Source organism: Mesorhizobium sp. DxT (genome assembly GCF_058448885.1).
On record NZ_JBZFLJ010000004.1, the window covers coordinates 57,515 to 113,927 of the forward strand.

54 protein-coding genes, 1 tRNA gene and 1 riboswitch (2 of these 56 cut by a window edge) are annotated in these 56,413 nt (G+C 63.5%); of the genes, 40 read left to right on the plus strand and 15 right to left on the minus strand.

The features are described 5' to 3' along the window. A protein-coding gene (locus tag ACVJNE_RS09555) for a glycosyltransferase family 2 protein (RefSeq protein WP_499565020.1) crosses the window boundary here: on the plus strand, window positions 1-518 show its final stretch. It extends 1,429 nt beyond the left edge of the window; the window shows 518 of its 1,947 coding nt (coding positions 1,430-1,947); the start codon falls outside the window, past its left edge; its stop codon occupies window positions 516-518. Here ACVJNE_RS09555 and ppk2 read toward each other — a convergent pair. Next, complete coding sequence (gene ppk2, locus ACVJNE_RS09560; protein ID WP_499565022.1) at window positions 440-1,336, minus strand: polyphosphate kinase 2; 897 nt, start codon at window positions 1,334-1,336, stop codon at window positions 440-442. The genes ACVJNE_RS09555 and ppk2 overlap by 79 nt on opposite strands. 98 nt (window positions 1,337-1,434) lie before the next feature. Between ppk2 and ACVJNE_RS09565 the strand changes: the two genes are divergently transcribed. From ACVJNE_RS09565 to ACVJNE_RS09575, 3 genes are all read left to right on the plus strand, one after another. Next, on the plus strand, window positions 1,435-2,493 hold the full coding sequence (locus tag ACVJNE_RS09565; protein WP_499565024.1) for a sensor histidine kinase: 1,059 nt from the start codon (window positions 1,435-1,437) through the stop codon (window positions 2,491-2,493). Window positions 2,494-2,590: 97 nt separating this feature from the next. Next, on the plus strand, window positions 2,591-3,319 hold the full coding sequence (gene phoU / locus ACVJNE_RS09570) for a phosphate signaling complex protein PhoU (RefSeq protein WP_499565026.1): 729 nt from the start codon (window positions 2,591-2,593) through the stop codon (window positions 3,317-3,319). Between the two features lie 137 nt (window positions 3,320-3,456). Further along, window positions 3,457-5,361, plus strand: a complete 1,905-nt coding sequence (locus tag ACVJNE_RS09575) for an acyltransferase family protein (RefSeq protein ID WP_499565028.1) — start codon at window positions 3,457-3,459, stop codon at window positions 5,359-5,361. A 21-nt stretch (window positions 5,362-5,382) separates the two neighbouring features. On the opposite strand, the gene ACVJNE_RS09580 is transcribed toward ACVJNE_RS09575, so the two are convergent. Further along, the gene (locus ACVJNE_RS09580; RefSeq protein WP_499565029.1) at window positions 5,383-5,892 is read right to left on the minus strand and encodes a GcrA family cell cycle regulator; all 510 of its coding nucleotides are present in this window, start codon (window positions 5,890-5,892) and stop codon (window positions 5,383-5,385) included. Between the two features lie 380 nt (window positions 5,893-6,272). Between ACVJNE_RS09580 and ACVJNE_RS09585 the strand changes: the two genes are divergently transcribed. From ACVJNE_RS09585 to ACVJNE_RS09605, 5 genes are all read left to right on the plus strand, one after another. Beyond that, window positions 6,273-7,472, plus strand: a complete 1,200-nt coding sequence (locus ACVJNE_RS09585) for an aspartate aminotransferase family protein (protein ID WP_499565031.1) — start codon at window positions 6,273-6,275, stop codon at window positions 7,470-7,472. Then, entirely contained in the window at window positions 7,469-8,386 is a 918-nt protein-coding gene (gene argF, locus ACVJNE_RS09590; RefSeq protein ID WP_499565033.1) for an ornithine carbamoyltransferase, read from the plus strand. Before ACVJNE_RS09585 ends, argF begins: the two co-directional genes overlap by 4 nt. A gap of 116 nt (window positions 8,387-8,502) precedes the next feature. After that, window positions 8,503-9,492, plus strand: a complete 990-nt coding sequence (locus ACVJNE_RS09595; protein ID WP_499565035.1) for an Hsp33 family molecular chaperone — start codon at window positions 8,503-8,505, stop codon at window positions 9,490-9,492. A gap of 164 nt (window positions 9,493-9,656) precedes the next feature. After that, window positions 9,657-9,818, plus strand: a complete 162-nt coding sequence (locus ACVJNE_RS09600; protein ID WP_173187126.1) for a hypothetical protein — start codon at window positions 9,657-9,659, stop codon at window positions 9,816-9,818. Between the two features lie 97 nt (window positions 9,819-9,915). Next, window positions 9,916-10,158, plus strand: coding sequence for a hypothetical protein (locus ACVJNE_RS09605; protein ID WP_499565037.1), 243 nt, complete (start codon window positions 9,916-9,918; stop codon window positions 10,156-10,158). Between the two features lie 28 nt (window positions 10,159-10,186). On the opposite strand, the gene apaG is transcribed toward ACVJNE_RS09605, so the two are convergent. Further along, a complete protein-coding gene (apaG, locus tag ACVJNE_RS09610; protein WP_499565039.1) occupies window positions 10,187-10,579 on the minus strand; it encodes a Co2+/Mg2+ efflux facilitator ApaG/CorD in 393 nt (130 codons plus the stop codon). A gap of 86 nt (window positions 10,580-10,665) precedes the next feature. Next, a complete protein-coding gene (locus tag ACVJNE_RS09615; protein ID WP_499565041.1) occupies window positions 10,666-11,859 on the minus strand; it encodes an O-succinylhomoserine sulfhydrylase in 1,194 nt (397 codons plus the stop codon). 43 nt (window positions 11,860-11,902) lie between these two features. Then, window positions 11,903-11,980: riboswitch (SAM riboswitch) on the minus strand. A 76-nt stretch (window positions 11,981-12,056) separates the two neighbouring features. Here ACVJNE_RS09615 and ACVJNE_RS09620 point away from each other — a divergent pair. Further along, window positions 12,057-13,148, plus strand: a complete 1,092-nt coding sequence (locus tag ACVJNE_RS09620; protein WP_499565043.1) for a 2'-deoxycytidine 5'-triphosphate deaminase — start codon at window positions 12,057-12,059, stop codon at window positions 13,146-13,148. Window positions 13,149-13,154: 6 nt separating this feature from the next. On the opposite strand, the gene ACVJNE_RS09625 is transcribed toward ACVJNE_RS09620, so the two are convergent. Next, on the minus strand, window positions 13,155-13,931 hold the full coding sequence (locus tag ACVJNE_RS09625; RefSeq protein WP_499565046.1) for an ion transporter: 777 nt from the start codon (window positions 13,929-13,931) through the stop codon (window positions 13,155-13,157). A gap of 153 nt (window positions 13,932-14,084) precedes the next feature. On the opposite strand from ACVJNE_RS09625, the gene ACVJNE_RS09630 reads away from it, so the two are divergent. From ACVJNE_RS09630 to ACVJNE_RS09640, 3 genes are all read left to right on the plus strand, one after another. Further along, a tRNA-Gly gene (locus ACVJNE_RS09630) sits at window positions 14,085-14,158 on the plus strand. 420 nt (window positions 14,159-14,578) lie between these two features. Beyond that, window positions 14,579-14,731: a hypothetical protein gene (locus tag ACVJNE_RS09635; RefSeq protein ID WP_499565048.1), complete on the plus strand. Its 153-nt coding sequence runs from the start codon at window positions 14,579-14,581 to the stop codon at window positions 14,729-14,731. Continuing rightward, window positions 14,719-14,937, plus strand: coding sequence for a hypothetical protein (locus ACVJNE_RS09640; protein WP_499565050.1), 219 nt, complete (start codon window positions 14,719-14,721; stop codon window positions 14,935-14,937). Before ACVJNE_RS09635 ends, ACVJNE_RS09640 begins: the two co-directional genes overlap by 13 nt. A gap of 113 nt (window positions 14,938-15,050) precedes the next feature. Here the strand turns inward: ACVJNE_RS09640 and ACVJNE_RS09645 are convergent, their stop codons facing one another. From ACVJNE_RS09645 to ACVJNE_RS09655, 3 genes are all read right to left on the minus strand, one after another. Continuing rightward, on the minus strand, window positions 15,051-16,646 hold the full coding sequence (locus ACVJNE_RS09645) for a BCCT family transporter (RefSeq protein ID WP_499565052.1): 1,596 nt from the start codon (window positions 16,644-16,646) through the stop codon (window positions 15,051-15,053). 244 nt (window positions 16,647-16,890) lie between these two features. Continuing rightward, window positions 16,891-17,247 (minus strand): hypothetical protein, encoded by a 357-nt coding sequence (locus ACVJNE_RS09650; RefSeq protein ID WP_499565054.1) that lies wholly within the window; start codon window positions 17,245-17,247, stop codon window positions 16,891-16,893. Window positions 17,248-17,307: 60 nt separating this feature from the next. Then, window positions 17,308-17,454, minus strand: a complete 147-nt coding sequence (locus ACVJNE_RS09655; RefSeq protein ID WP_173187109.1) for a hypothetical protein — start codon at window positions 17,452-17,454, stop codon at window positions 17,308-17,310. 226 nt (window positions 17,455-17,680) lie between these two features. On the opposite strand from ACVJNE_RS09655, the gene ACVJNE_RS09660 reads away from it, so the two are divergent. Together ACVJNE_RS09660 and ACVJNE_RS09665 are read left to right on the plus strand one after the other, a co-directional pair. Continuing rightward, window positions 17,681-17,944, plus strand: a complete 264-nt coding sequence (locus tag ACVJNE_RS09660; protein ID WP_499565056.1) for a DUF6460 domain-containing protein — start codon at window positions 17,681-17,683, stop codon at window positions 17,942-17,944. Window positions 17,945-18,039: 95 nt separating this feature from the next. Further along, window positions 18,040-19,386 (plus strand): MATE family efflux transporter, encoded by a 1,347-nt coding sequence (locus ACVJNE_RS09665; protein WP_499565058.1) that lies wholly within the window; start codon window positions 18,040-18,042, stop codon window positions 19,384-19,386. Here the strand turns inward: ACVJNE_RS09665 and ACVJNE_RS09670 are convergent. Genes ACVJNE_RS09670 through blaOXA form a run of 3 tightly spaced genes read right to left on the minus strand, consistent with a single transcriptional unit; the run spans window position 19,383 to window position 21,686 of the window. Next, window positions 19,383-20,468, minus strand: a complete 1,086-nt coding sequence (locus ACVJNE_RS09670; RefSeq protein ID WP_499565458.1) for a quinone-dependent dihydroorotate dehydrogenase — start codon at window positions 20,466-20,468, stop codon at window positions 19,383-19,385. The two genes, ACVJNE_RS09665 and ACVJNE_RS09670, sit on opposite strands and share 4 nt — an antisense overlap. After that, on the minus strand, window positions 20,468-20,815 hold the full coding sequence (locus ACVJNE_RS09675; RefSeq protein WP_499565060.1) for a DUF952 domain-containing protein: 348 nt from the start codon (window positions 20,813-20,815) through the stop codon (window positions 20,468-20,470). Before ACVJNE_RS09675 ends, ACVJNE_RS09670 begins: the two co-directional genes overlap by 1 nt. A gap of 58 nt (window positions 20,816-20,873) precedes the next feature. Then, window positions 20,874-21,686 (minus strand): class D beta-lactamase, encoded by an 813-nt coding sequence (gene blaOXA, locus ACVJNE_RS09680; RefSeq protein ID WP_499565062.1) that lies wholly within the window; start codon window positions 21,684-21,686, stop codon window positions 20,874-20,876. 178 nt (window positions 21,687-21,864) lie between these two features. On the opposite strand from blaOXA, the gene ACVJNE_RS09685 reads away from it, so the two are divergent. Continuing rightward, the gene (locus ACVJNE_RS09685) at window positions 21,865-22,293 is read left to right on the plus strand and encodes a hypothetical protein (RefSeq protein WP_499565064.1); all 429 of its coding nucleotides are present in this window, start codon (window positions 21,865-21,867) and stop codon (window positions 22,291-22,293) included. A 3-nt stretch (window positions 22,294-22,296) separates the two neighbouring features. Here ACVJNE_RS09685 and ACVJNE_RS09690 read toward each other — a convergent pair whose 3' ends face one another. Further along, on the minus strand, window positions 22,297-22,698 hold the full coding sequence (locus tag ACVJNE_RS09690) for a hypothetical protein (RefSeq protein ID WP_499565066.1): 402 nt from the start codon (window positions 22,696-22,698) through the stop codon (window positions 22,297-22,299). Window positions 22,699-22,921: 223 nt separating this feature from the next. Between ACVJNE_RS09690 and ACVJNE_RS09695 the strand changes: the two genes are divergently transcribed. Beyond that, window positions 22,922-23,581, plus strand: coding sequence for a response regulator (locus ACVJNE_RS09695; RefSeq protein ID WP_499565068.1), 660 nt, complete (start codon window positions 22,922-22,924; stop codon window positions 23,579-23,581). Window positions 23,582-23,588: 7 nt separating this feature from the next. Here the strand turns inward: ACVJNE_RS09695 and ACVJNE_RS09700 are convergent, their stop codons facing one another. After that, window positions 23,589-27,083, minus strand: coding sequence for a PAS domain-containing hybrid sensor histidine kinase/response regulator (locus ACVJNE_RS09700; protein ID WP_499565069.1), 3,495 nt, complete (start codon window positions 27,081-27,083; stop codon window positions 23,589-23,591). Between the two features lie 222 nt (window positions 27,084-27,305). On the opposite strand from ACVJNE_RS09700, the gene mscL reads away from it, so the two are divergent. Then, window positions 27,306-27,728 carry a large conductance mechanosensitive channel protein MscL gene (gene mscL, locus ACVJNE_RS09705; RefSeq protein ID WP_499565071.1) on the plus strand — a complete coding sequence of 141 codons (423 nt, stop codon included), beginning with the start codon at window positions 27,306-27,308 and terminating at the stop codon, window positions 27,726-27,728. 72 nt (window positions 27,729-27,800) lie between these two features. Continuing rightward, entirely contained in the window at window positions 27,801-28,967 is a 1,167-nt protein-coding gene (locus ACVJNE_RS09710) for a pyridoxal phosphate-dependent aminotransferase (RefSeq protein WP_499565073.1), read from the plus strand. Between the two features lie 9 nt (window positions 28,968-28,976). On the opposite strand, the gene hemA is transcribed toward ACVJNE_RS09710, so the two are convergent. Further along, the gene (gene hemA, locus ACVJNE_RS09715; RefSeq protein WP_499565075.1) at window positions 28,977-30,257 is read right to left on the minus strand and encodes a 5-aminolevulinate synthase; all 1,281 of its coding nucleotides are present in this window, start codon (window positions 30,255-30,257) and stop codon (window positions 28,977-28,979) included. 279 nt (window positions 30,258-30,536) lie between these two features. Between hemA and ACVJNE_RS09720 the strand changes: the two genes are divergently transcribed. From ACVJNE_RS09720 to ACVJNE_RS09730, 3 genes are read left to right on the plus strand one after another with little or no spacing between them, the layout of a single operon-like run. Then, window positions 30,537-32,312, plus strand: coding sequence for an N-acetylglutaminylglutamine amidotransferase (locus tag ACVJNE_RS09720; RefSeq protein ID WP_499565077.1), 1,776 nt, complete (start codon window positions 30,537-30,539; stop codon window positions 32,310-32,312). A gap of 4 nt (window positions 32,313-32,316) precedes the next feature. Then, complete coding sequence (gene ngg / locus ACVJNE_RS09725) at window positions 32,317-34,128, plus strand: N-acetylglutaminylglutamine synthetase (protein WP_499565079.1); 1,812 nt, start codon at window positions 32,317-32,319, stop codon at window positions 34,126-34,128. Beyond that, entirely contained in the window at window positions 34,128-35,279 is a 1,152-nt protein-coding gene (locus ACVJNE_RS09730; RefSeq protein ID WP_499565080.1) for an osmoprotectant NAGGN system M42 family peptidase, read from the plus strand. Before ngg ends, ACVJNE_RS09730 begins: the two co-directional genes overlap by 1 nt. 6 nt (window positions 35,280-35,285) lie before the next feature. Here ACVJNE_RS09730 and ACVJNE_RS09735 read toward each other — a convergent pair whose 3' ends face one another. Continuing rightward, window positions 35,286-35,714, minus strand: coding sequence for a L,D-transpeptidase (locus tag ACVJNE_RS09735; RefSeq protein ID WP_499565082.1), 429 nt, complete (start codon window positions 35,712-35,714; stop codon window positions 35,286-35,288). Between the two features lie 298 nt (window positions 35,715-36,012). Between ACVJNE_RS09735 and ACVJNE_RS09740 the strand changes: the two genes are divergently transcribed. From ACVJNE_RS09740 to ACVJNE_RS09825, 18 genes are all read left to right on the plus strand, one after another. Further along, window positions 36,013-37,266, plus strand: coding sequence for an ABC transporter substrate-binding protein (locus tag ACVJNE_RS09740; protein WP_368802229.1), 1,254 nt, complete (start codon window positions 36,013-36,015; stop codon window positions 37,264-37,266). 112 nt (window positions 37,267-37,378) lie between these two features. Further along, on the plus strand, window positions 37,379-38,512 hold the full coding sequence (locus ACVJNE_RS09745; RefSeq protein WP_499565084.1) for an iron-containing alcohol dehydrogenase: 1,134 nt from the start codon (window positions 37,379-37,381) through the stop codon (window positions 38,510-38,512). A 102-nt stretch (window positions 38,513-38,614) separates the two neighbouring features. Next, window positions 38,615-39,451 carry an AraC family transcriptional regulator gene (locus ACVJNE_RS09750; RefSeq protein ID WP_499565086.1) on the plus strand — a complete coding sequence of 279 codons (837 nt, stop codon included), beginning with the start codon at window positions 38,615-38,617 and terminating at the stop codon, window positions 39,449-39,451. Window positions 39,452-39,645: 194 nt separating this feature from the next. Then, a complete protein-coding gene (locus ACVJNE_RS09755; RefSeq protein ID WP_499565088.1) occupies window positions 39,646-40,653 on the plus strand; it encodes a branched-chain amino acid ABC transporter permease in 1,008 nt (335 codons plus the stop codon). A 3-nt stretch (window positions 40,654-40,656) separates the two neighbouring features. After that, window positions 40,657-41,748: a branched-chain amino acid ABC transporter permease gene (locus ACVJNE_RS09760; protein ID WP_444727206.1), complete on the plus strand. Its 1,092-nt coding sequence runs from the start codon at window positions 40,657-40,659 to the stop codon at window positions 41,746-41,748. Further along, window positions 41,745-42,554 (plus strand): ABC transporter ATP-binding protein, encoded by an 810-nt coding sequence (locus ACVJNE_RS09765; RefSeq protein ID WP_173187079.1) that lies wholly within the window; start codon window positions 41,745-41,747, stop codon window positions 42,552-42,554. Before ACVJNE_RS09760 ends, ACVJNE_RS09765 begins: the two co-directional genes overlap by 4 nt. Next, window positions 42,547-44,760, plus strand: a complete 2,214-nt coding sequence (locus ACVJNE_RS09770; protein ID WP_499565090.1) for an ABC transporter permease — start codon at window positions 42,547-42,549, stop codon at window positions 44,758-44,760. The genes ACVJNE_RS09765 and ACVJNE_RS09770 overlap by 8 nt, the downstream gene beginning before the upstream one ends. Before the next feature lie 4 nt (window positions 44,761-44,764). Further along, window positions 44,765-45,595 carry a phosphoenolpyruvate hydrolase family protein gene (locus ACVJNE_RS09775; protein ID WP_499565092.1) on the plus strand — a complete coding sequence of 277 codons (831 nt, stop codon included), beginning with the start codon at window positions 44,765-44,767 and terminating at the stop codon, window positions 45,593-45,595. 48 nt (window positions 45,596-45,643) lie between these two features. Next, window positions 45,644-48,445 (plus strand): flotillin family protein, encoded by a 2,802-nt coding sequence (locus ACVJNE_RS09780; protein WP_499565094.1) that lies wholly within the window; start codon window positions 45,644-45,646, stop codon window positions 48,443-48,445. A 9-nt stretch (window positions 48,446-48,454) separates the two neighbouring features. Beyond that, window positions 48,455-48,892, plus strand: a complete 438-nt coding sequence (locus ACVJNE_RS09785; RefSeq protein ID WP_499565096.1) for an SRPBCC family protein — start codon at window positions 48,455-48,457, stop codon at window positions 48,890-48,892. Window positions 48,893-49,132: 240 nt separating this feature from the next. After that, window positions 49,133-49,594, plus strand: a complete 462-nt coding sequence (locus tag ACVJNE_RS09790) for an SRPBCC family protein (protein ID WP_368802236.1) — start codon at window positions 49,133-49,135, stop codon at window positions 49,592-49,594. Beyond that, window positions 49,594-50,412, plus strand: a complete 819-nt coding sequence (locus tag ACVJNE_RS09795; protein ID WP_499565098.1) for an FAD binding domain-containing protein — start codon at window positions 49,594-49,596, stop codon at window positions 50,410-50,412. Before ACVJNE_RS09790 ends, ACVJNE_RS09795 begins: the two co-directional genes overlap by 1 nt. Window positions 50,413-50,414: 2 nt before the next feature. Beyond that, window positions 50,415-50,900: a (2Fe-2S)-binding protein gene (locus ACVJNE_RS09800; RefSeq protein ID WP_499565100.1), complete on the plus strand. Its 486-nt coding sequence runs from the start codon at window positions 50,415-50,417 to the stop codon at window positions 50,898-50,900. An 8-nt stretch (window positions 50,901-50,908) separates the two neighbouring features. After that, entirely contained in the window at window positions 50,909-52,561 is a 1,653-nt protein-coding gene (locus ACVJNE_RS09805; protein WP_499565102.1) for a xanthine dehydrogenase family protein molybdopterin-binding subunit, read from the plus strand. Window position 52,562: 1 nt separating this feature from the next. Further along, complete coding sequence (locus ACVJNE_RS09810) at window positions 52,563-53,588, plus strand: xanthine dehydrogenase family protein molybdopterin-binding subunit (protein WP_368802239.1); 1,026 nt, start codon at window positions 52,563-52,565, stop codon at window positions 53,586-53,588. 46 nt (window positions 53,589-53,634) lie between these two features. Continuing rightward, window positions 53,635-54,516, plus strand: a complete 882-nt coding sequence (locus tag ACVJNE_RS09815) for an AAA family ATPase (RefSeq protein ID WP_499565104.1) — start codon at window positions 53,635-53,637, stop codon at window positions 54,514-54,516. Continuing rightward, window positions 54,513-55,625, plus strand: a complete 1,113-nt coding sequence (locus ACVJNE_RS09820; protein ID WP_499565106.1) for a vWA domain-containing protein — start codon at window positions 54,513-54,515, stop codon at window positions 55,623-55,625. Before ACVJNE_RS09815 ends, ACVJNE_RS09820 begins: the two co-directional genes overlap by 4 nt. After that, window positions 55,622-56,413: the 5' portion of an amidohydrolase family protein gene (locus tag ACVJNE_RS09825; protein WP_499565108.1), read on the plus strand. It continues 90 nt past the right edge of the window; only the first 792 of its 882 coding nucleotides appear in the window; its start codon is at window positions 55,622-55,624; its stop codon lies beyond the right edge, outside the window. The genes ACVJNE_RS09820 and ACVJNE_RS09825 overlap by 4 nt, the downstream gene beginning before the upstream one ends.

Here is a 56,413-nt window from a genome sequence, read left to right on the forward strand (position 1 = left end):
CGTGGCTGGTCCACATGCGTTCACCACGTACCCTTTGGAAAGATCTTGGCCCGCTTTCCTTCCTGCTCATGCAGGTACTGTTTCTGGGTATGCTCGTATCGGCGCTGGTCCACCCGGTCTTCCTATTCACGATCCTCTATGTGATCGCGAAACTCGCCTGGGTAGGCTCGATGCAGAACCTGGAAATCGTGCTGGTGACCATCGGCTTCGTCAACATCCTTGCCGGATATGCGGCCTTCGTCGCAATCGGAATGGCGACACTCACGCTAAAAGAGAAGGTCGGGCTGGTCTCGATCGCCCTGCAAACGCCTTTCCACTGGATGCGGCTGTCGCTGGCGGCCTGGCTGGCGCTGTGGGAAATCTATCGCCGGCCGCATCACTGGAACAAGACGCATCATCGGCCCGCGCGCTCTTTCGTGCGCGCCAGGGCCGAAAACCCTCAGCGCAAGGCCGAGGAAGGCGCGCCGATGATCTTGTCGTCCTCCGCGCCGATAACGTCCAGGTCGCGCCCGGCATAGGGAATTGTGAGCAACAGGCGGCGAATGACGGCCAGACGCAGGCGTCGCTTGTCGTTGGCGCGAACGACCGTCCACGGGGCGTGCTCGGTGTGGGTCCGCTCGAACATCAGATCGCGCGCTTTCGTGTATTCGTCCCACTTTTCCATGCCTGCCACATCCATCGGCGAGAACTTCCACGCCTTGAGCGCGCTATGCCGCCGGTCATGAAAACGGCCGAGCTGGGTTTCCTGCCCGATTGTGAGCCAGAACTTGAAGAAGCGGATGCCGTCGGCGACGATGCCTTTTTCGAAAAGCGGCGCTTCCTCGAGGAACTTCTCATGCTGCTCGGGCGTGCAGAAGCCCATTACGGGCTCGACGCCGGCCCTATTGTACCAGGAACGGTCAAAGGTCACGAACTCGCCGCTGGTCGGAAAATGCGCGACGTGGCGCTGGAAGTACCATTGGCCGCGCTCGGTCTCCGTCGGCTTGGTCAGCGCGACGTTCCGCGCCGTGCGCGGGTTCATGTACTGTCGCGTGACGAAGATCGTGCCGCCCTTACCGGCTGCATCGCGCCCCTCGAACAGGACCAGCACGCGTTCTCCGCTCTTCTGCATCCAGCTTTGCAGCTTCACCAGCTCTACCTGAAGCTTTTCCAGCGTGTCCTCGTAGTCTGATTTGTCCATCTTGCTGTCATAGGGATAGCCGCCCGCCTTCAGTTCCATGTCGTCGACCCAATCCGGCAGTTTTGGATCGTCGATGTCGAAGACACGTTTCTTGCCGTCGATGACAAGCTTGATTGGCTTGACGGGGGTCTCGAAGTTGGGGGAGGTCTTGCCCATTGAGATATTCCTGTGATGTGGGGAAACCATGCTATGGGGTGGTCCTGCCCGGGTCCAGAGGCAACGGACCGGCGACATCGGAATTGCAAGGCTCGTAGATGGTTCAGGCGACAGAGCTGCGTATCGGCGACAGTGATGAGATCGACATGCTTTCGGCGCGGGAGCTGGCTGCCGCCGTTCCCGAACCGATCGTCATCTTCGATGCTAGAGGTGCCGCGCTCCATGCCAACCAGGCCGCCATTGCCGCCTTCGGCCAGATACCCCCGGGGACGCTGTTGCACCATAAGTTCCGCACGCCGGAGATGCAGCAGCTCATTGTGGGTCTGCTTGGCGAGCGACGGCCCGGCGCCATCGACTACAGCGAAAGAGTGCCGATCGAGCGCGCATTTCGGGTTTCGGCTGCACCCGTTGGCGCGCGAGGTCTGTTTGTCGTCCATTTCAAGGATCAGAGCGAAACGCGCCGCATCGACCGTATGCGCGCCGACTTCATCGCCAACGCCAGCCACGAGCTGCGCACGCCGCTCGCCTCGATCTCCGGCTTCATCGAAACACTGCGCGGGCCGGCGCGCAAAGATGAGAAGGCGCGCGACAATTTCCTGCAGATCATGCAGGCGCAGACGGAGCGGATGGCGCGGCTGATCGACGATCTCCTGTCTCTGTCGCGCATCGAGATGAAGCCTTACATGCGATCCGAGGCGCGCATCGACCTCGGCGAGGTGGTGGCGGGCGTGGTCGAGTCCCTCGGCCACTTGGCACGCGAAAGCGGTGTGGAGGTTTTCTACACACGCCCCAATGAGCCGATCCTTGTCCCGGGCAGCCGTGATGAGCTCATCCAGGTGTTCGAGAACTTGGTGGAAAACGCCTGCAAATACGGCTCATCAGGCGGCCAGGTCGAGATCGAGATCAAAAGAACCAGCGCCGGGCCGGCGCCGGAAGTGGCAGTGACCGTGCGCGACTTCGGCCCGGGTATCGCCGAGGAACACATCCCACGCATCACCGAAAGGTTCTACCGCGTGGAAACCAGTGTGACGCGACGCGGGACCGGGCTGGGGCTCGCGATCGTCAAACATATCCTCACCCGCCATGAAGGTCGGTTGACGGTTAAGTCGAAGCTGGGCGAAGGGTCCGCGTTCACCGTGCACCTGCCTGCGGAGTAGGAGAGAAAGCACGGCTCCCGCGCGCCGCGCTTTCTTTTTCCTGTCATCCGGCTACCTTAGATTCATCATCAAGAATCGCTCCGGCAGATCGTCCGCCATGAACTCGCAACACACCGTCCGCGCCTATGATGAAGAGCTCGCCACTCTGGGCAATCGCATTGCAGCCATGGGCGGCCATGCCGAGCGCATGGTCGATGAAGCGGTCGCCGCGCTGATCAACGCCGATGCGGCGCTGGCGCGCAAGGTGATTGCCGACGACGTCGTGCTCGACGAAGGGCAGCGCTGGATCGACGACCGCGCGATCGTTCTCATCGCCAAGCGCCAGCCGATGGCGGACGACCTGCGCGAGATCATCGGAACGATCCGCATCTCGGCCGATCTCGAGCGCGTCGGCGACCTCGGCAAGAACATCGCCAAGCGTGTGGTCGCAGTGGCGGACACCCGCCAGCCGGTGCAGCTTTTCCGGGGGTTGGAAGCCCTCGCCACGCTTGCGCTGACGCAGCTCAAACAGGTGCTGGACGTCTACGCATCGCGCTCGGTCGGCGCGATCGCATTCATGCGCGATCGCGACGAGGAGATCGACGCGATGTACACCTCGCTGTTCCGTGAGCTGCTCACCTACATGATGGAAGACCCCCGCAACATCTCGCCGTGCACGCATCTCCTGTTCTGCGCAAAGAACATCGAGCGCATCGGCGATCACGCGACCAACATCGCCGAGACGGTCTATTACGTCGTCACCGGCGAGCAGCTTCCGCTGGAGCGCCCCAAGGAAGACAAGAGTCATCGGGTGGTCATGATGAACCCGGCGGTGGGACGGAACTGACGAGCTGGTTTTCCGGCAAGAGTGCCTTTGCTTGCAATCATCCAGATAGCCGGGACTTAAGCTTGAACCACGATGGTTGACCTCGGGCTCTGCGCAGGCCAAAACACGCGCCGAACCGAGCTAGTCCGGACCGTATTTTGACGCCCAATCCTGCCTATCGTTCCGACATTGATGGCCTGAGGGCGATCGCAGTGTTGACCGTTGTGCTTTATCACTACGGGATCTCTCCGTTTACCGGCGGGTTTATCGGCGTCGACGTATTTTTCGTGATCTCGGGCTACCTGATTACGAAGAACCTTTTCACGGATTTGTCCGGCGACAGGTTCTCGCTGGTGCGGTTTTACGACAGGCGGTTCCGACGCATCCTTCCTGCACTTCTGGTGGTCCTGGTTGCCTCCGTGGCAGCAGGCTACCTGCTGCTGTTGCCAGGAGATTTCGCCCGCCTGGGAGAGAGCGGCATGTTCGCCGCGTTCGGTTTCTCCAATTTCTATTTCCTATGGAGTTCCGGCTACTTCGATCCGGCCGCGGAGATGCAGCCGCTGCTCCACACCTGGTCGTTGGCCGTCGAAGAACAGTTCTATCTGTTCTGGCCGCTAGTCATGTGGTGTGTATGGCGGTTGCGCAAGTCAGCCGTGTTCCTGCTGGCAGTGCTGGCGGTCATCGCGCTCGCAAGCTTTGTCGCATCTGTCTATTGGGTCGAAACGGATCAACCCGTAGCATTTTTCATGCTTCATACCCGTGCATGGGAACTCGCTGCCGGTGCCGCCCTGGTTTTTGCAAAACCCATTGCTTCACGTGCTTTGGGCGAAGGCATGGGGTGGGTCGGCCTGGCTCTTATCTTCTATGCTGCGGTCCAACTCACGGCAGAGACGGCTTTCCCTGGCTGGAACGCGCTCTACCCGTGCGTGGGTGCTGCATTATTGGTCTGGCCGAAGGGCGTTACCACCTCACCGCATCGTCTGCTGAGCCTGCGGCCGGCGGTTTTCGTAGGGTTGATATCCTATTCATTATATCTCTGGCACTGGCCGGTTCTGGTCTTTTTCCGGCACTACGCCAATGCTGCCATGCCGACGCTGACCGAAGCGATCGTCCTTATTGCACTTTCCATCGCGGCGGCCTGGATGTCGCTGTATCTGGTCGAGCGACCGGTGCGGCAGATGCGGTTGCAGCTTTGGACGCCCGGGCGCACGATTATTGCCGGTGCGGTCTCCATGGCGGTAACAGCCACCATCGCATCCTACCCCTATCTCGGCAACGGCCTGCCAGGACGTCTCGATGAACAGGCGCGTCACTACGCAGCGTTCGACCCATACAAGCGAGAGCACGAGTACTCCGGTTGCAGCGTCCGCGCGGTGCCTGCCGACGGCAGTTTGCCGGATTGTCTGACTCGTAAGGGTGGGGAACCCCGGTTGCTTATATTGGGTGACAGCTATGCGACACAGCTCGCCCTGCCTGTCTATCAATCCGCTGACAACGCGACGCTGATAACCATCGGCAACAATGGTTGTCGCCCCGTGCTCGACAGCGTTGGCAGACGACAATGCACTGAATTAATGGCGCGGACATTCGACAGCTATCTGCGCGAAGGCAACTTCGACGCCGTTATCCTCGCGGCCCGTTGGCGCAACGGGAACGACATCAGAAAGTTGCGCAAAACACTCACTGAAATCCTCCGCAGGACCGATCATGTGTATGTGATCGGCCAGCCGATCGAATACACGACTTTTCTGCCTTCATTGTTGGCAAGCGCCTCACTCCCGCGGCGCAGCCACGAGGTCAGCGCCTTCAGCCGTTATGAGGAGGTCGCAGCGATCGAAGAGGAGATCAAGTTTGCTCTTGAGGGATTGCCGGTCACCTATGTCTCGCCGCTGCAGGCGCTTTGCGATGCCAATGGCAACTGCCAGACGGTGGCCGATGGCAATGTGCCTATCCAGTATGACTATGGACATCTGACGCGCGAAGGCGCGCGCCTTGTCATAGATCGGCTTATTCAGCAGGGCCTTCTGGACGGTGTGGCGCGCGCGAGTGTCGCGGCCCGCTAGGACTATTGGTTCCCCAACCTCTCAGCGGGCGCGGCGGCGTTCTGATACGGGCTGGTATGCGACCTTGGAGTGGTAGCCGCAATAGGGTCCGCTCTCACCGGCCTCGTTGCCGCAGAAGCTGAATTCCTCACTCAGCGGATCGCCGTTCGGCCATTTGCAGGTTCGTTCGTTCAACTCGATGAGCGCCAGCTTGCGCGAGATCGGCACGACGACGTTTACAGCCGGGCGCATCACCTGTCGGGCAACCGGCTCGGCATCGAACTGCGCGGCAAGCGCGTTGGCGCCGACCGTTGCCGTCACGGTGCGTGCCGGGCGGCTCGGCGCCTTGGCGACGCCAGTTGTTGCCGGGGCCTTCTTCGCGCGTGGCTGCGTGGATGAAGTACGACCGCGTGCGGAGAGCTTGAGCCGGTGCACCTTGCCGATAACGGCATTGCGGCTGACACCGCCGAGCTGGGTTGCGATCTGGCTCGCGCTCAGACCATCCGCCCATAGCTTCTTGAGCAATTCTACACGTTCATCGGTCCAGTTCATCAGAACAGGCTCCTGCTATCAAAAGTTCGCGGAATCCGAATCCATCGCCATCCGGCCGTAGCCAGCTGGCACCACATCTACTGGGATGATTAGATCCGCCGCACGAAATCTAGTTATTTCTTGGCTTCAAACTACAGTATCGGCTGACTCCGTGACAAGAGTCCGGCTGCCACGCCGAATCTGTTTTTTCGGTTTTCCCCAACTTGGCTTCGCTTCGCCGTCAATCTGTCATGGCGCAGGCGCCGGGCGGCCTCTGGGACAATCGGTTTCATTTGACACAAGTGCCCGAAAAGCCGATATAAGTTGGCCTCCGCCGCCCTTTGGGCGGCTTTTTTGATCTACTTCGCGCATTCGCCGCGACGCAGTCGACGAGGCATATAATGAACGGTTCGGCGCTTTACGAGACCTTCGCTCGCGCACCCCTGGCCTTCGACCGAGGCGAGGGAAGCTGGCTGGTGACCGACAGCGGCGAGCGATATCTCGACTTCGCCGGCGGCATCGCTGTCAATTCGCTTGGGCACAGCCATCCGCATCTGGTTGCCGCCCTCACCGAGCAGGCGGCGCGTCTGTGGCATGTGTCCAACCTCTACGAGATTCCCGGCCAGCGTCGCCTGGGCGAGCGGCTTGTGGACGCGACGTTCGCAGACAAGGTGTTCTTCACCAATTCGGGCGCCGAGGCGCTCGAATGCGCGATCAAGACCGCGCGTCGCTATCATTATGTAAACGGCGCGCCCGAGCGCTACCGGATCGTTACCTTCGAGGGCGCATTCCACGGCCGGACGCTGGCAACCATCGCTGCGGGCGGGCAGCCGAAATATCTCGAGGGCTTCGGTCCCAAGGTCGAGGGTTTCGACCAGGTGCCATTCGGGGACCTCGAGGCCACTGCAAAGGCGATAGGGCCGGAGACGGCCGCGATCCTGATCGAACCCGTGCAGGGCGAGGGCGGCATTAGGCTGCTGCCGGCGGCGATGCTGCAGCAGTTGCGCGCGCTGTGCGACGAGCATGACCTGCTGCTGATCTTCGACGAGGTCCAGAGCGGTATCGGCCGGACCGGCAAGCTGTTTGCGTATGAATGGTCTGGCATCGAGCCCGACATCATGGCCATCGCCAAGGGCATCGGCGGCGGTTTCCCGGTCGGTGCATGTCTGGCGACCGACCGTGCCGCGATGGGCATGACCGCGGGCGTCCACGGCACCACCTTCGGCGGCAACCCGCTTGCCATGGCCGTCGGCAACGCGGTGCTCGACGTTGTTCTTGAAGACGGGTTTCTCCAGGCCGTTCAGGACAAGGCGCTGGCCGCCAAGCAGGCGCTTGCTTCGGTCGTCGACGAATTTCCGTCGGTGTTCGAAGAGGTGCGCGGAGCGGGCCTTATGCTGGGGCTCAGGTGCAAGATGCCGAACACGGCGGTCAATGCGGCATTCCGCGATGAGCATTTTCTGGCCGTTCCGGCCGGCGACAACGTGGTGAGGCTGCTGCCGCCGCTGACGGTAACGGTTGACGAGATCCGCGACGGCGTCGAACGCATCCGCGCGGCAGCCGGTAAGCTGGCGTCGGCCAACGGTGCTGGAGGCGCATCATGAGCGGCTCGTTCCGGCATTTCACCGATCTTTCCGACATTCCTTCCAGCGAGCTGCGGACGATTCTCGACGACGCGCGCGCCCGCAAGCATCGCCTGAAGTCGGGCGAGGTCGACAAGCCGCTGGCCGGCAAGGTGCTGGCGATGATCTTCGAGAAGCCGTCGACGCGCACGCGCGTGTCGTTCGATGTCGGCATGCGCCAGCTCGGTGGCGAGACGATCATGCTGACCGGAACCGAGATGCAGCTCGGGCGCTCGGAAACCATTGCCGACACCGCCAAGGTGCTGTCACGCTATGTCGACGCGATCATGATCCGCACGACCTCGCACGATCGCATGCTGGAACTTGCCGAACACGCGACGGTACCGGTCATCAACGGTCTTACCGACGATACACATCCCTGCCAGATCATGGCCGACGTGATGACCTACGAGGAGCATCGCGGTCCGGTCAAGGACAAGCTCTTTGCCTGGACCGGCGATGGCAACAATGTGCTGCACTCCCTGATGGAGGCCTCCGCGCGCTTCGATTTCCGGCTCAATGTGGCTGTGCCGGAAGGCAGCGAGCCGGCTGGCCCGTTCCTCGACTGGTCGAACGGCAATGGCGGCGCGGTCAAGGTCATGCGCTCGCCGGAGGATGCCGTGCGCGACGCCGATTGCGTCGTCACCGATACGTGGGTGTCGATGGGGCAGGAGCATCGCGCCAGGGGACACAACGTCTTTACGCCCTATCAGGTGAACGAGGCGCTGATGGAGAATGCAAAGCCTGATGCGCTGTTCATGCACTGCCTTCCGGCCCATCGGGGCGAGGAAGTGACGGATGCGGTGATCGACGGGCCGAATTCGGTGGTGTTCGATGAGGCGGAGAACCGCCTGCATGCCCAGAAGGCCGTCCTCGCCTGGTGCTTCGGCGCTTGATCGCGCGCGGATGCGCCCCTATCTAGTGGGCTCATCCCGACCATTGGGTATTCACAGCCGCGCATTGCCGGGCGCCGCTTACGTGCGCCGGCAGCGCCACGACAGGAAGTGTTCTGGTGACTGAGACAGACATCAAGCTCGGCGAATTCGGTTTCGCCGGGGACGACCATGTGGTTCCCTTCGAGGTGGCCGCGCTCGACGCCCGTGGGCGTGTCGTGCAGCTCGGCCCCGTTCTTGACGCGATCCTGTCGCGCCACGCGTACCCCGAACCCGTCGCGCGTCTTCTGGCCGAAGCGGTGGCGCTGACGGTCCTGCTCGGCACCTCGCTGAAATTCGACGGAAAGTTCATTCTGCAGACGCGGTCCGACGGCCCCGTCGACATGCTGGTGGCCGATTTCTCGACGCCGAAGTCGCTGCGCGCTTATGCCCGGTTCGACGCAGAGCGGCTGGAGGAGGCCGTGCGCGAGGGCAAGGCATCGCCCTCGGATTTGCTTGGCGTTGGCGTTCTGGCGCTGACGATAGACCAGGGCCAGTATATGCAGCGCTACCAGGGCATCGTGCAGCTCGACGGCACCTCTCTGGAGGAAGCCGCGCGCACCTATTTCCGTCAGTCGGAGCAGATACCGACCGAGGTTCGATTGTCGGTCGCCCGCCAGCTCACGCGCGGGGACGATGGCGCCGTTGAGAACTGGCGTGCCGGTGGACTGCTTGCGCAGTTCCTGCCCGAGGCGCCCGATAGGCTGCGACTGCCGGATCTGCCGGGCGGGGACGGCGACGATGGCGACGCCCCGGACCCGACCGACGAGAGCTGGAACGAGGTCAAGGTCCTGCTCGGAACCGTGGAGCACGACGAACTGCTCGATCCGACCGTAGGATCGGAGCGGTTGCTGTACCGATTGTTCCATGAGCATGGCGTGCGTGTGTTCGAAGGCACGCCCGTGATCGACGACTGCTCGTGTTCGCGCGATCGCATCCGCTCCGTGCTCGACAGCTTCACGGCCGAGGAAATCGCGGAAAGCACGGAGAACGGCGCAATCAGCGTCGCCTGCGAATTCTGCTCGAAGCAGTACGAATTCGATCCGGCCGAGTTCGCGCCGGCACAGTAGCGTACTGCCCATATCGGCATGCCGGCTCAGTCCGCGCGGTTCGCGAATAGCCGAAGGTCGGGGCTCCCGGCCTTCGGTTAATGGCTTCCGAAAGCCTTTGTGAACCTTGTCCCTTCATGTTAACCGCGGCTACGTGGGCAGTTGGGGCGCGCACTGGAAAGCTGATGACGTTCAAGATCATACTCATTGCCCTGACCGCCGCGGCATTTGGCTGGGGATTTTCCGCCCTGGTCGAGCATGCGGACCAGACGATCCGGCCGGACAATCCGCCGGTTGCATGCACTGACCGGGCGGGTGAGGGTTGTGCGCGGATGCCTGCACCCTGACGGGGCACGCGACCAGCCTTAATGAATACTCAACGCATAAAGTGCAGGATTCGGCGTCTCAGGACAGGACCGACGGGCCGATTGAATGGCGAATACCATGGTTACACGCGCCGAGATGCGCGAGGAGACGGCACAAGCCGTGTGCGAGATCGCAATCTGCCTGGCGCAGGCGATTCACGAACTCGATCCTTCCGCGCACCGCCGCATGAACTTCACCGCCGGCAAGGCTTACAACCGGCTTCTGGAAGAGCGGAAAGAACTCGCCGCCGATATCCTCTATCGGTTTGGTCGCGCGCTCATGGACCGGGATCTGTTTCCTGAAGGCGACGAGACCTCCTGACCCGGTTGACGCAGACTTCCGCCATCGTTCAGTTCACCGATTGGGTGCGGCCGGGCAGGTCCAGCGAGAAGGCCGGTATTTCCACGTCGAAGAACTCTCCGTCGCTGCTGCGCACGGTATAGGCACCGACCATGATGCCGGAAGGGGTGCGTAGCGGACAGCCGGACGTATACTGAAAGCTGTCGCCGGGATTGAGCTCCGGCTGCTCGCCCACAACGCCCGGTCCACGCACCTCCTCAACCCGCCCAATGCCGTCCGTGATCCGCCAGTAACGTGCCAGAAGCTGGACGAATACGTCGGAATTATTGGCGATCGTCACCCGGTAGCCCCAGACGTAGCGGCTGTCGTCGGGATCGGAGCGGTCGGGGAGGTAGAAGGGCTCGACCTCCACCTCGATATCTCGTGTCGTGCTGCGGTACATGGCGATGGCTCGACTCTGCACCCGATTCTGGTGCTGGTCTCTACACCGTCAAGGCCCGATGGCGGAAATGTGACGTCGAAAAGCCCTCAAGCCGCCTTGCCCAGTGCCCTATCGATATCCTCGATCAGGTCGTCGGCATCTTCGAGTCCCACTGACAGCCGCACAGTGCCGCCGAGAATGCCCAGATCGAGACGGGCGTCCTCGGCAAGGTTCTTGTGGGTGGTCGTGGCGGGATGCGTGACCAGGCTCTTGGCGTCACCGAGGTTGTTGGAGATCTTGACGATGTCCAGCGCGTTGAGGAACGAAAACGCCTGCTGCTTGCCGCCCTTGACGTCGAAGCACACCAGCGTCGATCCACCCGTCATCTGCCGCGCGATGATGTCGGCCTGCGGGTGGTCGTTGCGCCCGGGATAGATCACCCGCTCGATCGCCGGATGACAGGCAAGGTGGCCGGCGATGCGTGCCGCCGTCTCGGTCTGCTGCTTGACCCGCAGCGGCAGCGTTTCAAGTCCCTTGAGCAGCGTCCAGGCGTTGAAAGGCGACAGCGACGGCCCGGTGTGACGGAAATAGTCGTGCAGGTTCTCGTCGATCCACTTCTTGTCGGAAAGGATGATGCCGCCGAGGCAGCGGCCCTGGCCGTCAATATGTTTGGTGGCCGAATAGACGACGACGTGCGCGCCGAGTTCCAGCGGCTTCTGCTGCAGCGGCGTGGCAAACACATTGTCGACGACCAGCCGTGCGCCGGCATGGTTGGCGAGCTTCGCAACGGCGGCAATGTCAACCACTTCCAGCGTTGGGTTGGTCGGGCTTTCGAGGAAGAAGAGCTTGGTATTGGGCCGGATAGCCTGTTCCCATTCGGCGAGGTTGCGGCCATCGACCAGTGTTGTCTCGACGCCGTATTGCGGCATAAGCTTCTCGACTACCCAGCGGCAGGAACCGAAAAGAGCGCGCGCCGCGACCACGTGGTCGCCAGCCTTGACGCTGCACAGGAGCGCTGCCGACACTGCGGCCATGCCGGATGCCGTCGCGCGCGCGTCCTCCGCTCCTTCCAGCTCGCACATGCGCTTCTCGAACATGTCGACGGTGGGGTTCGCATAGCGCGAATAGATGAAGCCTGGCTCCTCGCCCTTGAAACGCGCCTCGGCGGCCTCGGCACTGTCATAGACGAAGCCCTGGGTCAGATAGAGCGCTTCGGACGTTTCGCCGAACGCGGATCTCGTGGTTCCGCCATGCACCAGCGCGGTCGCCGGCTTCCAGTTGCGCTTCGTTTCAGTCGTCATCGTCAAACCCCAGACACAAAAAAACCGGCCGCGAAGTCGCATGCCGGTTTCCTCTCGGTCCCTTTTAGCGACTTGTTTAACGTGGCTGCAAGCCGACCGGCAAATCACCACGGGATAAACGCCCTTTACGCCCATGGCGGACTTGCGTCAATCGGCTGGCTCATTAAACCTCGCCGCACTGGAACGGGGACGCGGCATTGCGCAGCACAGGCATTCTACCGGATCGCGACATCGCGGCGCTGTTCGACGCCCGCGCGCTGTTATCCGCCGGGCCGCTCGATGCCGACCAGATTCAGCCTGCGAGCCTCGACCTGCGGCTGGGCGCCAAGGCCTATCGCGTGCGCGCGAGCTTCCTGCCGGGGCCGGCGAGCACCGTGGCCGAAAAGCTCGAGCGGCTCAAGCTGCACGAGATCGACCTGACGGCCGGCGCGGTGCTGGAAACCGGCTGCGTCTACATCGTGCCGCTGCAGGAGAGCCTTGCGCTGCCGGCGGACGTTTCCGCTTCCGCAAACCCCAAAAGCTCGACTGGCCGGCTCGACATCTTCACCCGCGTCATGGCCGATTACGGCCAGGAATTCGACAAGATACCGGCTGGCTATAACGGCCTGCTTTTCATCGAGGTGAGCCCTCGCACATTCCCGATCGTGGTCCGCGCCGGATCGCGCCTGTCGCAGATACGCTTCCGCAAGGGGCTGGCGCTTCTGTCGGAAGCCGAGCTGCAGGGGCTGCATGTCCGCGAGACGCTCGTGGCGGCGGAAGAGCCAAACATTTCCGGCGGCGGTATCGCCCTGTCGATCGACCTGCGCGGCGATGCAGACGGGCTCATCGGCTATCGCGGCAAGCATCACACAGCGGTTGTCGACGTCGACAAGCGCGCCGCACAGGACCTTCACGATTTCTGGGAGCCGCTATTTGCGCGAGGGCGCAACGAGCTGATCCTCGATCCGGACGAGTTCTATATCCTCGTGTCACGCGAGGCAGTCCACGTGCCGCCGGATCATGCGGCCGAGATGACGCCGTTCGATCCACTGGTGGGCGAGTTCCGCGTTCACTATGCGGGTTTCTTCGATCCCGGCTTCGGCCATTCGGCGGCGGGTGGCACCGGCAGCCGCGCGGTGCTCGAGGTTCGCAGCCACGAAGTCCCCTTCATCCTCGAGCACGGCCAGATCGTCGGCCGGCTGGTCTACGAACACATGCTGTCGCGCCCCGACAGGCTCTATGGCGTCGACCTGAAGTCGAACTATCAGGCCCAGGGCCTGAAGCTCTCCAAGCACTTCCGCGCCGACTGACCGGACCTACGATTTCAGCGAGCGCACTTCCTCGCGAAGGGCGCGTATTTCGGCCAGGATCGTCTCCTGCTCGTGCTGCATGGCCGAACGCTCTTCGGAGGCAGTGCTTTCGTGCTCCTCCTGCATCGCCGAGACGATGATACCGATGAACAGGTTGAGCACGGCAAACGAGGTCAGCACAATGAACGGGATGAAGAAGACCCAGGCATAAGGGTGCACGTCCATCACGGGCCGCACGATGCCCATGGACCAGCTTTCCAGCGTCATGATCTGGAACAGGGAATAGGCGGACTCGCCGATGGAGCCGAACCATTCGGGAAAAGTTGCGGCAAACAGCTTCGTCGCCATCACCGAGAAGACGTAGAAGACGAGCCCGAGCAGGAGAACGATCGAGCCCATGCCTGGCAGCGCCGCGATCAATCCTCCGACCACCCTGCGAAGCGACGGCACGACACTGACGAGGCGCAGCACGCGCAGGATGCGCAGCGCACGCAGCACCGACAGATTGCCGGTGGACGGGATCAGCGCGATTGCCACGACGATCAGGTCGAACACGCGCCACGGGTCGCGGAAGAAGTCGGTGCGATAAACGACGAAACGCGCGACGAGTTCGATGACGAATACGGCGAGCACGGCAACGTCGAGCGCCATCAGCAGGCCGCCGAAACGCTCCATGACCGTGGAAGACGTCTCAAGCCCCAGCGTGATAGCGTTGACGATGATGAGGGCGGTGATGACCGCTTCGAAGCAGCGCGATTCGATGAGCGTCCTGAGGGCGTTCAATTCTGTCTCTCCGGCGAGATTGAAGCGACGCGGCAAGGGCCGCGCCAGCGCCTTCAATAGAGCCGCGCCCCGGCCGCTTCAACTGCGCTTTTGCGACACGTCGAACATGCCGCTTGACAGGCAGGCCGCCGCCCGCGATCTAATGCGCGTGTCGCGGGTGTAGCTCAATGGTAGAGCAGAAGCTTCCCAAGCTTACGACGAGGGTTCGATTCCCTTCACCCGCTCCAAAATCTGAAAACCGCCGCCTCGACCGAGGCGGCGGTTTTCAGATTCTGGTGTAACGTGCAACTTCACTTGGCAGGAAACGGCTATATCCGGAAATAACCGGGTTCGGGTGAAAAGCGCCGGCAATATAGGGCTTTGCGCGGGGTTCGGCGGGCTACTTCCCGCGGGGCCTCGCAAGCCGGCCGCGCAACTTCGGTTGGCAGCGCAGGCGCACGGCGGCGGGAAGGCTGACGGCGGAAGCCGCGAAAACCGGCATTTCGGCGGTGCGAGGTGGGAACGGATCTCCGCGACTGCGCCATCAGTTCCCACCTTGCCGAAAGCCGCAATATCCAAGGGAATCAGCTCGGGTTGCTTTCGTCGCCCGTCGGCGAGGTGGGAAATCGTGAACCTGCGTTCAACGACCTTTCAACCCGATGTTATTCGTGCGCCCCGCCCTCGCTGCCACCGCGGCGCTTCTGACCTGCGCGCTGATCGCGGCTGCTGTCGCCATGCCTTTCTGCTCCGGCCCGACGTGCGTCGTCGATGGCGACACGGTCTGTATCGCTGGTGAGAAGATCGAACTGTGGCCGACATAGAGGCTCCCTACGTTGATGCGCGCGTCAAGGCGGTGCTCGCTGCGGACAGGCTTGCGGAACTGTTCGGCCAACGCGACTATGTGATTTCTCGCGGCGATCCGAGTGACGGCCGCGAGCAAGACCGTTTCCACCGCACGCTCGCAGTCATCCTCGTGGAAGAAGGGCTGGCGCGTACGTGGTCAGGCTGCCGCGAGCCATGGTGTTGAAGGCGTGTTGAACACGCCTTCAACGGATCATCTGCACACTTTGAATTGCTGACGGATGAAGCTGCGCAACCCCGCCAACCGAAGTTGCGCGCTACATTTTCATGTCGAGACGTCTATTGCTGCTGCTGACGCTCGCTTCGCAGTGCCTTGAACAGCGCGTAGGTCATGAGCAGCAGTAGGATCGCGAAGGGGAAGCCGGTTGCGATGGCGCCAGCCTGCAGTGCGGCCAGCCCGCCGCCCAAAAGCAACGCGATAGCGATCAGCCCTTCGAAAGTGCACCAGAAAACGCGCTGGGCTACCGGCGCATCGACCTTGCCGCCCGCGGTGATCGTGTCGATGACCAGCGAACCGGAATCGGACGACGTGACGAAGAACAGGATCACCACAATGATGCCCAGAGGCGCCGTGATGCTGAACAGCGGCAGCGGCTCCAGCATGCGGAACAGCGACAGTTCGGGCACGTAGGCCACAACCGTGTCCTGCACGCCGGCATAACCGTCGGCGAGGAACTGCGTGATCGCCGTGCCGCCGAAAGTCGTCATCCAGACGATCGACGCGATGGTCGGGATGATGAGCACGCAGGTGACGAACTCGCGCACCGTGCGGCCGCGCGAGACGCGGGCGATGAACATGCCGACGAAGGGTGACCACGAAATCCACCACGCCCAGTAGAATGTTGTCCAGCCATGGATGAATGCGTCGTCTTCTCGGCCGATCCAGTTGGCGAGCACCGGCAGATTCATGACATAGTCTGCGCTGTTGGCGAAGAAGCCGGTGATGATCGACATCGTCGGCCCAAGCAAAATAACGGCCACCAGCAGAAGCAACGCCAGCATCAGGTTGATTTCCGACAGGCGCTTGACGCCCGCATCGAGCCCCGCGAGCACCGAACCAAGGGCAACGGCGGTGATGCCTGCTATAAGCAGCACTTTCATGTTGTCGGTGTTGGGCACGCCGTAGAGATCATTGAGGCCCGCCAGCGCCTGAGAAGCACCGAAGCCGAGCGACGTTGCAAGACCGAACAGCGTAGCGAAGACGGCGAGCACGTCTATGATATGCCCTGTCCAGCCGCGAACGCTCTCTCCGAAGATCGGATAGAAGGCCGAACGTACTGACAGCGGCAGGCCGAGATTGTAGGACGCCAACGCCAGCGACAGCGCTACGACCGCGTAGATGGCCCAGGGGTGCAGACCCCAGTGGAAGATTGTGGCGGCCATGCCCATGCGGCGCGCTTCGTCGACAGCCTCGGGCACAAGCGCGCCATCGACGACGGGTGGTGCAAGGCCAAGCGGCGGGTTGTTGAAGTGGTACATCGGCTCCAGCACGCCGAAGAACATCAGGCCGATTCCCATGCCGGCTGCAAAAAGCATGGCGAACCAGCCCCAGTAGGAATAATCGGCCGTCGCATCCTTGCCGCCGATACGCACATTGCCGAGCGGCGTGACGATGAGCACGAGGCAGAAGAGCACGAAGACGTTCGCCGAGATCATGAACACCCAGTCGAAGGTCGTGGTCAGCCACACGCGCAGGCTGCCAAGCAGCTCCGCAGCGGCTTCGCGAAAGATCAGCGTTGCGATCACGAATGCCACGGTGAGCACGCCAGAGATGGCGAACACCGGATTGTGGATATCGAGGCCCATGAACTGGACGTTGTCCTGACCGGGCTCAAGGCCGTGATCTTCAGGCACGATGGGAGCTGTGTCGCTCATTGCATAATCCCTCCTCTGCAATGATTTCGGTCCCTCGCGGCAGGCGCCGCAGACCATCTTCCTCCGCGGGGGAGCATGGAACCGGCGGCGGAAATTAAGATGCCGATTCGCGACCAATGCTAGGTGAGTTGCGACCAAAGCCCAAACATGGCGGTGTAGAACGAGGCTGCAAGGCAAGAAAAAAGGCCTTCGGAGCGATCTGCCCCGAAGGCCATGGCACTTTCGTTTTTTTGCTCAGGCTGCCTCAGTACCAGCGTCTGCTGTGGCTGTTGTTGTCGGAAAGAGCCTGTCCGACGACAAGACCGATCAGGAAACCAAGAAGTCCAGCCGACGACAACACGGTCGCTGCGGTGCCCGGGTTTTCGCGAATGGCCTCGGACACGGCATGCGCCTGGGTTTTCACCTGTCGCGCCGCGCCACGCGCCTGCGTGGCGGCGCTTGCGTAGAGCTCGCTCGCTTCGTCTTTTGCGTCTTCGTAGAGCGCCTCGCCGCGCTCGGCGAGCGATGCGCTCAGCTTGCCGACCTCACTCCGAAGGTCGGCGATCTGCTTCTCGAGATCCTTGCGGATGCCGTCGACGTTAATCTTGTCTGAATCTGCCATGGGAGGTTCTCCTGCTGATGCCGACGTTATGCCGCCGGCGTGACGCGTCAGTTCCTGATATTAGTTCTGCTCTACGGACACCCCGGATTCGTCGATGCGCAACTCGACGCCACTCGGCTTGCTCTCCTCACGAAGGACGTAGGCGCCAAGAGCGATGACCACGACAATCAGCGCGCCGACAAGGAGATAGAGGTAGTTCTGCTTCATGTGCGCTCCATAGGTAAGGAAGATTAGGTTGAAGATCGGGAGGAGCTTAAAATGGCCGCATCATAGAGTGGCTTCTTTGTCCATATAGCGTTTGCCCCTACCCATTTCGCTTTGGTGACCTATAACGCGCAGCGCGTCTGTTGGTTGCATACATTGGTTGCCATGCGGCCTTGAAGTTGCCGTTTGCGGCGCGTATCTGCCGCCCATCGTCCCGAGGAGAGAAGGCATGTCGGCCATCAACCGTTTTCTGGGTGACTCGCCGCTGCGCGTCATCATCAAGCTGATTGTGGTGTCGTTTCTGGTGGGCATCGTGATGGCGACGTTCGGGTGGTCTGCCTGGGACGTGATCTATCGGATCGAGGATTTCTTCGTCGGCATCTGGAACCTCGGCTTCGATGCGATCTACAGGTTCTGGGTTTATTTCCTGCTGGGTGCCGCCGTGGTCATTCCCGGATTCCTCATCCTGCGCCTACTCAGCTACCGACGCTAATGCACTGGCAGATGCACTTGCCGCTGGCTGGATATGGCAGGTGTGACGCCGATGCGGCATGACAGACGGCGCAGGGTCCACAGAGCTCAACCAGCATGACGGCAAGTGAAAGCGCGGCGCCGGTCCGGCGATCTTTCGAGGTCGACAACAGGCTTGTGCTGTCGATCGCGCTCCCGATGATGCTGGCCTATCTGACGACCCCGCTGCTGGGCATCGTCGACACGGCGGTCATCGGGCGGCTGGGTGATGCGGCCCTGCTCGGCGGCCTTGCAGCCGGCGCGATCATCTTCGATCTGGTCTTTGCAACCTTCAATTTCCTGCGCACCGGCACGACGGGGCTTGTCGCGCAGGCCTTTGGCCGCGAAGAGCCCGCCGAGGAGCAGGCCGTCTTCTGGCGGGCGCTCATCGTTGCACTCGGCGCGGGTTTCGTGCTCGCGGTTGCAGCACCTCTGGTGGTTTGGGCGGGCGCGCGCTTCTTGGCGGCCGAGCCGGCAGTGACGGACGCGATGGCCACATACGTCGCACTCCGGTTGCTGTCCGCACCCTTCGCGCTCTCCAATTATGCGATCCTGGGATACGTGCTCGGCCGCGGTGAATCCCGTTTCGGCCTCGGGCTTCAGCTTCTGCTCAACCTCGTCAACATGACCTTGTCTGTCGTGCTCGGCCTGTGGATGGGATGGGGTGTCGCCGGCGTCGCGTGGGCAACCGTCGTGGCGGAAGCCGTTGCGGCCTGTATTGGTCTAACGTTGCTCATTCTGCGCTTCCGGCGTCTGCCGCCGCTGGCACCCGGTGCGTTGAGGAACGTCGCAGCTCTGAAGACAATGTTCGCGCTGAACCGCGACATCATGATCCGTTCCTTCGTTCTGCTCGGCGCCTTCGCGCTGTTCGCGCGGCAGGGCGCACAGCTAGGAACGTTGACGCTGGCCGCAAACGCCGTGCTGATGAACTTCTTCCTGCTCTCCGGCTATTTCCTCGATGGTTTCGCCACCGCAGCCGAACAGCTTGCCGGCCGTGCAGTGGGTGCGCGCTATCGCCCGGCGTTCATCCGGGCGGTTCAGCTTACGGCCTTCTGGGGCTTTGCCGTGTCCGGCCTGGTTTCAGTGCTTTTTCTACTGACGGGCGATGCCCTGGTGGCACTGATGACGACGGCGCCGCAGGTCCGCGCCATGGCGGGAGACTACCTGCCATGGGCAGCTCTCACGGCGGTGACGGGCGTTCTGGCCTTTCAGATGGATGGTGTCTTCATGGGCTCGACCTGGTCGCGCGACCTCCGCAACATGATGCTGCTGTCCTTCGCACTGTTCATCGCCGCGATGGCGATGCTTCCCGCGCAGTTCGGCAATGCCGGCCTCTGGATGTCGCTGCACCTGTTCCTGATCGTGCGCGGCATCAGCCTGCTTGCCATCATGCCGGTGAGGGCGCGGGCGACATTCCGCGACTAGATCGGCGCGGCTTCCCACTTGGCCAGCGCGGTGTCGCGCAACGCGCCGATCGAAGCAACATCTTCGCGTTGCACGATCGCCGAAAGACCGCGCACGATGCGCGCCGGCAAGGCCGGGCCGTCATAGATCATGCCGGTATAGAGCTGCACGAGATCCGCGCCCGCGCGGATCTTCTCCGCTGCGGTTTCCGCGCAGGTAACACCGCCGACGCCGACGAGAACTACCTCAGGCCCCAGCCGCCGCCGCATGCGCGCCAGCACCGCCGTCGAGCGCGCGAACAGCGGCCGCCCCGAGAGGCCGCCAGCTTCGACGGCATGGCTGCTCGCCAGTCCATGTCGCGACAGCGTGGTGTTGGAGACGATCACGCCGTCGATATTCTTCGCGAGAACCTGCGCCGCGACGTCGTCGAGCTCGGTTTCGCCGAGATCGGGCGCAATCTTGAGGAAGAGCGGCGTGTGCTTGTTGCTGGCCGCATCCGAAACATCGCGTGCCTCCGTCACCGCCTCGAGCAGTTCGGCCAGGGCTTCGCGCGCTTGTAGAGCGCGAAGCCCTGGAGTGTTCGGCGAAGAGATGTTCACTGTCAGATAGGACGCAAGGCTGGCGAAACGCTCGACGCCCAGCCGGTAGTCGGCGATGCGGTCGCTGCTGTCCTTGTTGGCGCCGATATTGACCCCGACGATGCCGCGTCTGCCTGTCCGGGCCTGAAGCCGCGCCAGGCATCGTTCGTGGCCTTCGTTGTTGAAGCCCAGCCGGTTGATGACGGCATGGTCCTGCGTGAGCCGGAAGATGCGCGGCTTCGGGTTGCCCGCCTGCGGCAGCGGCGTCACCGTGCCCACTTCTGCAAAGCCGAAACCGAGCCCGATGAGCGCATCTGGCACTTCTGCGTTCTTGTCGTAGCCAGCAGCCATGCCGAGCGGATTGGGGAATGTCAGTCCCGCCGCCTTGACTTCGAGCCGCGCGTCGCGGGCAGGCCCCCTGCAAAAGCTGCCGCCGGCTTTCAAGGCCGCTATTGAAAGTCCATGAGCCGTCTCGGGATCGAACGCAAAAAGAAGCTTCTGCCCGATCCGTTCGACGCCGCCGATCATGCCGGAAGATCCGGGAAGACATGGACGCCGTCTACGCCGAGCGGCAACGGCTTGACCCACACCACCGCGCCGAGTTCGAGCGGCGCGAAGAGGTGAGGGAATAGCGCTCCACCGCGCGAGACTTCGTATCTCAGCGATGGTCCAAGCTTCTCCTCGTCGACCGCCGCCAGAAGAAGATTGTCCTGCCCGACAAAGTGCTTCGCCGCGGTTTCGCGCGCCTGCTCTGCGGTTGAGAAGTGGATGTACCCGTCGGCGAGATCGATCGGCGCACCGAGGAACACGCCAGCGGTCTGAGCCTCGCGCCACAAGGGCTCGGGGACGATCTTGTAGATGAGCTTGGTCATGCCCGCGCTATAGGCGCAAAGCCGCGCGAAGAAAAGCAGCGCGGCGCCTTCTCGACAACTATCGAACCGACTTTTCCGCGAGCGCCGGCCAGGCCTCCAGAAACGCTTCGCGTGCCCTCAGCCCGCCCGACCGCTTCTGGCGCTGTTCGTCCTGATCGAGCCGGGCAAAAACGACGGCTGCATCGTCGCGTGTAGCCCAGCCGACAAACCAGCCCCAGCCGCGCGCGCGATTGAGCGAACCGTCCGCATTGCGCGGATAGGCCGAGCCCGTCTTTCCGGAAACGGTCCAGCCGCCTTCGGTCGAGGTGCTTTCAACCACCTCGATCGTACGCTCGATCGCGGCCTCGCTCACCGGCAGCTTGCGGTTGAGAAAATTGTGGAGAAAGACGATCTGCTCGCGCGGTGATATCTTCAGCGAAGAACCGATCCAGGAACGTTCGAGACCGTTGTTGCGGCCTGGGTCGCCGGTGAAATCTGCGTTGCCGTAACCCAGTTTGACCCCATAGTCGGTCATGCGCTCGGCGCCGAGGCTTTTGGCGATCTGTTGCGAATACCAGACGACGGAATATTTCATCCAGCGGGTGGGGTCGGTCGGTTGTGTCCAGTTTTCGCCGCCCCATGCGGGATATCCGTCCTTGAACGGCAGAACCGGGTCATGACTGTCTTTGAGAAAGCCCGCGTCGTAGCCCATGAGCGCCAGCGCTACCTTGAACGTCGATGCGGGTGTCACCCGCGTCCGGCAATCGCCATCCTCATGAAGCACAGCGCCACTCGCTGCGTCGGCGACGATCGTGCAGATGTTGCGCGCCTCGGCAGGCGCGGCGGCAATCAGTGCGAGCAGGGTCGTCGCGCAGGAAAACACGAGCTTCATGAGGCGGTCCTTGGGGTTCGCAGGGTTTTGAGGCATTATCGACGCATATGTGGAGAGGTCATCGACCTGACGCAGCAATCGGCTATGCCTGTGGCGATTGCGCGGCGGAATTTGCCTCCCGACGCAATTCCGGCGCAAAAACACGCTTCAACTGAATGCCTACTCGAAGGAGGCAGACATGCGACACGGAACGATGCTGGCGGCCGCCGCCCTCACGGTGCTGTCCGTTTCCTCATCCCCGGCTCAGGAGGTGGAGCGCTATCGGCTCGAGCGTACCGGCGATGGCTATGTCCGCCTCGACACGAAGACAGGGCGGACGACACTGTGCCAGGAACGCAGCGGGCAACTGGTCTGCAAGATGGCGGTCGAGGAGCGCTCCGCGTTCGAAAGCCAGATCGATGATCTTGAGGCGCGGGTCGAGGCGCTGGAAGACCGGCTGGCGACGCTGGAGGCGGGCGGCCGGACTGAGGAACTGCCCAGCGAAGAGGAGTTCGAGCAGACACTCGGCTACATGGAGCGCTTCTTCCGCCGCTTCATGGGCATTGTTGAGGAGTTCGACCGGGAGGAGAAGACGATCCAGCCCGAGCCCCCTGCCGACCGCACCTGAGCCTTATCGCGCGACGACAAGTCCAATGCTTTCAGTTTCCATGCCGGTTGCGACAAGCACGACTGAGACGAAAAACATGCAGCATGCGGCCGCGAGCGCCCCTGCGGCAAAGCGGCCATAGGTTTCGCGGAGCACTCCGGCGAAGCGGCGCCTTGCTTCCGCGTCGCGCGGGCGTAGGCCGTCTTCCAGATAGAGCCAGACCTCGGTGTGCTTCGGCTGTTGTCGGCCGGCGTAGTGCGCCTTGAGAATGAGTATCCCCGCCATGATCAGTGCGAGCAACGCGCCTGCCCGGAAGGCAGTCGGTGGACTGAAGGCAAACGAGAGCATGATGCAGGCAATCGCGAGCGTGCCAAAACCGACCGCGCGCCCCACGCAGACGAATGCGATCTGGCGGATGGTTTCCATGGCGGTCTCCATCATAGACCAAAGTCTAATAATGAACGCGACCAGCAATCAGCCGCAAGTCACATTCAGGGGAGAATGAGCGATCGCTGAAATAGTTGCCGCCGTATGTACCCGGGGCGACTCGAGGGGCATGTGCTTGCATTGAGCGGGTGGGAGCGCATAATCGACGTCGCGGCGTCGGCACCCGAGGGTACACTCGGGGCGACGATTCGGGGAGGACAGTTTGCCAACGGGCTTTACATTCGTCGTTGCGGACGACCATCCGCTGTTTCGCGGTGCGCTCAAGCAGGCTCTTGCCGGGGTGGGTGAAGACAGCCGCGTGCTGGAGGCGGGCGACTTCGAAGGCGTGAAGTCTTTGATCGCTGGCACTGACGATGCGGACCTTGTCCTGCTGGACCTGACGATGCCCGGCGCAAGCGGCCTTTCCGGGCTGGTCGCCCTGCGTGGCATCGATGCCACCGTGCCCATCGTCATTGTTTCGGCCCATGATGATCCCGTCACCATCCGTCGCGCGCTGGAACTTGGCGCCTCGGGTTTCATCTCGAAATCCGCGAGCATGGACGAAATCCGGCGCGCGGTGCAGACCGTGATCGAGGGCGGGGTCGCGACGCCGGAAGGCATCGATCTCGGTGAGGAAGGCGATCCGGAAATCTCGGACCTGATCGCGCGTCTTCAGACTTTGACGCCCCAACAGACGCGTGTTCTGGGCATGCTCGCGGAAGGGCTGCTCAACAAGCAGATCGCCTACGAGCTCAGCGTCTCGGAGGCGACGATCAAGGCGCATGTCTCCGCAATCCTCCTGAAGCTGGGTGTCGACAGCCGCACCCAGGCAGTCATCCGCCTGTCCCGCATCGCCACAGATCCGTTGGCAGGAGCAAGCTGAAGCCTGCTCACTCCGCCGCGGAAAGCATCTTGCGGCAGCGTGTCAGCACTGTCCGGAGGCTTGCGGGTTTCACCGGCTTGTTGATGACGGTGACGTTTATTCGTGCAGCGGCCTCGCGCACTTCATGGGAGCGATCGGCGGTGACCAGAACGGCCGGCATCTCGGCCCCATACGCATTGCGCAACTTGGAAATCACGTCGAGCCCGTTTTCACCGCCGTCGAGGTGATAGTCGGCCAGAATGATGTCCGGTCGAGGCACGCTCTCGAAAATGGCTATGTCCGAAGCGCCGGTTGCCGTCTCGACCCGACACCCCCAGCCCTCCAGCAGCAGCCGCATGCCGCTGAGGATCGCCGCCTCGTTGTCGATGCACAGCACGCTTACCCCATCGAGCATGATGTTGTGGCGCACCGACGCTCGCACTTCGCTGACCAGCTCGATGTGAGGGGCATCCACCTTGGGCAGGATGACGGAGAAACGCGTGCCCGAACCCTTGCGCGACTGTAGCTGGATCTCCAGGCGCAGCACGCGGGCAATGCGATCGACGATCGACAGACCCAGGCCGAGCCCCTGCGCTTCCCGCGCGCCATCCTCGAGCCTCGTGAACTCTCGAAACACGGTGTTGAGCTTGTCGTCGTCGATGCCGATGCCGGTATCCCACACCTGAAGCTCAACCAGTTCGCCACGTCTGCGCACGCCCACCAAAACATGCCCTTTGCGTGTGTATTTGATCGCGTTGGAGACGAGGTTCTGCACGAGCCGGCGGAAAAGGTTGCGATCGGTGTGAACGGCAAGCGTCGACGGGACGATGGTGAGCTGAAGCCCCTTTGCGGCGGCCAGCGGCTGGAAATCGGTTTCGATCTGGCGGAGCAGGCCGTCGAGCTTGAACACGCTGTCCACCGGTTTCATGGCGCCGGTATCGAGGCGCGAAATGTCGAGCACTGCGCCGAGAATGGACTCGACCGACTCCAGCGAGGATTCGATGTTGCCCACCGCGTCGCCCACCTTGCCATCGCCCACCGACTCCAACAGCGCCGCGCAGTAAAGCCGCGCGGCGTTGAGCGGCTGCAAGATGTCGTGGCCGGCGGCAGCTAGAAAGCGCGTCTTGCCGAGATTGGCTTCCTCGGCCAGCATCTGAGCCAGCGCGAGTTCCTCGTTCACGCGCGTCAGCTCAGCCGTCCGGTTGGCGACGCGCTGCTCCAGCGTTTCATTGACGCGCTTGAGCGCAAGGTCGGCCTGCACGCGGGCCGTGATGTCGGTATAGGTCGCCACGATGCCGCCGTCCGGCATCGGGTTGGTGCGCAGCTCGATGATACGGCCCGAACGCTTGAGTTCGATCGACCATACCTCGCCGAACCACGTCATCCGGTTCAGCGTCTGGTATTCGGAGCCCGCGGGGATGTCGCCGCGATCGGCCAGATAGCGCAGCACCTGATGCAGCGAGACACCAACTCGACCCATTTCGTCGGGCAGGTCGAACAGGGCGCGGAACTGCCGGTTCCAGCAAGTCAGGCCGAAATCGCGGTCGAAAACGGTGACGCCTTCCTCCATCTGGTCGAGCGCGGTCTGGAGCAGGTCGCGGTTCTGCTGCAGCGCTTCTGTCGCGTCGTCGAGCAGCCGCAGCGTGCCGCGCGAATTGCTGTCATTGCGCTGGAACAGCAGCGACAGGATAAGCCGCGCCGACGACGAGCCAACCGCGCTGGTGAGAAGCTGCTCGGAGAACCGGATCACCGCCATGCTGGCAAGCTCGTTGCCGTTGATTGCGCGGCCTTCCTTCGTCTCGAAATTCTGGAACGAACGCTCGGTGCGCTCGACACCGAGGTAGCGGGAGATCGTGTCCTTGAGGTCGTTGACGGTGACGGCTGTGCGGAAGCGGCGCAGGTTCGGCATCGGCCCCGCATCGCGCGGCACGAACAATGCGCCCTGGATGCGCTCCAGCGGTCTGGCCGCGCGAGAGAGCGAGCCGAGCACGAAGAACAGCGTGTTGACCGACAGGCTCCAGATCACCCCGTGATTGAGCGGCTCGCCAACCGTGCCGAACAGCGCTTGTGGCCGTAGCGCTTCCATGCCGAAGAGGCCGGTGCGCAGGATCTCGGTATCCGGCGGGGCGAGTGAGGGAAACAGAAGCGTGTAAGCCCATACCGCGATGCCGGTCGACATGCCCATCACCGCGCCGCGCCCGTTTGCCCCGCGCCAGATCAGGCCGCCTATGAAGGCCGGCGCGAACTGGGCGATCGCTGCGAACGAGATTAGGCCGATCGAGGCAAGCCGGGTATTGGTCGTCGTCTCTCGGTAATAGAGGAACGCGGCGAACAGGATGACGAAGATGGCTGCGCGGCGGACGTTGAGGATGACCTGCGACCAGTCCTCGCGGTCCGGCTGGCGTGACTTGAGCAGGCGTCGCATGACAAGCGGGATCACGAGATCGTTGGAGATCATGATCGACAGGGCGACGCTGGCGACGATGACCATCGCTGTCGCCGCCGACAGCCCGCCAATGAAGGCGAACAGCGCCAGCGCGTTCTGGCCGTAGTGAAGCGGCAGCGAGACGACGTAGAGGTCGGAGTTGGCATCGGAGGGCATGACCGCCAGCCCGGCGAATGCAATCGGGATAACGAACAGGTTGATCGCGACGAGATAGAACGGAAACATCCAGCTCGCCTTGCGCAGTTCCTCCTCGGACCGGTTCTCCACGACGGTTACGTAGAACTGACGCGGCAGCATGATGATCGCGAGGCCAGACAGGACCGTCATGACGATCCAGGTGGGCAGCGAGGTGCTGTAGCCGAACGCGCTCTGCACCTGAGCATTTGCGGCGACCGTCGCGATCAGCTCGGCCGGGCTGCCGAGCAGGATGAAGGTGATGGCGATGCCGACGGCAAGAAAGGCTGCGAGCTTGACCAGCGATTCTACCGCCACGGCAAGGATCAGGCCGTCCTGGTGCTCCGTGGCGTCAGCATGCCGGGTGCCGAACAGGATAGCGAACATGGCAAGCAGCAGCGCCACTGCTAGCGAAATGTCGCCAATGAAGAGATCGACGGCCGGCGGCGCGCCGTTATAGTGCTCGACCATCAGGCTGACCGAGCCTGAGATGGCCTTCAATTGCAGGGCTATGTACGGGACGGTACCGAACATCGCGATGATGGTCGCGATGCCGGCAACGGTGAAACTCTTGCCGTAGCGTGCGCCGAGGAAATCGGCGATCGACGTGATCTTCTCGGACTTGGCGAGCCGGATGATCCGCGTCAGGAACGGATAGCCGAACAGGAAGACCAGTACGGGTCCGATATAGATGGTCAGGAACTCGAAACCGCGTTCGCTCGCCAGCCCGACGGAGCCAAAAAACGTCCATGATGTGCAGTAGATCGCCAGGCTGAAGGCGTAGATGTACGGTCTGGCGCGGCCTGGACCATGGGTCGCGGCGCGCCGGTCGCCGATGCTCGCGATCGCGAACAGCAACGTCACATAAGCGATTGCCACGATGACGATGACCCAGCCCTGCACCTGCCGTTCAACCTCCTATGCAGCCGGTGACGTGTATTCGCCATGAGGCAATCACAGCTCGGCAAGGCTGTCTATTGATCTTACGGCGGGGTGAGAATCGGTCGATGGTTGCAGCGATCGCGCATTCGCGCTTATCGCGAGCGCGCTTTTTGCTATGGTCAAAGTGGCCGGCCTCAAGCGGGCCCTCGATTCGACCACGATTCCATTCTCCAGGAGGGACGGATGATCAAGGAATTCCAGGAGTTTATCGCCAAGGGCAATGTCATGGACCTTGCCGTCGGCGTCATCATCGGCGGCGCGTTCGGCCTGATCGTGTCATCGCTGGTGGACGACATCATCATGCCGATCGTTGGCGCGATATTCGGCGGGTTCGACTTCTCCAACTACTTCCTGCCCCTGTCTTCCGAGGTGACCGCGTCGACGCTCGATGCGGCACGCGAACAGGGCGCTGTCTTCGCCTACGGCAATTTCATCACCGTGGTGATCAACTTCGTCATCCTCGCCTGGATCATCTTCCTGATGGTCAAGATGGTGAACAACATGCGCCGCCGGCTCGAAAGGGAGAAGGAGGCGGCACCGGCCGCGCCACCGCCGGTGGATGTCCAGCTTCTGACCGAGATTCGCGATCTGCTTGCCAAGAAATAGCCCGCAGGTAAGATCACAGGTATCGAGACCCCGGCCTTCCATGGCCGGGGTCTTCCTTTGGCGAGGCATAGCGTGAACCAGCTTTCCCATCTTCGAGCCGAGGCGCAGCGCGCGCCCGAAAGCGGCATCGTCGCAGTCATGAGTCATGGGCGGGGCAAGGAGGGGTTGATCCCGCTCTGGGCCGGCGAAGGCGATCTGCCAACGCCTGCCTTCATCTCCGACGCTGCCGCTGCTTCGCTTGCGGCTGGCGAGACATTTTATACGTGGCAGCGCGGTATCCCCGAACTGCGCGCGGCACTTGCGCGCTATTACGGCCGCCACTTTGGCCGCGCGTTCGCCCCCGAGGGGTTCATCGCGACGAATGGCGGCATGCATGCGATCCAGCTCGCGCTCGACGCCGTTGCGGGCCATGGCGACGAGGTGATCTACCTTTCCCCGGCATGGCCGAACTTCGCCGCTGCGGCGGGAATTGCAGGCGCCACGCCGGTGCCGGTCGTCCTTGATGCATCAGGAAATGGATGGACCTGCGACGTCGAAAAGATCGCAGCCGCGATCACACCGGCCACCAGGGCAATCTTCGTCAACACGCCGTCCAATCCAACCGGTTGGACCGCCGATCGGGAAACACTCGCTTCGATCCTCGATCTGGCGCGTGAACGCGGTCTCTGGATCGTCGCCGACGAGATTTATTCGCTGTTCTATTATGGCGGTACGCGCGCACCGTCCTTTATCGACGTGATGGACCCGGACGACCGCATCATTTTCGTTAACAGCTTCTCGAAGAACTGGGCGATGACTGGCTGGCGCGTCGGCTGGTTGAAGATACATCCCGAACTGCAGCAGGTCTTCGAGAACCTGATGCAGTATTCGATTTCGGGCGTCCCGGCCTTTCTGCAGAAAGGCGCGGTCGCGGCACTCGACGAGGGCGATGCGTTCATCGCGGAGCAGGTGGAGCGGGCGCGGGCCGCGCGCGACATCGTGTGCGACAGGCTGCGGTCCACGGGACGTGTCGAGCTTTCGCCGCCTGCCGGCGCGTTCTACGCCTTCTTCAAAATCGACGGCGTGGAAGATACCACGGCCGCGGCGTTCGATATCATCGATCGGGCTAATGTCGGACTGGCGCCCGGCACGGCGTTTGGTGTGGGTGGCGAAAGCTACTTCCGCTTTTGTTTCCACCGCCGGCTCGACGAGGTCGAGGAAGCGGTGGAACGGCTCGCCCACTGGATAGAGGCGCGCTGAACGGCCGGTTCAGCCGCCGGACTTGGCAACCACCAGCGGCACGATTCGGTCGGAACGCACAGGTTCCTGCGGCTGCGTCTCATCGCGGAACGGTATGCCGAGCGCGGTCCAGGTTTCCACCAGCGCGTCCTTCAGCGTCCCGATCAGCGCGTCGTCGTGGCACGGCGTCGGGGTGATGCGCAGGCGCTCTGTGCCGCGAGGCACCGTCGGATAGTTGATCGGCTGGATGTAGATGCCATGCTTGGCGAGCAGGCGGTCGCTCGCCATCTTGCACAGCTCCGGATCGCCGACCAGCACGGGCACGATATGCGTCTCCGACGGCATTACCGGCAGGTTCGCGGACGACAGCACGTCCTTGGTGTGCCGGGCCTGTCGCTGCTGCGCGTCGCGCTCTGCCTGCGATGTCTTCAGGTGGCGGATCGAGGCGGTCGCCGCCGCCGCGATCGAAGGTGGCAACGCGGTGGTGAAGATAAACCCTGGCGCATAGGAGCGGACGGCGTCGATCACCTCGCGGGTGCCGGTGATGTAGCCGCCGAGCGCACCAAAAGCCTTGGCAAGCGTACCCTCGATCACGTCGATGCGGTGCGCGAGCCCGTCACGCTCGGTAATGCCGCCGCCGCGCGCGCCGTACATGCCCACGGCATGCACTTCGTCGATATACGTCATGGCGTTGTATTTGTCGGCGAGATCGGCAATCGCCTCAATCGGAGCGATGTCACCGTCCATCGAATAGACGCTCTCGAAGACAATCAGCTTGGCACGCTCGCGACCGGCCTGCTGGAGCAGGCTTTCGAGATGCGCAAGATCGTTGTGGCGGAAAATTTTCTTCTCCGCGCCGGAGCGGCGCACGCCTTCGATCATCGAGGCGTGGTTCAGCTCGTCCGAGAGGATAAGGCAGTTCGGCAGCAACCTGCCGATCGTGGAGATCGACGCCTCGTTGGAAATGAAGCCCGACGTAAAGACCAGCGCGGCGTCCTTGCCGTGAAGGTCGGCCAGTTCCAGTTCCAGCTCGACCAGCGGGTGGTTGGTGCCGGAAATGTTGCGCGTGCCGCCGGCGCCGGAACCCATCGACCCGGCCGCATCCTGGGAGGCTGCTATCACCTGCGGATGCTGTCCCATGCCGAGATAGTCGTTGGAACACCACACGGTGATTTCGCGTGCATCGCCATTGGCGCGCCAGATCGCCTTGGGGAACGAACCGACGATCCGCTCCAGATCAGCAAAAACCCGATAGCGCCGCTCCGCATGGAGCTGGTCGATCGCTTCTTCGAAAAACCGCTGGTAGTTCATGTCGCCTTCCTGAAATTTCGGCCGGAAAATAGTCGGTGCGGCCAGATGCGTCCATGTCGCCCGGTCGGGCAAATTGCCACGCCGCGAAAGCGACGTTTCATGGGCTTTTGAGCTGATTCCGGAGCCGGCGCGTTGATCTCGCGCAAGCATTTGAAATTTTATTGGAACCATATCCGCTACGTTACGTTGGCGAACAGGCGGGTCACGGACGGGGGCCGGTTTCGGCTTGCCCGGTGAAACCGCTGTGTGGAAACGACAAACGGAGGTTTTGCCCAAACCGTGTGTGGAATTTGCGGAGAAGTACGCTTCGACGGCGCCCAGCCATCGACACTCGCCCAGACCAGGATGATGGAGGCGCTGGCACCACGTGGACCGGATGGAAGCGGCCTCGTGATGCACGGGAATGCAGCCCTTGCCCATCGCCGGCTTAAGATCATCGACCTGACCGAAAAGGCCCGCCAGCCAATGGTCGATGCCGAGCTTGGCCTGACCATCGCCTTCAACGGATGCATCTACAATTATCCGGAGCTGCGCCAGGAGCTGGAGCAGAAGGGCTACCGCTTTTTCTCCCACGGCGACACCGAGGTGATCCTCAAGGCGTGGCACGCCTGGGGCAAGGAATGCGTGAACCGTTTCCACGGCATGTTCGCCTTCGTGATCCACGAGCGCGACACCGGGCGCGCCGTGATGGCGCGGGACCGCTTCGGCATCAAGCCGCTCTACCTGGCTGAGACCCCGCATTCGGTGCGTTTTGCCTCTTCGCTGCCTGCGCTTTTGAAAGGGGGCGAAGTCGACACCTCGACCGACCGTCACGCGCTGCACCACTACCTCTCCTTCCACGCCGTCGTGCCGCCGCCGCGCACTATCATCAACGGCGTGCGCAAGCTGCCGCCGGCCACGATCCGCGTGATCGAGCCCGACGGACGCAAAACCGACACCGTCTACTGGTCGCCGCCCCACGAGCGCGATCCGTCGATGTCGGGCCTGTCGTCACAGGACTGGCGCGACCTTGTTCTGGATTCGCTGCGCACGGCGGTGAAGCGCCGCATGGTCGCAGACGTTCCGGTCGGCGTTTTGCTTTCGGGCGGCGTCGATTCGAGCATGATCGTCGGCCTGTTGGCAGAACAGGGTCAGCATGGCTTGATGACCTTTTCGGTCGGCTTCGAGGAAGCCAATGGCGAGAAGGGCGACGAGTTCGTCTATTCCGATCTGATCGCCAAACACTTCGAAACCGACCATCACAAGATTTTCGTGCCGTCCGAGCGCTTGATGGAGGCGCTTCCGGGCGTCTTTGCCGCCATGTCGGAACCGATGGTTTCCTACGACAATGTCGGCTTCTACCTGCTGTCGCAGGAGGTCTCGAAGCACATCAAGGTCGTGCAATCCGGGCAGGGCGCCGACGAAGTCTTCGGCGGTTATCACTGGTATCCGCCGCTGGCCGCCTCGAACGATGTCGTCGGCGATTATGCGCGCGTGTTCTTCGACCGCTCGCACGAGACGATGGCGCGCCACGTGAATCCGGACTGGCTCGTCGACGAGGATGCCAGCCGTGAACTGGTAGCCGAACACCTGCTGCGGGGCGGTGCGGATACGCCCGTGGATGCCGCTCTTCGCCTCGACAGCCAGGTCATGCTGGTCGACGATCCCGTCAAGCGCGTCGACAACATGACGATGGCCTGGGGGCTGGAAGCCCGCGTTCCGTTCCTCGACCACGAGCTGGTTGAACTGGCCGCCAAGATCCCGCCCGAGGAAAAGCTGCGCGAAAATGGCAAGGGCGTGCTCAAGGATGCCGCGCGCCTGGTGGTGCCGCACGAGGTGATCGACCGCAAGAAGGGCTATTTCCCGGTCCCTCAGCTCAAATATGTCGATGGCCCCTATCTCGACATGGTGCGGGATGCCCTGACGTCGCGGGTAGCGAAAGAGCGGGGGATTTTCCGCGAGGACTATCTGGAAACGCTATTTGCCAACCCGTCGGACCACATCACGCCGCTTCAGGGGTCCGAACTCTGGCAGGTAGGCCTTCTCGAACTCTGGATGCAGACCCATGGGGTATAGTGGAATGGCCAAGAATCCCGGGGCTGACGACCGACAGCCGCGCAGTCGGTCGGACAAGGCGCTTGCACATCGGCTCAAGCGATTGCGAGCCGAATCGATGAAGCCCCCGATGGGGCTTTCGGACGCTGAGACCGAGGCGCGGGAGGAAAACGCCTCGGTCGATTGCGGTTGGGGCAGGCTTCTGTTCGCCCAGACATTCGGGGAACCCGAAGACCTGATCGAGGCGATGCGCAAGGAAGGGCCGGAGCGGCGCGACATTGCCTTTTATGTCAGGGACCCGCACGTGCTACTCGCGGCGGCACCGCAGGAGGTCTTTCTCGACCCGTCTCATACGTTCCGCCTCGAACTTGCGACCTACCGGTCGAGTAGGCGCCAACCGCGCGGCTTCTTCGTGCGGCGGCTTTCCTCCGAATCCGACGCCCGCGCCGTGAACCGCATCTATGCCGCGCGCGGCATGGTGCCGGTGCGGCCCGATTTCTTCTGGTCCAACCGCGACAATCGCGCCATCACCTATTTCGTCGCCGAGGACGAAGCCTCCGGGGAGATCATCGGCACGGTGACCGGCATCGATCATGGCCGTGCCTTCTCCGATCCGGAAAACGGTTCGTCGCTCTGGTGTCTGGCCGTCGACCCGCAGGCGCGTCATCCCGGCATCGGAGAGATGCTCGTTCGCCGGCTGGCCGAGCATTTCTCGGCGCGCGGCGCGGCCTTTATGGATCTGTCCGTGCTGCACGACAACGATCAGGCGATCGCGCTTTACGAGAAGCTCGGCTTTCGGCGCGTGCCGGTTTTCGCCGTCAAGCGCAAGAATCCCATCAATGAGAAGCTCTATTCGAGCCCGCTCGCGGAATACGACGCGCTTAACCCTTACGCCCGCCTGATCGTTGACGAGGCTCGGCGTCGGGGCGTTCATGTGGAGATCACCGATGCCGAGGGCGGTTTCTTTCGCCTCTCTCAAGGCGGGCGGTCGGTCCATTGCCGCGAAAGCTTGTCGGAACTAACCTCCGGCGTGGCCATGTCCATCTGCGACGACAAGGCCGTCACCCGCCGCGTGGTCGAGAATGCCGGCCTTGTGGTACCCGAGCAGATGGTGGCCGAAGACGACGCCAAGGCGCTGAAGGCCTTTCTGAAGAAGCACGGCAGCGTTGTGGTGAAACCGGCGCGCGGTGAGCAGGGCAGGGGCGTCGCGGTCGGGCTCGAAACGCTGGAAGATATCGAGCGTGCCATCGCAGCCGCTCGCGAGATTTGCGACCGCGTTCTCGTCGAGGCCTGCTTTGCGGGCGAGGATCTGAGGCTTGTCGTCATCGACTTCAAATTGGTCGCGGCAGCGGTGCGCCGTCCGCCACGCATTGTGGGCGATGGAAGGCAAAAGATACGCAGCCTGATCGAAAGCCAGTCGCGCCGCCGCGCCGCCGCCACCGGCGGTGAAAGCCGCATCCCGGTCGACGCTGAAACGGAACGCTGCCTCGCCGCTGCGGGCCTTACACTGGACTCCGTGCTAAAGAAGGGCGAGGATATCGTCGTGAGGAAAACGGCGAATCTGCATACGGGCGGCTCCATCCACGACGTCACCGGCATCGTTCATCCACGCTTGGTCGAGGCGGCGGTGGCGGCCGCGCGCGCGATCGACATCCCCGTCGTGGGCATCGATTTCATGGTGCGTTCGCCGAGCGAGCCAGACTACGTCTTCATCGAGGCGAACGAGCGGCCTGGACTTGCCAACCACGAACCGCAGCCGACGGCGGAGCGTTTCCTAGACCTGCTGTTCCCGCTCTCGGGGCACAGGGCTGCTGCACAGGCACTCGGCAAGCTCTAATGGCAATCGACGAAGCTTATCTGCTAGCGCAACTCAAGGCGCTTCTGGAGATCGACAGCCCTACCGGCTACACGGATCAGGTCGTCCACTACTGCTCGCAGGAACTGGAGCGCCTTGGTCTTAAACCGGAACTGACCCGGCGCGGCGCGATCCGCGCGGTGCGTCAGGGAAGCCGGCGCAAGGGCGCCCGCGCCATCGTCGCCCACCTCGACACGCTTGGCGCGCAGGTCAAGCTTGTGAAGGACAACGGGCGGCTGGAACTGGTGCCGATCGGACACTGGTCGGCGCGTTTCGCAGAAGGCGGTCGCGTGACGCTCTACAGCGAGCAGGGCAGTTTCCGTGGAACCGTTTTGCCGCTGAAGGCGTCCGGTCACACATTCAACGACGATATCGATACGCTGCCAATCGGCTGGCCCAATGTCGAGCTGCGCATTGATGCGGTGACACAGTCCCGCGCCGAGACGCGCGCGATGGGCATTGATGTTGGCGATTTCGTCGCCTTCGACACCGGCGCGGAGTTCCTCGACAACGGCTTCATCAATTCGCGCCATCTGGATGACAAGGCCGGCGTCGCCATCGCGCTGGCGGCACTGGAGTCGCTGGAACGGGAAAACGTCACGACGCCTGTTGACGTGCATTTCCTCTTCACCATCGCTGAAGAGGTGGGTGTGGGCGCTGCGGCTATCGTTACCTCGGAGATCGCATCGATGGTGACGATCGATAACGGCACGACAGCCCCCGGCCAGAATTCATCCGAGTTCGGCGTCACGATCGCCATGGCCGATCAGGCCGGTCCCTTCGACTATCACCTGACGAAGAAGCTGGTCGATCTATGCCGCGAGGAGGACATCCCGTTCCAGAAGGACGTGTTCCGCTATTATCGGTCGGATTCGGCCTCGGCCATCGAAGCGGGCCATGACGTGCGCACCGCGCTGATTGCGTTCGGCATCGATGCCTCTCACGGCTACGAGCGGATTCACACACACGCGCTGACATCGGTGGCGTCGCTGACGGCTGCCTACGCGTCGAGCCCGCTGGAGATTGCGCGCGATGTCAAGGACGTGTCAGGGCCGGAAGGCTTTCCGAGCCAGCCGACCGAAGAGGCCAGCCAGCCCGACTTCGATCCCGAGAAGATCGCCGGCGCGGAGTAGGCGGCGTCAGCGCTGCACGATGATACGCGTGTTCTTCAGGCCTTTGCGCCGCGTCATCTCGAACAGAACCCTGGCATTTTCCGGATGCAGGCGAATGCAGCCTGAAGATGCCGGTCGGCCGAGCCGGCTGATCTGGTCGGTGCCGTGCACGGCGTAATTGCCATTGTAGAAGATAGAGTACGGCATCGGCGCGTTGTTGTAGCGGCTGGACCGATGGTTCTTGGAAAGCCACTTGGCGGACCAGGTTCCCGAGGGGGTCACCTTGCCCGCGCGGGCCGTCGAAACCTTCCAGCGATATTTGACCTTGCCGCCATGCAGCACCGTCATGGTCTGGGTCGAGATGTCGACCTTGGCGACGATCGTCGCTGCTTCTGCCGTTGATGGCGCGCCGATAGCTATAGCTGACGCGAGTGCGATACCTGCAATCAGTTTCATTTCTGCCCTAAGCCCCATTTATGCCGAGAACAGGATAGTCGCTTCCAAATATAGCGACAATTCATTTTCGCGTTATGAAGAAAAAGGCTTAATAACCGCTTGCGTTGCAGCGCTGTGAGAGATCGAGGTCTCGCCGCGGTCTTGCGACGGCCAAAAATCAGACGCTCGGATATAAGTCGGAACACCGGGGGATCAGCGCGCGGTCGCATGTTGCCTAACGTGGTGCTGTCACAGCACGGCCGCGCAACAGACGTACCGGGAGGAATACCGCGCTGGCCCGCAAGGGAGGACCGAAAGCATGAAACTGAAACTCATCAGTACTGTCGCAGCGCTCGCGATCCTCGCGCCCGCCGCGGCATTGGCACAGGACGATACGATCAAGATTGGTCTGATGGCGCCGCAGGAAGGCGTCTTCACCGAGCCCGGCAATGACGGTATCCGTGGTTTCGAGCTCGCGCTGAAGAAGTTCAACGGCGAGATCAACGGCAAGAAGATCGAATGGGTGCTCGGCCCGACCGACGCCACGCCGGATCGCGCGGTGCGCGAGGCTCGCAAGCTCATCGAGCAGGACCAGGTCGATTTCATCATCGGGCCGCTGTCGGGCTCCGAAGGCCTGGCGCTGCGCGACTACGCGAAGACCATCCCCGGCAAGACGATCATCAATGCCGCGTCGGGCGCGCTTGAAACGACCTATGTCGATCCGGCGCCGAATTTCTTCCGCTTCCATCCGGACGGCGCGCAGTGGGGCTATGGCCTTGGCAGTTATGTCGTCAACGAAAAGGGCTGGAAGAAGGTCGCCACCATCGCGGCCGACTATTCGTTCGGCTACACCAACTTCATGGGCTTCGCGGTCGACTTCTGTAAGGCCGGCGGCGAGATCGTGGAGCGCTTCTGGCTGCCACTGGGCAGTGGCGACTTCGCGTCGATCATCGCGGCTCTGCCCTATGACGTCGATGCCATCTATCTCGGTGTCGGCGGCACGGATGCCATCAACTTCCTGAATCAGTACGAGCAGGCCGGCGGCGATACCAACATCATCGGCGGCACGATCATGGTCGACCAGACGGTTCTGACGGCGCGCGGGCGCGCTAAGGAAGCACTGATCGGCACGCCGAGTTCCGGCGTTCAGGCGGACGACTGGCAGGACGAGAACTGGCAGGCTTATGTGAAGGCCTATCAGGAAGCGTTCCCGGACGGGCTGCCCACGCCGTCGCTGTTTGCCACCAACTACTACAACTCGACCATGGGTGCGCTGATGGCGCTTGAGGCGATCGACGGCGAACTCGACGATGACCAGGCGAACTTCCACGCCGCCCTTTCGGCGGTGGAGATGGATACGCCGAACGGCCACATCAAGCTCGACGAAAACCGTCAGGCTATCGGCTCGGTGTTCATCACCGAAGTGGTCGAAGGCGACGACGGCGAACTCTACAACACGTTCAAGGCCAAGGTCGACAATGTCGACCAGAAGCTCGGCATGACCAAGGAAGAGTTCGATGCTATCGGCCTTCCTTCCCGCGATACGCCGGATTGCGCGGCGTTGAATCCGTAACGCGAATGCCAGCGGGCAGGGTTCGATCCCTGCCCGTCGGCTCTCTTCGGACAGATTCATTCAGCAGGGCGGACGACACTCACCGCGCCGTCGCCCGGCGGAGCGCGTTGCCATGTCGCTCATCAGCTACGTGACCAAGATTCACTTCGCGGAGAACGTCCTGGAGGACGCGCTCGAGGCCGAACTGGAGCGGCTCGGTCTGTGTCGGCCGATGATCGTTTCAGACAATGGTACCTCGCGGCGCAATGTGCTGGATCGGCTGCTCGCAGCCGTGCCACGGCCGGTTTCCCCAACTGTCTACGAAAGCGGATGCTGCCGGGCAACGGAAGAGGCCTGTGCCGAGGCCGCGAACCTCTATCTCGATTGCGAGGCGGATGGCCTGATTGCGTTCGGCGGGGCGGCCGCTTTCAACCTGACGAAGGCCGTCGCGCTGCGCGTGAGCCATGATGGCGCTTTGCGAAACTATGCCGGCACGGAAGGCGGCAGGCCGCGCATCCTCGACATCATCCCGCCGATGATCGCGATACCGACAATCGCGGGCTCCTGCGCCGAAACCGTCGGCATTGCGGTTGTGTCCCTTCGCGACGGTTCCAATGTTTCGTTTGTTAGCCAGTTCCTGACGCCGCGCGTAGTGATATGCGATCCGACGCTGACGCTTGATTTGCCTGCCGGCGATACGGCCGCTGCCGGCATGGACGCTCTGACCCACTGCCTCGAGACCTATATTTCCACCGCGTACAACCCACCGGCAGATGGCATCGCACGGGACGGACTACGCCGGGCTCTGGCCCATCTGGAGCGCGCCGTCGCCGACGGCAGCGATCTCAACGCCCGCCGCGAGATGATGGCGGCAGCGCTCAACGGCGCGCTGGCCAACCAGAAGGGGCTCGGCGGCGTTCATGCCATGAGCCACGCGCTGAGCGGCGTGGTCTCCGGCGCGCTGGACCACGGCGCGACCAACGCGGTGCTGCTGCCTCTTGTGCTCGAGTTCAACGCACCGGCCGTTGCCCACCGCTACGAGGACATCAAGCGCGAATTCCGGCTTCCGGCCAGGGCCAATCTGCCTGAGGCGATCGTTCGGCTGCGCGAAAGCATTGCGCTGCCGTCACGGCTTGGCGACATCGGCGTGGCGGGCGGCGACTTGCCGCGCGCGGCGACCCTGGCCGCTGCCGATTATGCCAATCGGACCAATCCGCGTCATGCCGGCGCGCACGACTATCTTTCCATGCTGCAGGCCGCATTATGAGCCGTCTTTCTGACGTTGCGTCATGGGGGCTGGACTCGGCCGCAGGCTGGATTACAGTGAAAGAAAAATCCGCATCCCGAAAAATTGCGGAAAGGGAGGAGCATGAGCACCGCGTTGGCAGTGCATCACGGGCCATTCGGTCGCGTGGCGCTGTACAATCTTGATCGTTCGCTGGCCCTGCATGCGCACAGGGAAGGCCATCTGATCTTTCACATCCAGGGCCCCGCCGCGTCCATCAGGATCGATGAGGACATCTACCCGCTGTCCGGCGGCCAGGCTGTAGCAATCAGCCCATGGCAGCCGCACAACTACATGTCGCTGGATCACGACGAACCGTCGCTCTTTCTCACTCTGTACATAAAGCCGTTCTGGTTTCTCGAGGCGAGTCGCCAGGCCAATGCCGCGCTGCGCTTCGGGCGCAGCCCGATCGATGTGACGGAACAGATCTGCCGCCTGTCGCTGCAGGTATCGTCCGCCATGCTTGAGGATGCGGACGACAGCTTCGTCGCCGGCTATCTCTACGAGCTGACGCAGGCCTGCTTCGACCAGTCGTGGCAGTGGGTCGCGGAGGGCGCGACCTTCACCCGCTGCGCCCCGCCCGTGCGGGACTTCCGCGTGCGCAATTCGGTCAAGCTGATGCAGCATCGCGTCAGCGAGCGCATCGTCCTCGACGAAATCGCCAAGGACTCCGGCCTGTCGCGGCCGCACTTCTACAAGCTCTTCCGCCAGCAGGTGGGCATCACGCCCAATATCTACCTGAACACCCTGCGCATGGAGAGCGCGCTTCAGCGTCTGACGACATCGCACGACGCCGTTACGGATATAGGTCTCGATCTCGGCTTCTCCTCTCAGGCGAGCTTTACGCGCTTCTTCATCGCCAATGCCGGCATCGCGCCGAGCGACTATCGGCGCGTCGTTCATTTCGCCGGCGTTGCCTGACGGAAGCATTTCCGTCGACGGCAGTCGGTTTTGGCGATGATTGGCGACAGCAAGAGACTGTCGGGTATGCGCGATCGCGCATCTTGCGCTTAGCTTGACGACGAACAGATGCGATGCGGCTCTAGGGAGGAGAGTATCGGCATGATCGACAGTCGAGTGCGACCGTTGTCGGAAGACCGGTCCGGGAGGTCGGGTTGAGCGGCTTTGTCCAGCGCAACCCTATCTGGACGGTAATCATTGCCGTGCTCGTCGCCGCTTTCGCCTGGGCCGTGGTGGCACCCTGGCCGCCCGGCATGGAGGCGATTGTCGGGCGCAAGCAGATCTTCCTCAATGCGCTTTTCAACGGCATCACGCTGGGCGCGCTCTATTTCCTCGTGGCAAGCGGCTTCACCCTCATCTTCGGCCTGATGAAGAACGTGAACCTCGCGCATGGTTCGCTCTATTTGCTGGGGGGCTACATCGGCTACGAATTCGCGGAAGCGACGGGATCGTGGCTCGGAGCCTTCGTCGTTTCCTTCGTTATCGTCGCGCTGCTCGGCATCGTCCTGCAATATGTCGTCTTCCGGCGGATGGAGGGCGAGGATCTGCGCCAGACGCTGGTGACGATCGGCATCTCGATCGTGCTGGCCGATTTGATGCTGTGGCGCTGGGGGAGCCATTCCTACCAGATACTGTCGCCCGATTTCCTGAGCGGGCCGACCACGCTGCCCCTGATTGCCGGCGTGCGCGGCGATGGCGAGATCGTCTATCTGAGATTCCCGGCAGTACGCATCGCCATTCTTGTCGCTTCCATCGTGCTTGGCGCGCTGATGTGGCTGGCGCTCAACCGGACCCGCATCGGCATGCTGATCCGCGCAGGTGTCGACGACCGCGACATGCTTGCTGCCTCCGGCGTACGTATCCAGTATGTCTTCGTGCTGGTCTTTGCCTTCGGGGCGGGGCTTGCGGGCATGGCGGGCATCGTCGGCGGAACCTTCCAGTCGGTCGCGGCCGGCGAGGACATGCGTTTCCTGCTCGCCTCGCTCGTCGTCGTTATTGTCGGCGGGATGGGATCGATCTTCGGGGCAGCGCTCGGCGCGTTGCTCATCGGCCTCGCCGAACAACTCGGCTCCGTCTACGCGCCGACCTATTCGGTCGTTCTCACCTTCCTCATCATGGCGCTCGTGCTGGCATTTCGCCCGCAGGGCCTCCTGGGGCGCTGAGCCATGGCCGCGGTGGACCCGACCAGCGTCGAAAGAGGCAGGAGGGCGGCCAGGACCGGGCAAGCCTCGGACGTGCCGGCCTGGCTCCAGGGTCTGCCCGTCTCCTGGTGGGTCGTCGGCGTCATCCTTCTTTTCATGCCGGTCGTCGCCAATGATTTCATCCTGTTCCAGATCTTTGGCTGGGGCTTTATCCTCGGCATGATCGCGCTCAGCCTGATGTTTTTGGGCGGATATGGTGGCATGGTCAGCCTCGCGCAGATGTCGATCGCAGCCCTTGCCGGCTACATGATCGCCATACTTGGCAGCAGCGGCGTGCAGACCATCAGCCTCAACTGGCCGTGGTGGCTGGCGATCCCGGTGGCGATCTTCATCGCGGCCGCATTCGCCACCATGATCGGCGCGCTCGCGGTACGCACCGAGGGCATCTACACGATCATGATCACGCTCGCGATCGCGGCCGCCTTCTTCTATTTCACGCGTCAGAACTACACGATCTTCAACGGCTATACCGGCTTTGCCAACGTGGTCCCGCCGGACCTGTTCGGCATCAACTGGCGCCGTTCCGTGCCTTTCTACTACCTGTCGCTGGCGTGCGCGGTCATCGCCTATTGCGTCGTGGTCTACGTGTCCCGCTCACCCTTCGGGCTTGCCCTGCAAGGCGTTCGCGACAATCCCCGCCGCATGGCCGCCCTCGGCTTCAACGTTTTCGCGCACCGCGTCTTCGCCTACACGTTTGCGGGCGCTATCGCCGCCGTCGCCGGCATTCTGATGGCCTGGCAGAACGCGCAGATATCGCCGGGCACAGCAGGCTTGCCGGCGGTCATCGACATCCTCGTCATCGCCGTCGTCGGTGGCATGAAGCGGCCGATTGGCCCGTTTATCGGCGCGCTGATCTACGTCGTCCTACGCACTTTCGCGCCGGACATCCTGCTAACGCTCGGTCTTTCGGGCGATCGTTTCAAGCTGCTGATCGGCCTCGGCTTCCTGGCCATCGTCTACTGGTCGCCGGATGGTGTGCTCGGGCTGTGGGAGCACTGGCGCGCTCGCCGCGCCAAGGCAGGTGATCCGCTGACACGTGGCGGAGACGCGCAATGAGCCCGGCCGCCAGCACCGTGGAACCGCGCAGCGTGGGCGATCTCCTGAACGCGACCGGCAGCGGCAATGCGCTGGAACTGCGCGGTGTCACCCGCATGTTCGGTGCACTCGCGGCGCTGACCGATGTAACGCTGACCGTCAAGCCCGGCGAACGGCGTGGCGTTTTGGGCTCCAACGGTGCCGGCAAGACGACGCTGTTCAACTGCGTTACCGGCGATTTCCTGCCCACATCGGGCACGATCCGCCTGTTCGGCGAGGACGTGACCCGTTTTCCGGCACACGAACGCATCCGCCGCGGGTTGCGACGCACCTACCAGATATCGCTGCTGTTCGGCGGCCTCACCGTGCTGGACAATGTCTACCTCGCATGCCGGGGCGTCTCGCGCGGCCGTTTCTCGCTGGTGCGCCCGCGCCGCAACGACGCGCTGATGCAGTCGGCTTTCGAGCTCATCGAGGCCGTGCACCTGAGCGATGTCGCCGAGACGCTGGTGGCCGAGCTTTCCTACGGCCAGCAGCGGCAGCTCGAAATCGCGCTGGCGCTGGCCGGTGCGCCCCGCTTCATCCTGTTCGACGAGCCTGCTGCCGGCCTTTCGCCGACCGAGCGAGCCGACCTTGTGGCAATCCTCACCAGCCTGCCGAGGCATATCGGCTTCATCATCATCGAGCACGACATGGACGTCGCGCTGCGCGTCGCAGAGAGCGTTTCGATGATGCACAACGGCCGCATCTTCAAGGAAGGCCTGCCGAGCGAGATCGAGAACGATCCCGAGGTGCAGGAACTTTACCTCGGAGGCGGCCATGGCTGAACGCCAGGGGGAGAGACGGCGCATAGGCCAGCCGACGCTCGAGATACGCGGGCTCAATGTCTATTACGGCGCTTCGCACGCCTTGCAGGGCGTCGAACTGACACTCGACAGCGGCGTGGTCTCGGTTGTCGGCCGCAACGGCATGGGCAAGACCACGCTGTGCAACGCGATCATGGGTCTGGTGCCCGTGTCCAGCGGATCGATCACCTTCGCCGGGCAGCAACTGGTCGGTCTTACCCCGTCGCGTATCGCGCAGCTCGGCATCGGCTATGTGCCGCAGGGACGCCGCCTTTGGCGTTCGCTCACGGTCGATGAACACCTGCGCATGGTGGGCGCGGGCAGGAGCGGCGCCTGGACCATCGACCGTGTCTATTCGACCTTCCCGCGCCTTGCCGAGCGGAAGACCAATGGCGGCGGGCAGCTTTCGGGCGGCGAGCAGCAGATGCTGGCCATCGCGCGCGCGCTGCTGGTCAATCCGAAGCTCCTGGTCATGGACGAACCGACGGAGGGCCTCGCGCCGGTCATCGTCAATCAGGTCGAGGAAATCCTGCTGCATATCGGCGAGGAAGACGGCATCGACGTTCTCGTCATCGAGCAGAACATCGGCGTGGCGACGGCGGTGGCCGAGCGTGTCGGCATCATGGTCAACGGTCGCATCAACCGCGTGATCGATTCTGCCCAGCTCGCCACAGACCGCGATCTGCAGCAGCGGCTCCTGGGCGTCGGCCGCCATTCGGAGGATGACGGGCGACGCCAGGCCCCGACGGACACGGAAGGCGAGGCGCCTCAAGCCGCCGTTCAGCCGTCTGCGCAGAAAGTCTACCTTTCCAATCCGATCGTGCCCACACGTTGGTCCCGGCCGGTGCCGCGCCGGCAGATCATTCAGTCGGCACGTACGGTCAGCGGCACCACCGGGCAGGCGGCAGCGCGCGGGCTCCCTGAACTGCGGCCGCTCGCCACGCCCGGTGAGCAGGTGGTGATCGTTGCCGGCACGCTCGATACGAAAGGCGAGGAACTGCGCTTCATGCGCGACCTCATCCGCGAAGCCGGGCTGCCCGTGCGCATGGCCGACCTTTCCACTGCCGGCCGTCATTCCGGCGCGGAGATTCCAGCCCATCAGATCGCGGCCTATCATCCGCGCGGCGCAAGCGGCGTCTTCTCCAGCGATCGTGGCGAGGCCGTCGCCGGCATGACGCTCGCCTTCGAACGTTGGATCCGCCGCCAGTCGGGCATTGCCGGCATCATCGCGGCAGGCGGATCGGGCGGCACGGCGATGGTGGCGCCTGCCATGCGAGCGTTGCCCGTCGGCGTGCCCAAGATCATCATCTCCACCATCGCGTCGGGCGACGTCTCGCGTTATGTCGGCGCGGCCGACATCACGATGATGCATTCGGTCGCCGACGTTCAGGGCCTCAATTCGATCACGCGGCAGGTGCTGGCCAACGGCGCCAACGCGCTTGCCGGCATGGTGCGGGCGCGCCGGGATACGCAGCAGCAGTCCGGGCGCGACGATCGGCCTGCGGTCGCGCTCACCATGTTCGGCGTCACGACGGCCTGCGTGCGCCAGATCGCGGCGGAGCTTGAAAGCGACCACGACTGCCTCGTCTTTCACGCCACTGGCACCGGTGGTCAGTCGATGGAGAAGCTGGTCGAGTCCGGCCAGCTAGAAGGCGTGATCGACGTCACCACCACCGAGGTTTGTGACATGCTGGTGGGGGGCGTCTTTCCGGCGACGGAAGACCGCTTCGGCGCGATGATCCGCGCGCGCATGCCCTATATCGGCTCGGTCGGCGCGCTCGACATGGCGAACTTCCGCGCTTTCGAGACGGTGCCGGAGGCCTTCCGCAGCCGCAACCTCTACCGGCACAATCCGGAAATCACCTTGATGCGCACCACGCCTCAGGAAAACACGGCCATGGGGCGCTGGATCGGCGAGCGGTTGAACCGAATAGAAGCGCCGGTGCGTTTCTTCCTGCCGGAAGGTGGCGTCTCCGCGCTCGATGCGCCCGGCCAGCCTTTCCATGACCCGGCGGCCGACGAGGCGCTGTTCGCGGCTTTGGAAGGCACGGTGCGCCAGACCTCGACACGGCAGCTCATCCGCCTGCCGCATCACATCAACGCCCCTGAATTCTCCGCCGAGATCGTGAAGGCCTACCGGACGCTGCATGGCGGCGGACGGCCGCAGCGGCGGGCAAAGGTTAGGTAGCAGCATGGCGATACCGCGACAGCAAATCCTGGAAAAATTCCGCGCGATGATCGCGCGAGGCGAGCCGATCATCGGTGGCGGCGCCGGCACTGGACTTTCGGCCAAGTGCGAGGAAGAAGGCGGCATCGACCTCATCGTCATCTACAATTCCGGGCGCTACCGCATGGCCGGTCGCGGTTCGCTTGCGGGCCTGCTTGCCTATGGCGATTCCAACGCGATCGTCGTTGACATGGCGCGCGAGGTGCTGCCGGTGGTGAAGCACACGCCCGTGCTGGCCGGCGTAAACGGTACCGATCCATTCCGTGTGATGGATGTCTTCCTGCCGGAGCTGAAGCGCCTCGGCTTTTCCGGCATCCAGAACTTTCCGACCGTCGGGATCATCGACGGCACCTTCCGCGCCAATCTGGAAGAGACCGGCATGTCCTACGGGCTCGAGGTCGACATGATCGCCAAGGCCCGTGCGTTCGACATGCTGACGACGCCCTACGTCTTCAACGAGGACGAGGCGGCCGCGATGGCGCGCGCGGGTGCCGACATCATCGTCTGCCACATGGGCCTGACGACGGGCGGCTCCATCGGCGCCGAGACTGCGCTGAAGCTGGAAGACTGCCCGGCGCTGATAGACGCCTGGGCCGAGGCCGCGCTGAAGGTCAAGCCGGATGCGATCGTGCTTGCCCACGGCGGGCCGGTCGCGATGCCCGAAGACGCGGATTTCATCATGAAGAACACCGCCAATTGCCATGGCTTCTATGGAGCCTCTTCGATGGAGAGGTTGCCGACCGAAGTCGCGCTTACCGAGCAGACCCGCCAGTTCAAGCGGATCAAGGGAAAATGACATGCCGATAGAATTCATCACGTCGGCACCTTCGCGGGAGGGACGAAAATGACTGGACAGATCATCGGCCAGCTCATCCTGTGGCTCATCGCAGCCGTCATAGTCATCGCCATCATCTACTGGGTGATGAACTGGCTCTACCGCCGGTCGACGAAGGAGATAGCCTTCGTGCGGACCGGCTTCCTCGGCGAGAAGGTGGTGATCGACGGCGGCGCCTTCGTCTGGCCCATCGTCCACGACGTAACACCGGTCAGCATGAACACGCTCGTGCTGGAGGTGGTGCGCAACAAGGACCAGGCGCTGATTACTCGCGACCGGATGCGCATTGATGTGGAAGCGGAGTTCTATGTGCGGGTGCGGCCGACACGCGAGGCGGTGTCGGTGGCGGCCTCCACGCTGGGCCGGCGGACGCTGGACGCCAAGAACCTGCACGAACTGCTGGTCGGCAAGTTCGAAAGCGCCATGCGCGCGGTCGCGGCCGAAATGTCTATGGGCGAAATGCACGAGCAGCGCGGGGTCTATGTCAGCCGCGTTCGCGAGGCGGCGCAGGAAGATCTATCCCGCAACGGCCTGGAGCTGGAGTCGGTCGCTATCGTCGACATCGACCAGACCGCGCTCGAATATTTCAACCCGTCGAACCGCTTCGATGCCGAAGGTCTGACGGCGCTCATCAAGGACATCGAGGAGCGTCGCACGCTGCGCAACGACATCGAGCAGGGTGCGATGATCCAGATCCGCACCCGCAACCTCGAGGCGGAGAAGCAGTCGCTCGAGATCGAGCGCGCCAGCGAAGAGGCAAGGCTTGAACAGGAACGCGACGTCGAGTTCCGGCGCGCCCACCAGCGCGCGCAGCTTGCCCGCGAACGCGCCGAACGCGATACCGAGGCCGAGAGTGCGCAGATCACCGCGCGAGAAGCGATCGAGCGCGCGCGCATCGCCAACGAGCAGTCGATTGCAGAAAGCCGCATCGCCTCCGAACGCGAGATCAGGCAGCGCGAGATCGAGCGCCAGCGCGCGATCGACTCTGCCGAAATCACCACGCGCGAGGAGATCGAGAAGGCCCGCATCGCGCAGGAACGCGCGATCAAGGAAGCGCGCATCGATAACGAGAAGGAAACGCAAACCCGCGAAATCTCTCGCCAGCGCGAAGTCGATCAGGCCGAGATCGCAGCAAAGGAATCGACCGAGAAGGCCCGCATCGAACAGGAGCGCGCGGTCGCCGAAAGCCGCATAACGACCGAGCAGGACATCCGCCGGCGCGAGATCGAGCGTAGCCGCGCCATCGAAGAGGCAGAGATCGCCTCACGCGAGGCGACCGAGAAGTTGCGTATTCTCGAAGCTGCCAATACCAACGAAGAGCGCATCGAGACGGACCGCAAGATCCGCGAGCTGGAGATCGGCAAGCAGAAGGCGCTGGAGGAAGCCGAGATCGCAGCAGGGCAAGCCACGGAGGCAGCCCGTATCGCACGCGAAAAGAAGATCGCGGCCGAACGCATCGCCTACGAGCAGGAAACGCGCGAACGCGAGATCGCCCGCAACCGGGCCGTCGACCAGGCCGACATCTCGGCACGCGAGCTGATCGAAAGTGCCCGCATCGAGGTGGAAGCCAAGATCGAGCGCGAGCGCATCGACAGCGAACGCGGCACGCGCGAGCGCGACATCGAACGCCGGCAGATGCTGGACGAGGCGCAGGTCGCGGCCGACGAGGCGGTCGAAGCCGCCCGCATCGCGCAGAGAAAGATGCTCGACTTCGAGCGCATCACCGCCGAGCAGGAGACGCGGGAACGCGAGATCGAGCGCGAGCGGATCGTCGAGGAGGCCAGCGAACGGCGCATCGTCGAGCTCGCCGCCAGGAAGAGCGAACGTGCCGAAGCGGACGCCAAGGTGCGGCAGGCCGAGATCCTGGCGCAGCGCGACGTGGAGCGCAGCGACATCGCACGCCAGCAGGCGCTGGACGCGGCCAAGCTCGAACGCCAGCGCGCGCTGGAACAGCTCGAGATCGCCCGCGTGCAGACGCTGCGCGAGGCCGAGATTGCTTCGAAAGAAGAGATCGAACGCGCCCGCATCGCATCCGAGCGCGGCCTCGACGAAGCCCGCATCGGTCACGAGACGGAGCGGCGCCGGCTGGAGGTCGAGCGCGAGCGTAATATCGAGAGCGCGCAGATGGAAAAGGCCATCGTGCTCTACCGCAAATCGCTGGAGGAATCGGCTGCCCGTGCCGAGGCCGACATTGCCAGAGCCCGCGCGGCCGAGGCCGAGGAGCAGATCAAGACCGCACGCGAGACCGAGGAGGCCAACCGTCGCAAGAGCGTCGATGTGCTGATGGCGGAGAAGCGCGCTCAGGAGGAAAAGATCGCCGCCGAGGCCGAGAAGGTCCGCCGCGCGGTCGAGGCCGAGGCGCAGAAGCTGCTCAACGAGGCCGAAAACGTGCTGTCCGATCCGGCGCGGCACTCGCTGTTCCGCCGCAAGCTGCTGGAACATGTCGAGGGCATCGTTTCGGCCTCCGTCAAGCCGCTGGAGAAGATCCAGGACATCCGCATCATGCAGCTCGACGGCATCGCTGGCGGACACGGCGGCGAACGGGCCAACATGACCGACGAGGTCATCAACTCGGCGCTTCGCTATCGCGTCCAGGCGCCGCTGGTCGACAGCCTGCTTGCCGATATCGGCATCGAGGGTGGCAACCTGACGAAGCAAGGCGGCCTGATCCGCGAGGCCTCCGACCTGACGCGCATCGCCGGCGAGGTGCAGAAACAGCAGCGCTCTGGAGGTGATGGCGGCTCCAACGATGGCGGCAGCGGGTCCGATGGCGGCGGCAAATCGTCGTCCGGTTCGCGGTCGAAGAAATAGGAGCCGGCAATGCCAAGGGTATTCGTCTCCACTGTCATCGATGCGCCGCCCGCCAGGGTTTGGGAGCGGATCAGGGATTTCAACGCGCTGCCGCGCTGGCATCCCCGCATCCGCGAAAGCCGCATCGAAAACGGCGAACCTTCCGACAAGGTCGGCTGCGTGCGCGATTTCACGCTGCAAAACGGCGACCGCCTACGCGAAAAGCTGCTCGGCCTGTCGGACTACGACATGTTCTGCACCTACGCGATCCTCGAAGGACCGATGCCGCTGACCGACTATGTCGCGACGTTGCGGCTGACCCCGATAACGGATGGCGATCGCACCTTTGCCGAATGGTCGGCCGAGTTCGAGTGCGCCGACGAGGTGGCCGACGATCTCGTCAACGGCATCGGCGGCAACGTCTTCCAGGGCGGCTTCGACTCGCTCAAGCGACATTTCGGGGGATAGGCGGATGCTTGCCGACGCTGCCTCTTTACGTTGCCCCCCTCTGGCCTGCCGGCCATCTCCCCCACACGGGGGGAGATCAGCCGTCGGCCGATCTTTCGCCAATCTCCAGCGTTGGAGAGGCAGCGCTGAGCGTGAAGCTGCCGATCTCCCCCCTTGTGGGGGAGATGTACGGCAGGACAGAGGGGGGCGTGAAGGAACGCGGAGCATTCGGGAGTTGCGATCAACCAAAGAGATCGCCCCATGGTGAAGATCGTCAAATCCACCATCATGGAGGCGCCTGTCGAGGCCGTGTGGGAGGTGCTGCGCGACTTCAACGGCCACGACCAGTGGCACCCGGCGGTCGCCGACAGCCACATCGAGCGCGGACAGCCCTCCGACAAGGTTGGATGCGTTCGCCGCTTCCATCTGGCCGATGGTTCGGAACTGCGCGAGCAGCTTCTGACCATGTCCGACATCGACATGGCGTTCTCCTATTGCCTACTCGATACGCCGATCCCGCTGCTCAACTACGTCGCTCATGTCCGCCTGATCCCGGTAACCGACGGCGATATGACGTTCTGGCACTGGGAGTCGCGCTTCGACACGCCGCCGGGCCGCGAAGCCGAGCTTCAGAAGCAGGTCGGCGAGGAAATCTACGAGGGCGGCTTTCACGCCGTCCGCGCCTTCATGGGGCTAGCGCCCGCATCGCAGGGAGGGGCCTGATGCCCGTGAAAGTGGAGACCTACGAGCGCGTTGAAGAGGCCGCGCGCGCCCTCTCGGCAAGCCGTTCGGCGCGTTTTCTCGGCGGCGGCACGCTTGTGATGCGGGCTGTGAATGCCGGCGACCAGTCATTCGATACGATCATTCGACTGCGCGATCCGGATTTTCGGACGATCAGGATGCAGGGCGACGGTCTCGTCATCGGCGCCGGGGTCACCATGGCCGCGCTTGTCGCCAATCGCGATGCGGCATTCCTCGCTCCCGTGGCGCGGGTGATCGGCGGTCCGGCCATCCGCAACATGGCGACCGTTGGCGGCAACCTGTTTGCCAGCGGCAATTACGGCGATCTCGCCGTGGCGCTGCTGGCGCTGGGCGCCACGGTGCAGCTCGCCGGCAGCGGCAGCCGCGGCATGCCGATCGACGAGTTCCTGCGGGACCGCGAGCGCCACGCAACCTCACTTGTCCAGTCCGTCACCGTGCCACGGCCGCGCGACCCCGCCGCATTTCGCTTCACCAAGGTCAGTCGCGTGAAGCCGAAGGGTGTGTCGCTGATGTCGATCGCGGCACTCCTGCCGCAGTCGGGCGGGCGCGTGCAGGGCGCGCGCGTCGCCTATGGCGCAATGGGGCCGACGCCCCTGCGCGCCATTGCGGTCGAACGCGCGCTTGAAGGACAGGCGCTCGATGCCGCTGCCATCGATCGGGCGGCCGCGCTGGCGGTCGAGGGCATCGCGCCGCCGACCGACGCGCTCGCCTCGTCCTGGTATCGGGCGGAGGTGGCCGGTGTGCATCTGAAACGGCTCCTGGCCGGGGAACGGAGATAGGCATGGCGAAGAAACCGGTCCAGTTTCGTCTCAACGGCTCGGAAAAGGCGGTGTTCGTCGACGACGGGCAGAACCTTCTCGACCTACTGCGTCGCGGCGTCGGCGACCTGACCCCGAAATATGGCTGCGGGCAGGGAACCTGCGGCACCTGCACGGTGCTGATCGATGGCGAGCCGCATCTGTCATGCCTGACGCTCGCGGAAACCATCGACGGCCGGCAGGTCTCCACCACGGCCGGGCTTGCGCGCGGCAGCGAGCTTCATCCGCTGCAGGCCGCCTTCATGGATGGGTTCGCCGCCCAATGCGGCTACTGCACGCCGGGCATGCTGATGGCCGCGAGCGCGCTGCTGGAGCGTAACCCGGACCCTTCGCGCGAGGACATCGTGGAAGCCATCTCCGGCAATATCTGCCGCTGCACCGGCTACGAGCCGATCATCAACGCGATCCTTGCCGCGGCGAAGGCCGGCGGCGCACGGCGCTACGGGTAGGTGAGCCAATGAGCATCGAGTTCCGCAAGGAATATTTCGCCGACGAGCGCGACGACAATTTGAATGAGGTCGGCAAGCCGACCCAGCGCCAGGATGCGCTTGGCCATGTCACCGGCAGGTCGCCCTATTTCGACGACCATCTCTTCGACGGACTGCTTCACATCCGCTGCGTGAGAAGCCCGCACCATCACGCGCGCATCCGGCGCATCGACACCAGCGAAGCCGAGCGCATGCCGGGTGTGGTGAGGATCATCACCGGCAAGGACGTGCCGCATAATCTCAACACGCTGCTGTCGCTGCTCGACTTCGGCCTCGATGACGAGCCGCTGCTTTCCGACAAGAAGGTCGCCTACAAGGGCGAGCCGGTGGCGGCCGTGGTCGCCGAGACCGAGCGGGCAGCACGCGACGCGGTCGCCAGGGTGCGGGTCGATTGGGAGGAGCTTCCAGCCGTCTTCGACGTTGAGGAAGCGGTCAAGCCGGGCGCGCCGGTGGTCAACGAGGTCTACCCGAAGAACCTCTTCGTCTATCACGGCCGCTACGACCACCAGAAGCTGCGCTACGGCGACGTGGAAGCGGGTTTCCGTCAGGCCGACCGCATCATCGAAGGGCGATACCAGATGTCGCCGATCGAGCAGGCGCCGACGGAGACATGCGGCGCGATCGCTGCCCCCGAGACCAACGACCGCTACGTCGTCTACACGTCCACGCAGGCGCTGTTCTTCTCGCTCGACACCACGTCGAAGCTGCTCAAGACGCCGTCCAACCGGCTGCATTTTATCGGCGGCACCGTGGGCGGCGGCTTCGGCGGCAAGGTCGATTCCCTGCACGAGCCGATGGCGGTGCTGGGCACCATGCTGACCGGGCGGCCATGCAAATACATCTTCGACCGCGAGGAAGAGATGCAGGTGGGTGCGCCGCGCGGCGCGGAACGCTGGTACCTCAAGGACGGTGTGATGAACGATGGGCGCATCGTCGCCCGCAAGTTCGTCGGCTATTTCGACAGTGGTGCCTATACGCGGCTTTCCAGCTACGCCATCATCAAGGGCGTGGGGCACCTGCCGGGGCCTTACACGATCCCCAACGTCTATGCCGACGTCTATTGCGTCTTCACCAACCGGACGCCGGCCACCGCCATGCGCGGCTTCGGCATTACCGGTGTCGATTTCGCCATCGAGGCACATATGGACAAGGTGGCGCACGAGGTCGGCCTCGACCCGATCGAACTGCGCATCCTCAACGCCTATCGCGACGGTGACATGAAGGCGCATCGCCGTCTCGCCAAGAACACGGCGCTGATCGAGTGCTGTCAGGTGGCCGCCGAAAAGGCCAAGTGGCCGCTCAGCCAGGCTGCCAGCCAGGCATCGTCTCTGCGCGATGGCGGCGGCGAGCGCGGCCGCTTGCCCGCTCATACGGCGACCGACCAGAACGGTCTCGTCACCGGGTTCACCGCGCAGAGTTACGCCAAGAAGTCCAGGGCGACGCAGCCATCCGCGACGCCGCCGCCCCAGATCGCGCGACACGAAAGTGCGCCGGTGACGCCGCGTGCCGAACAGCCCCGGCCGCAGCCTGCGCAGCCCGCCTCTGCCCCGCCCCCGCCACCGGCCGCAACCGAGCAGCGGCACACGCGGTTTTCCTCCATCTCCGGCCTCAGGAGGCGATGACATGACGATCCATCGCGGACGCGGCTTTGCCTCGATCAACTATCCCATCGGCATGAATCTCGGTGGCGACCCCTCGCAGGCGCTCGTCCACTCCAATCCCGGCGGCAAGTTCATGGTGGCGCTGTCCTCCATCGATCTCGGCCAGGGCATGAAGTCGGTGACACGCCAGATCGCCGCCGAAACACTCGGCGTGCCGGTAGAGGATGTCTATGTGGATACGGCCGACTCCGACACCGGTCCGCACTGCATGGGCTCCTTCGCCTCACGCGGGACGCACCGCGTCGGCAATGCCGTCATTCAGGCTGCGCAGGAAGCGCGCGCGGTCATGCTCGAAGCGGCGGCCGAGGAACTGGAGGTCGACCCCGCCGACCTCGTAACCGACGGCAAGGGCAACATCCACGTCAAGGGCGCGCCCTCGAAATCGATCACCACGGCGGAAGCCTGCGGGGCGGCGCAGTTCAAGCAGGGCCGCACCGTGTCGGGGCGCGGCATCTTCCTGATCCCGCTGTCGGAGGTCGATGCGGATACCGGCGAGATGACGCCGGTGTCCTGTTTCGCCCATGCAGCGCTGATCGTCGATGTCGATGTCGACGACGAGACCGGTGAAATCGATGTCATCCAGATGAACAGTGCCTATGAGCTTGGGCGAGCGCTGAACCCGCGCCTTGTCGAACAGCAGCTCGTGGGCGGCGCCTGGATGGGTATGAGCCATGCCGCGTGGGAGACCACGGAACCCTACTATCCGGAACGCAGCCACGGTCCGCTCGACTTCAACACCTATCTGATGCCCGGGCCGGGCGACATCGCCCCGCATAACATCGCGATCCTCGAGCGTCCCGCGCCGGATGGCCCCTTTGGCGGCAAGGGGCCGGGCGAAATGTGCGCCAATCCGGTGCTGCCGGCGATGGTCAATGCCGTTTTCAACGCCGTTGGCGTCCGCATCGACGAATTGCCCATCACGCCGGAAAAGGTGCTGCGCGGCATCCGCGCCAACGGCGGTGCGCAGCCGCAGGGCCGGCGGGGCTGAGGGCTTCTAGGATGCAGGTGCTCTACGATCGCCAACGGGGTATTCCATGCCGATAAGACGTTCCATCGTCGGCATAGACAGCCCCGATCGCCTCGCAACCTCGCTGCGCGATGCGCAGTATCTGGCCGATGACAGCCTGGCGACGGCTGCATATCTCGCGCTGGCGCTCGGCAAGCCGCTGCTGCTCGAAGGCGCACCGGGCGTCGGCAAGACCGAGGGTGCAAAGGCCATCACCTCCGTGCTTGGACGCCAGCTCGTGCGCCTGCAATGTTACGAAGGCATCGATTCCGCCCACGCGCTTTACGAATGGAACTATCCGCGCCAGATGCTGGCGATCCGCCAAGCGCGGGAGGAATTCGTCAACATCTATGCCGACGACTTCCTCATAGCGCGGCCCATGCTGGAAGCGCTGCGCCATCCGCGCGACACGGTGCTGCTGATCGACGAGATCGATCGTGCAGACCACGAGTTCGAGGCGTTCCTGCTGGAGTTCCTGTCCGATTTCTCGATCTCGATCCCCGAACGCGGCACGATCCGCGCGCAGGAGCATCCGGTGGTCGTGCTGACCTCCAACCGCACCCGCGAGCTTCACGAAGCCCTGCGGCGGCGCTGCGTCTATCACTGGATCGATTATCCTCATCCGACGCGCGAGGCCGAGATCGTAATGATGCGCGCCAGCCAGGTGGCGCACGACACGGCTTATCGCGTGGTTGCGGCGGTCGGTGCGCTGCGTGCCGAGCCGCTTGCGAAGCCTCCCGGCGTTGCGGAGACCGTGGAGTGGGCGGAAGCAGCGACCTTGCTGCACGAGCAGGGCGCTGCGTGGCCGGCAGCGTTCCGGCGGGCCATCGGCGTGGCGTTGAAGGACCAGGACGACCTGACCTTTCTCGAATCCCGCCTGGACGACATGCTGCGGGAGGCTGCGGCGTGAACGATCCGCTTCCCCGTCCGCTTCTGCCCTTCGTCGACTTCGCGACCCTGCTGCGAACCAACGGTTTCGCGGTTGCGCCGGAGCAGACACAGACATTCGTCGCTGCGGTGGGACTGCTCGGTCCGCGCTCGATGGAGGAGATTCACCGCGCAGCCCTCGCCACAATCGGCCCGTCGCCGGATCGCCGCGACGAGTTCGATGCGCTGTTTCGACTGGCCTTCCTCGGACAATCGCTCCCGGCCGCGACCGGCGAGCCGGACGAGGACGAACTGGAGGCCTATGACGATCGCGACGGCGGGATGGAGCCGCCTGAAACCGACGAGGCCGAAGAGTCGGGCGGCACGCCGACGGGGGCGGAGCGTTTGTTCAATCGCCGCTTTGCCGAGCTCTCAGAGGCTGAGGCGCTGCGCCGTTTCCGCCGCCGCGCGCCATCGGAGCTGCCGCGCAGGCGCTCGCGGCGGCTTGTCGCGGGTAAGGGGCGCGGGCGTCTCGACATGCGCGGCGCACTGCGCGAAGCGGTCGCGCGCGATGGCGAGGTCGTGCATCTGCCGACGCTCGATCGCAGGCAGCGCCGCCGGCGTATCTTGCTGCTGATCGACGTGTCCGGATCGATGAAGGACAACACCGACACCTATCTGCGCTTTGCCCATGCCTTGGCGCAGGCGACGGACAGGCTCGAGGTCTTCACTCTCGGAACCCGCCTTACGCGCATCACGCGGGCACTCCGCCGGCGCAGCCGCGACCAGGCGCTTGGGCTCGCCTCGACGCTCGTGGCGGACTGGGATGGCGGCACGCGGCTTGGCGATGCCTTGCAGGCATTCCTCGCCGTGCCGCGCTTTTCCGGTTTTTCGCGCGGGGCGCTGGTCGTCGTTCTTTCCGACGGATTGGAGCGCGGCGACCACACCGCCATGACCGATGCGATGCAACGCCTGGCGCGGCTTGCATGGCGCATCCTGTGGCTGAGCCCGCTTGCCGGCGGTGCGGCCTATACCGCCGAGACCGGCGCGCTCAGGTCGGTGCTGCCATTCATCGACCGGCTCGGCGATGGATCGAGCGCGCGCAGAGTCTGCGCGGAGGTGCTCGGCTTCGAACGGAGACTGTCTGCATGAAGATCATCGACGCGCATCATCATATCTGGCGGCAAGCGGATTTGCCCTGGCTTCTCGGGCCCACCCAGCCGCGCATCTTCGGCGCCTATGACGCGATCAAGCGCGACTACCCTATCGAGGAATATCTGGAGGACATAGCCGGAAGCGGCGTCGAGAAATCCGTTTATGTGCAGGCGAACTGGGCGCCCAACTGGGCCGAGGACGAGGTCGCTTGGGTGCAGGAAACGGCAGATCGCACCGGCTGGCCGCATGCAATCGTCGGCTATTGCGACATGACGGTGCAGGACGCGCGACCCGCCCTCGACAAGCTTGCGAAATATCCGCTGATGCGCGGCATCCGCCAGCAGTTCCACTGGCACGAGAACGACCAGTACCGTTTCGCCAGGACGCCCGATCTATGTCGTGACGCCAATGTGCAGCGCAACGTCGCCTATCTGAAGGATTACGACTGGAGCTTCGACCTGCAGGTCTTCGCCGACCAGATGGACGGGGCGGCCGAGCTTGCGGAAGCATGCCCCAAGATAACGTTCATCCTCCAGCATGCCGGCATGCTGGAGGACCTTTCCGACGACGGCCGCGCCACGTGGAAGGCGCAGATGCGCAAGCTCGCAAAGCAGGAGAACGTCGTCTCGAAGCTTTCGGCCTTCGGCACCTTCATCCACCAGAACGACGCTGCGCACATCGAGCGCATCCTGCACGACACCGTCGCAATCTTCGGCGCGAAACGCTGCCTCTACGGCTCCAATTTCCCCATCGAGAAACTGTGGACCAGCTACGGCGAACTGATG

What these genes read in the sequence shown, in the direction of transcription:
- ACVJNE_RS09685 (WP_499565064.1), top strand. Translation starts at nt 21,865, where the DNA reads ATGCGACACGGAACGATGCTGGCGGCCGCCGCCCTCACGGTGCTGTCC.
- ACVJNE_RS09600 (WP_173187126.1), top strand. Translation starts at nt 9,657, where the DNA reads ATGACGTTCAAGATCATACTCATTGCCCTGACCGCCGCGGCATTTGGC.
- ACVJNE_RS09795 (WP_499565098.1), top strand. Translation starts at nt 49,594, where the DNA reads ATGCCCGTGAAAGTGGAGACCTACGAGCGCGTTGAAGAGGCCGCGCGC.
- apaG (WP_499565039.1), bottom strand. Translation starts at nt 10,579, where the DNA reads ATGTACCGCAGCACGACACGAGATATCGAGGTGGAGGTCGAGCCCTTC.
- ACVJNE_RS09775 (WP_499565092.1), top strand. Translation starts at nt 44,765, where the DNA reads ATGGCGATACCGCGACAGCAAATCCTGGAAAAATTCCGCGCGATGATC.
- ACVJNE_RS09675 (WP_499565060.1), bottom strand. Translation starts at nt 20,815, where the DNA reads ATGACCAAGCTCATCTACAAGATCGTCCCCGAGCCCTTGTGGCGCGAG.
- ACVJNE_RS09740 (WP_368802229.1), top strand. Translation starts at nt 36,013, where the DNA reads ATGAAACTGAAACTCATCAGTACTGTCGCAGCGCTCGCGATCCTCGCG.
- ACVJNE_RS09665 (WP_499565058.1), top strand. Translation starts at nt 18,040, where the DNA reads ATGACGGCAAGTGAAAGCGCGGCGCCGGTCCGGCGATCTTTCGAGGTC.
- ACVJNE_RS09765 (WP_173187079.1), top strand. Translation starts at nt 41,745, where the DNA reads ATGAGCCCGGCCGCCAGCACCGTGGAACCGCGCAGCGTGGGCGATCTC.
- ACVJNE_RS09770 (WP_499565090.1), top strand. Translation starts at nt 42,547, where the DNA reads ATGGCTGAACGCCAGGGGGAGAGACGGCGCATAGGCCAGCCGACGCTC.
- ACVJNE_RS09605 (WP_499565037.1), top strand. Translation starts at nt 9,916, where the DNA reads ATGGTTACACGCGCCGAGATGCGCGAGGAGACGGCACAAGCCGTGTGC.
- ACVJNE_RS09800 (WP_499565100.1), top strand. Translation starts at nt 50,415, where the DNA reads ATGGCGAAGAAACCGGTCCAGTTTCGTCTCAACGGCTCGGAAAAGGCG.
- ACVJNE_RS09730 (WP_499565080.1), top strand. Translation starts at nt 34,128, where the DNA reads ATGGCAATCGACGAAGCTTATCTGCTAGCGCAACTCAAGGCGCTTCTG.
- ACVJNE_RS09815 (WP_499565104.1), top strand. Translation starts at nt 53,635, where the DNA reads ATGCCGATAAGACGTTCCATCGTCGGCATAGACAGCCCCGATCGCCTC.
- ACVJNE_RS09805 (WP_499565102.1), top strand. Translation starts at nt 50,909, where the DNA reads ATGAGCATCGAGTTCCGCAAGGAATATTTCGCCGACGAGCGCGACGAC.
- ACVJNE_RS09780 (WP_499565094.1), top strand. Translation starts at nt 45,644, where the DNA reads ATGACTGGACAGATCATCGGCCAGCTCATCCTGTGGCTCATCGCAGCC.
- mscL (WP_499565071.1), top strand. Translation starts at nt 27,306, where the DNA reads ATGATCAAGGAATTCCAGGAGTTTATCGCCAAGGGCAATGTCATGGAC.
- ACVJNE_RS09760 (WP_444727206.1), top strand. Translation starts at nt 40,657, where the DNA reads ATGGCCGCGGTGGACCCGACCAGCGTCGAAAGAGGCAGGAGGGCGGCC.
- ACVJNE_RS09615 (WP_499565041.1), bottom strand. Translation starts at nt 11,859, where the DNA reads ATGACGACTGAAACGAAGCGCAACTGGAAGCCGGCGACCGCGCTGGTG.
- ACVJNE_RS09790 (WP_368802236.1), top strand. Translation starts at nt 49,133, where the DNA reads ATGGTGAAGATCGTCAAATCCACCATCATGGAGGCGCCTGTCGAGGCC.
- ACVJNE_RS09690 (WP_499565066.1), bottom strand. Translation starts at nt 22,698, where the DNA reads ATGGAAACCATCCGCCAGATCGCATTCGTCTGCGTGGGGCGCGCGGTC.
- ACVJNE_RS09580 (WP_499565029.1), bottom strand. Translation starts at nt 5,892, where the DNA reads ATGAACTGGACCGATGAACGTGTAGAATTGCTCAAGAAGCTATGGGCG.
- ACVJNE_RS09655 (WP_173187109.1), bottom strand. Translation starts at nt 17,454, where the DNA reads ATGAAGCAGAACTACCTCTATCTCCTTGTCGGCGCGCTGATTGTCGTG.
- phoU (WP_499565026.1), top strand. Translation starts at nt 2,591, where the DNA reads ATGAACTCGCAACACACCGTCCGCGCCTATGATGAAGAGCTCGCCACT.
- ACVJNE_RS09645 (WP_499565052.1), bottom strand. Translation starts at nt 16,646, where the DNA reads ATGAGCGACACAGCTCCCATCGTGCCTGAAGATCACGGCCTTGAGCCC.
- ACVJNE_RS09745 (WP_499565084.1), top strand. Translation starts at nt 37,379, where the DNA reads ATGTCGCTCATCAGCTACGTGACCAAGATTCACTTCGCGGAGAACGTC.
- ACVJNE_RS09660 (WP_499565056.1), top strand. Translation starts at nt 17,681, where the DNA reads ATGTCGGCCATCAACCGTTTTCTGGGTGACTCGCCGCTGCGCGTCATC.
- hemA (WP_499565075.1), bottom strand. Translation starts at nt 30,257, where the DNA reads ATGAACTACCAGCGGTTTTTCGAAGAAGCGATCGACCAGCTCCATGCG.
- blaOXA (WP_499565062.1), bottom strand. Translation starts at nt 21,686, where the DNA reads ATGAAGCTCGTGTTTTCCTGCGCGACGACCCTGCTCGCACTGATTGCC.
- ppk2 (WP_499565022.1), bottom strand. Translation starts at nt 1,336, where the DNA reads ATGGGCAAGACCTCCCCCAACTTCGAGACCCCCGTCAAGCCAATCAAG.
- ACVJNE_RS09650 (WP_499565054.1), bottom strand. Translation starts at nt 17,247, where the DNA reads ATGGCAGATTCAGACAAGATTAACGTCGACGGCATCCGCAAGGATCTC.
- argF (WP_499565033.1), top strand. Translation starts at nt 7,469, where the DNA reads ATGAGCGGCTCGTTCCGGCATTTCACCGATCTTTCCGACATTCCTTCC.
- ACVJNE_RS09565 (WP_499565024.1), top strand. Translation starts at nt 1,435, where the DNA reads ATGGTTCAGGCGACAGAGCTGCGTATCGGCGACAGTGATGAGATCGAC.
- ACVJNE_RS09810 (WP_368802239.1), top strand. Translation starts at nt 52,563, where the DNA reads ATGACGATCCATCGCGGACGCGGCTTTGCCTCGATCAACTATCCCATC.
- ACVJNE_RS09785 (WP_499565096.1), top strand. Translation starts at nt 48,455, where the DNA reads ATGCCAAGGGTATTCGTCTCCACTGTCATCGATGCGCCGCCCGCCAGG.
- ngg (WP_499565079.1), top strand. Translation starts at nt 32,317, where the DNA reads ATGGCCAAGAATCCCGGGGCTGACGACCGACAGCCGCGCAGTCGGTCG.
- ACVJNE_RS09585 (WP_499565031.1), top strand. Translation starts at nt 6,273, where the DNA reads ATGAACGGTTCGGCGCTTTACGAGACCTTCGCTCGCGCACCCCTGGCC.
- ACVJNE_RS09750 (WP_499565086.1), top strand. Translation starts at nt 38,615, where the DNA reads ATGAGCACCGCGTTGGCAGTGCATCACGGGCCATTCGGTCGCGTGGCG.
- ACVJNE_RS09735 (WP_499565082.1), bottom strand. Translation starts at nt 35,714, where the DNA reads ATGAAACTGATTGCAGGTATCGCACTCGCGTCAGCTATAGCTATCGGC.